The 47307-nt window shown below is 45.5% G+C and carries 37 protein-coding genes, 2 pseudogenes and 1 riboswitch; of the genes and pseudogenes, 18 read left to right on the top strand and 21 right to left on the bottom strand.

Annotated elements, in window-relative coordinates:
- Positions 1-239 precede the first annotated feature (239 nt).
- Complete coding sequence (locus QUA04_RS14620) at positions 240-1028, top strand: class II glutamine amidotransferase (protein ID WP_333258070.1); 789 nt, start codon at positions 240-242, stop codon at positions 1026-1028.
- An 810-nt stretch (positions 1029-1838) separates the two neighbouring features.
- On the opposite strand, the gene QUA04_RS14615 is transcribed toward QUA04_RS14620, so the two are convergent.
- Both QUA04_RS14615 and QUA04_RS14610 read right to left on the bottom strand, forming a co-directional pair.
- Positions 1839-3104, bottom strand: coding sequence for an alpha-L-fucosidase (locus QUA04_RS14615; RefSeq protein ID WP_333258069.1), 1266 nt, complete (start codon positions 3102-3104; stop codon positions 1839-1841).
- Positions 3105-3297: 193 nt separating this feature from the next.
- On the bottom strand, positions 3298-4524 hold the full coding sequence (locus QUA04_RS14610) for an FAD-dependent monooxygenase (RefSeq protein ID WP_333258068.1): 1227 nt from the start codon (positions 4522-4524) through the stop codon (positions 3298-3300).
- A gap of 265 nt (positions 4525-4789) precedes the next feature.
- On the opposite strand from QUA04_RS14610, the gene QUA04_RS14605 reads away from it, so the two are divergent.
- Both QUA04_RS14605 and QUA04_RS14600 read left to right on the top strand, forming a co-directional pair.
- Positions 4790-5419 carry a hypothetical protein gene (locus QUA04_RS14605; RefSeq protein WP_333258067.1) on the top strand — a complete coding sequence of 210 codons (630 nt, stop codon included), beginning with the start codon at positions 4790-4792 and terminating at the stop codon, positions 5417-5419.
- A gap of 4 nt (positions 5420-5423) precedes the next feature.
- Positions 5424-5933: a hypothetical protein gene (locus tag QUA04_RS14600; RefSeq protein WP_333258066.1), complete on the top strand. Its 510-nt coding sequence runs from the start codon at positions 5424-5426 to the stop codon at positions 5931-5933.
- Between the two features lie 491 nt (positions 5934-6424).
- Here the strand turns inward: QUA04_RS14600 and uca are convergent, their stop codons facing one another.
- The 7 genes from uca to QUA04_RS14565 form a co-directional block, all read right to left on the bottom strand.
- A complete protein-coding gene (gene uca, locus QUA04_RS14595; RefSeq protein WP_333258065.1) occupies positions 6425-10042 on the bottom strand; it encodes an urea carboxylase in 3618 nt (1205 codons plus the stop codon).
- Positions 10043-10118: 76 nt separating this feature from the next.
- On the bottom strand, positions 10119-11450 hold the full coding sequence (locus QUA04_RS14590; protein WP_333258064.1) for an IS110 family transposase: 1332 nt from the start codon (positions 11448-11450) through the stop codon (positions 10119-10121).
- 387 nt (positions 11451-11837) lie between these two features.
- The gene (locus tag QUA04_RS14585; protein WP_333258063.1) at positions 11838-12479 is read right to left on the bottom strand and encodes an urea amidolyase associated protein UAAP2; all 642 of its coding nucleotides are present in this window, start codon (positions 12477-12479) and stop codon (positions 11838-11840) included.
- A gap of 77 nt (positions 12480-12556) precedes the next feature.
- Positions 12557-13285: an urea amidolyase associated protein UAAP1 gene (locus tag QUA04_RS14580; RefSeq protein WP_333258062.1), complete on the bottom strand. Its 729-nt coding sequence runs from the start codon at positions 13283-13285 to the stop codon at positions 12557-12559.
- 292 nt (positions 13286-13577) lie between these two features.
- Complete coding sequence (locus QUA04_RS14575) at positions 13578-14354, bottom strand: ABC transporter ATP-binding protein (RefSeq protein WP_006630934.1); 777 nt, start codon at positions 14352-14354, stop codon at positions 13578-13580.
- A gap of 143 nt (positions 14355-14497) precedes the next feature.
- On the bottom strand, positions 14498-15349 hold the full coding sequence (locus tag QUA04_RS14570; RefSeq protein WP_333258061.1) for an ABC transporter permease: 852 nt from the start codon (positions 15347-15349) through the stop codon (positions 14498-14500).
- A gap of 108 nt (positions 15350-15457) precedes the next feature.
- On the bottom strand, positions 15458-16525 hold the full coding sequence (locus QUA04_RS14565; protein WP_333258060.1) for an ABC transporter substrate-binding protein: 1068 nt from the start codon (positions 16523-16525) through the stop codon (positions 15458-15460).
- A 144-nt stretch (positions 16526-16669) separates the two neighbouring features.
- A riboswitch (guanidine-I (ykkC/yxkD leader) is annotated at positions 16670-16824 on the bottom strand.
- A 544-nt stretch (positions 16825-17368) separates the two neighbouring features.
- On the opposite strand from QUA04_RS14565, the gene atzF reads away from it, so the two are divergent.
- The 6 genes from atzF (at position 17369) to QUA04_RS14535 (ending at position 24300) form a co-directional block, all read left to right on the top strand.
- Positions 17369-19183: an allophanate hydrolase gene (gene atzF, locus QUA04_RS14560; protein WP_333258059.1), complete on the top strand. Its 1815-nt coding sequence runs from the start codon at positions 17369-17371 to the stop codon at positions 19181-19183.
- A gap of 39 nt (positions 19184-19222) precedes the next feature.
- On the top strand, positions 19223-19966 hold the full coding sequence (locus QUA04_RS14555) for a calcium-binding protein (protein ID WP_333258058.1): 744 nt from the start codon (positions 19223-19225) through the stop codon (positions 19964-19966).
- A gap of 290 nt (positions 19967-20256) precedes the next feature.
- Positions 20257-21183, top strand: a complete 927-nt coding sequence (truB, locus tag QUA04_RS14550) for a tRNA pseudouridine(55) synthase TruB (RefSeq protein WP_333258057.1) — start codon at positions 20257-20259, stop codon at positions 21181-21183.
- Positions 21184-21332: 149 nt separating this feature from the next.
- Positions 21333-21563: a membrane protein insertion efficiency factor YidD gene (gene yidD / locus QUA04_RS14545; RefSeq protein ID WP_333258056.1), complete on the top strand. Its 231-nt coding sequence runs from the start codon at positions 21333-21335 to the stop codon at positions 21561-21563.
- 216 nt (positions 21564-21779) lie between these two features.
- Positions 21780-22994, top strand: a complete 1215-nt coding sequence (locus tag QUA04_RS14540; protein WP_333258055.1) for a response regulator — start codon at positions 21780-21782, stop codon at positions 22992-22994.
- A 319-nt stretch (positions 22995-23313) separates the two neighbouring features.
- Positions 23314-24300 carry a glycosyltransferase gene (locus QUA04_RS14535; protein ID WP_333258054.1) on the top strand — a complete coding sequence of 329 codons (987 nt, stop codon included), beginning with the start codon at positions 23314-23316 and terminating at the stop codon, positions 24298-24300.
- Between the two features lie 175 nt (positions 24301-24475).
- Here the strand turns inward: QUA04_RS14535 and QUA04_RS14530 are convergent, their stop codons facing one another.
- From QUA04_RS14530 to QUA04_RS29960, 6 genes are all read right to left on the bottom strand, one after another.
- Positions 24476-25321, bottom strand: a complete 846-nt coding sequence (locus QUA04_RS14530) for a class I SAM-dependent methyltransferase (protein ID WP_333258053.1) — start codon at positions 25319-25321, stop codon at positions 24476-24478.
- A 208-nt stretch (positions 25322-25529) separates the two neighbouring features.
- Positions 25530-26096 carry a Uma2 family endonuclease gene (locus QUA04_RS14525; RefSeq protein ID WP_333258071.1) on the bottom strand — a complete coding sequence of 189 codons (567 nt, stop codon included), beginning with the start codon at positions 26094-26096 and terminating at the stop codon, positions 25530-25532.
- Positions 26097-26190: 94 nt separating this feature from the next.
- Entirely contained in the window at positions 26191-26520 is a 330-nt protein-coding gene (locus tag QUA04_RS14520) for an iron-sulfur cluster assembly accessory protein (protein ID WP_333070615.1), read from the bottom strand.
- A gap of 146 nt (positions 26521-26666) precedes the next feature.
- On the bottom strand, positions 26667-27086 hold the full coding sequence (locus QUA04_RS14515; protein ID WP_190693399.1) for a phosphomannose isomerase type II C-terminal cupin domain: 420 nt from the start codon (positions 27084-27086) through the stop codon (positions 26667-26669).
- A 278-nt stretch (positions 27087-27364) separates the two neighbouring features.
- On the bottom strand, positions 27365-27577 hold the full coding sequence (locus tag QUA04_RS29965; protein WP_445242327.1) for a hypothetical protein: 213 nt from the start codon (positions 27575-27577) through the stop codon (positions 27365-27367).
- 25 nt (positions 27578-27602) lie between these two features.
- A complete protein-coding gene (locus QUA04_RS29960) occupies positions 27603-27770 on the bottom strand; it encodes a Fic family protein (protein ID WP_445242326.1) in 168 nt (55 codons plus the stop codon).
- A gap of 872 nt (positions 27771-28642) precedes the next feature.
- On the opposite strand from QUA04_RS29960, the gene QUA04_RS14500 reads away from it, so the two are divergent.
- Together QUA04_RS14500 and QUA04_RS14495 are read left to right on the top strand one after the other, a co-directional pair.
- Entirely contained in the window at positions 28643-28969 is a 327-nt protein-coding gene (locus QUA04_RS14500; RefSeq protein ID WP_333258050.1) for a hypothetical protein, read from the top strand.
- A gap of 391 nt (positions 28970-29360) precedes the next feature.
- Positions 29361-29555, top strand: coding sequence for a hypothetical protein (locus QUA04_RS14495; RefSeq protein ID WP_333258049.1), 195 nt, complete (start codon positions 29361-29363; stop codon positions 29553-29555).
- Positions 29556-29659: 104 nt separating this feature from the next.
- On the opposite strand, the gene acs is transcribed toward QUA04_RS14495, so the two are convergent.
- Complete coding sequence (acs, locus tag QUA04_RS14490) at positions 29660-31630, bottom strand: acetate--CoA ligase (RefSeq protein ID WP_333258048.1); 1971 nt, start codon at positions 31628-31630, stop codon at positions 29660-29662.
- Between the two features lie 333 nt (positions 31631-31963).
- On the opposite strand from acs, the gene QUA04_RS14485 reads away from it, so the two are divergent.
- From QUA04_RS14485 to QUA04_RS14470, 5 genes and pseudogenes are all read left to right on the top strand, one after another.
- The gene (locus tag QUA04_RS14485) at positions 31964-32506 is read left to right on the top strand and encodes an ISAs1 family transposase (protein ID WP_333258047.1); all 543 of its coding nucleotides are present in this window, start codon (positions 31964-31966) and stop codon (positions 32504-32506) included.
- A 210-nt stretch (positions 32507-32716) separates the two neighbouring features.
- A pseudogene (locus tag QUA04_RS29955) lies at positions 32717-33022 on the top strand (ISAs1 family transposase); the annotation flags it as partial.
- A gap of 325 nt (positions 33023-33347) precedes the next feature.
- Positions 33348-33555 (top strand): annotated as a pseudogene (locus tag QUA04_RS14480) (IS1 family transposase); the annotation flags it as partial.
- Positions 33556-33784: 229 nt separating this feature from the next.
- Positions 33785-34066 carry a peptidoglycan-binding domain-containing protein gene (locus QUA04_RS14475; RefSeq protein ID WP_333258046.1) on the top strand — a complete coding sequence of 94 codons (282 nt, stop codon included), beginning with the start codon at positions 33785-33787 and terminating at the stop codon, positions 34064-34066.
- Between the two features lie 193 nt (positions 34067-34259).
- The gene (locus tag QUA04_RS14470) at positions 34260-34532 is read left to right on the top strand and encodes a peptidoglycan-binding domain-containing protein (RefSeq protein WP_333258045.1); all 273 of its coding nucleotides are present in this window, start codon (positions 34260-34262) and stop codon (positions 34530-34532) included.
- Between the two features lie 48 nt (positions 34533-34580).
- Here the strand turns inward: QUA04_RS14470 and QUA04_RS14465 are convergent, their stop codons facing one another.
- Positions 34581-37976: an ATP-binding protein gene (locus QUA04_RS14465; protein ID WP_333258044.1), complete on the bottom strand. Its 3396-nt coding sequence runs from the start codon at positions 37974-37976 to the stop codon at positions 34581-34583.
- Positions 37977-38371: 395 nt separating this feature from the next.
- On the bottom strand, positions 38372-38641 hold the full coding sequence (locus QUA04_RS14460; protein ID WP_333258043.1) for a hypothetical protein: 270 nt from the start codon (positions 38639-38641) through the stop codon (positions 38372-38374).
- A gap of 615 nt (positions 38642-39256) precedes the next feature.
- Here QUA04_RS14460 and QUA04_RS14455 point away from each other — a divergent pair.
- Positions 39257-39556, top strand: a complete 300-nt coding sequence (locus tag QUA04_RS14455; protein ID WP_190743481.1) for a DUF7734 family protein — start codon at positions 39257-39259, stop codon at positions 39554-39556.
- Positions 39557-39647: 91 nt separating this feature from the next.
- Here the strand turns inward: QUA04_RS14455 and atpC are convergent, their stop codons facing one another.
- From atpC to QUA04_RS14440, 3 genes are all read right to left on the bottom strand, one after another.
- Positions 39648-40055, bottom strand: coding sequence for an ATP synthase F1 subunit epsilon (gene atpC, locus QUA04_RS14450; RefSeq protein ID WP_006635885.1), 408 nt, complete (start codon positions 40053-40055; stop codon positions 39648-39650).
- Between the two features lie 190 nt (positions 40056-40245).
- On the bottom strand, positions 40246-41703 hold the full coding sequence (gene atpD, locus QUA04_RS14445) for a F0F1 ATP synthase subunit beta (protein WP_333143861.1): 1458 nt from the start codon (positions 41701-41703) through the stop codon (positions 40246-40248).
- Positions 41704-41829: 126 nt separating this feature from the next.
- On the bottom strand, positions 41830-42738 hold the full coding sequence (locus QUA04_RS14440; RefSeq protein ID WP_333258042.1) for a PEP-CTERM sorting domain-containing protein: 909 nt from the start codon (positions 42736-42738) through the stop codon (positions 41830-41832).
- Between the two features lie 909 nt (positions 42739-43647).
- On the opposite strand from QUA04_RS14440, the gene QUA04_RS14435 reads away from it, so the two are divergent.
- Positions 43648-47307: two-partner secretion domain-containing protein (locus QUA04_RS14435; protein WP_333258041.1), on the top strand; the 3660-nt coding region annotated here is incomplete at its 3' end.

The following is a 47307-nucleotide window of genomic DNA, read 5'->3' as shown; positions in this document are numbered from 1 at the left end:
TGATTTTAAATCACCCTAACCTTCCTTCAGTCTTGTCTTATGGTACTTTGGCTGCTTAAAAACTGTCCGGAGTATTGTTAGCTAGCCAACTTTTTAACTTCAGTATCATTACGGTTGACCAAGCCAAAATATTAAGTGTATTTAACTTATTTAACCCGTTAATACTATAATATTATCACCGCCAATCTGTAGCTGCCAATAGCTGCGCGATCTATCCACACTCCAGAGACTTAAAAGCTATGTGCCAATTACTGGGAATGAACTGCAATGTTCCGACGGATATTTGCTTTTCTTTTGAGGGTTTTTCTGCAAGGGGGGGCAAAACGGACGTTCATCAAGACGGTTGGGGAATTGCTTTCTTTGAAGGTTTAGGATGTCGCCTTTTTATAGACTCAAAACCTGCGATTGCTTCTCCAGTTGCAGAAGTAGTGCGTCGCTATCCCATTCATTCAACTAACGTCATTGCTCACATCCGCAAAGCTACGCAAGGCGCAATTGCTCTAGAAAACTGCCATCCTTTTATTCGGGAACTTTGGGGACGCTATTGGGTGTTTGCTCACAACGGAAATCTAGAAAATTTTTATCCAGAATGTGCTGGAGTTTACAAACCTGTTGGCAAAACTGACAGCGAAAAAGCATTCTGTTTGATATTAGAAAAGCTGCGCTCTACTTTTCCTCAAAGTAAGCCTGCTTTAACGGAAATTTATCCGGTACTAGAGGAAATTACTAAAAGTTTGGCAGAACACGGAATTTTTAATTATTTACTTTCCGATGGAGAACACTTGTTCACCCACTGTTCTACTAATCTGCATTATATTGTGCGACAAGCACCTTTTGCTAGCGCTCACTCGATCGACGAAGATGTAACAGTCGATTTTCGGGAATTGACCAACGAGGACGATCGCGTGGCTGTTATTGCCACTTTTCCTCTGACAGATAACGAAGTTTGGACGCAAATTCAGCCGGGAGAATTGCTGGTATTTCAGGATGGTTTGCCGCTCTCTTCTGGGCTGCTGGAGTTAAGTTAACAGGACTTAAACAAATTTAAAGCCTAAACAGAGCATCGAACCTCCTATGTGTTACGCAAATACGTCACCATTATCTTGCAGCCAACCGACAAATCGATAAGATATAGTTCTTAAGCTGACAAGGCAGAGCGTAAATGTTTTCACAGGTTTGTTCCCCCAACACCTTCTCCATCCTCCTGTTAACTGTTGGCAAATAATCAAACGGCTCTTTCGTATTTACTATGCTAAAAGTGTATAAAAGTTTTAGCTTATCAAAGATATAATTTCCAATTTTTAACGCTTTAATACAGCAGATTTCACGTTTATGAAGTACCCCACCTATCGTTCTATCCCCGTAGGGAGACGGCGAAAGCCTTTCTCCCTACACTTCATAAACCTAGAAGACGCTGTAATTTGCTAGGGGTGCATAGTTAGGGAAATCGGGTAGAATCATTTAATTCCACTTTCTTAACTTCCTCCTCTATAAATTGTCCCCCTTGCGGTTCTAAAAATGTCATAAAAAATGATCTGACTCATTGTTGCAGCAAAAATTTAAAGGTAAATACTCTCTCTGACAGTTTGTCATTAACCCCAAACATCAACCTATTTCACAAAAACCAAAATTTCTGAGAGATAGACTTTTATAAGGGTGAATAAGGTAATAAGCAGTGGAAATACCTGGCTATAGATGCTCTAACCAAATAAATTGTGAGACTATAATGATTTGTATAAGAGGGAACCCAAAGTGCGAGCGTGATGTTGAGCTGGATGCGATCGACTCCTGGGGTAGGAAGTGAAGAAGTGCGATCGCGAAACTGGCCAAATCTTGTTCTAAGGATCGTTGGCTGGAGCAATATCAACTGCAATCACCGTAGCATAGGGATCGAGAGCTTGTTCAGGCACTTGAATCGTTAACTCCCCAAGAGGATCGGCACTTAACATAGAATCGACAATGGCACAGCGAGTTGAGTGTTCCAATAACTGCCCTCCAGCTAGCAGATAAACTGCTTGAATCCGTTTAATGGGTACACCTCTTACTGTTACTGAGTCGTAGGGCTTCATCAGCAAGAATAAGTAAAAGCGATTGCCCCGCCGAGTAGAAGGGCCGTAGAATTGCCAAGGTTCCAGTCCAGGCTGTGTTCCTACGATGCTCTGGGCATGGACAGCCATCCATTCTTCTACGGATTGCAACAAATCCAATTGTTCAGATTGAATCTGCCCATTGCCCATTGGACTGACATTCAACAGCAGATTGCCGCCTTTACCTGCAACTTCACAGAGGGTATGAATAAGTTGGCGAGCTGACTTGAATTGGGTGTCCTTCGGGTTGTAACCCCAGCTTTCATTCAGAGTTAGGCAAGCTTCCCAAGTACGCGGAGGCGGTTGGGGAGGAATGAATTGCTCGCAGGTATCGAAGTCTCCAAATCCAGGGAGGCGATCATTGATTAGCAAATGCGGTTGCAGCGATCGAATCATTTCATGTAGCTGTCTAGCTTGCCATTGTTCTGGCTTTCGTTCCCAACCGCCATCAAACCAAAGCAAGTCAATCTTTCCATAGTTGCTCAACAATTCTTTGACTTGAGCGAACATAAATTCAAGGTAGCGCTCCCACTGAGAACTCGTCGGCTGTCGGAATTTCCCAAACTGATACGGTTTGTCGGCTTCTGTGAAAGCCGGGTAGTAAGGGTAATGCCAGTCAATCAAGGAAAAATACAACCCAATTCGCAAACCCTCCGCCCGCATCGCCTCCACAAATTCTCGGACGATATCTTTTTTGTACGGCGCATACTCGATAGAAAAGTCGGATTGCTGGGTATGAAATAAGGAAAACCCATCATGATGTTTAGCCGTCAAAATCACATACTGCATCCCCAAACGTTTTGCTAAATTAGCCCAAGTTTGAGGGTCGTATTCAGTCGGATTGAAAGTTTGGGCGGTGCGGTGATAGTCGGCTACCGGAATATCTTGGCAGTACGGCAAGCTAAAGACGCCTCCCACTAATGGCCAAGATACTTCGTACCCGCACTGGCTGCTATGGCTCCAGTGAACAAACATTCCCAATCGTGCTGTCTCAAACCAGTTGTTTTCTTGAGTCATTGGTTTACCCTGAAATATAGGCGGTATTGCTGAAAGAGTAATGTTTACTCGCAGGTAAAATTAATAAGCTAGAGTATACTTCTTTGTTGGATTGGGCTGAAATGAATTACCTTAACTGTAACGTCACAGAGGTTTCTAACAATGGTAATCGTTGGGAAACTGACGGAGTATTTTGTGTTTCCCAATGTCAAGCTTATTCGGAATGATTTGTACTGATATGATTCCATTGAGGTTGGTAATCAAACAACCATTTGAACTGCAAGTCAGCCAACCAAGTAGGAGTGAGCTTGTAAATGTAGTTCCGCAACAAACATCCGATCGTCGTATCCGCCTGCCCCAATTTCCCTATTTGTCTGGAAGTATCGAAAACGCGAGTAACTCGTTGAGCGCGGCTGGCTTCAAACTGCCGCAATAGGGAAGGAACAGTATCGCCACCAGTTCGGTTAGTAAATAGGAGTTTCGCTAGTTCAAAGGAGTCTTCCACCGCCATACAGCCTCCTTGACCGATATTCGGTTGAACTGGGTGGGCGGCATCCCCGATTAAGGTAACTCGCCCTTGTCCCCATTGGGTTCTCAGCGGTGGCCGATCTACAATATCATCTCGGTAAATCTTGTCCCCGTCGAGAGCTTCGATGATAGTTGGTACTGGGTCAGCATAGCCTTTAAACAGAGAGCGCAAGGCATTCAAGGAACCGCCCACTGCATCGTCATTACCGCCCGCTGGGGTGTTGTTGAAAGCATAGAAAGCAAACCGACCACCACCGACATCGAAGTAGCCAAAACGAGTGCCCTGACCCCAGAATTCGGCCCAACTGTATTGTGGATCTAGTGGTAAGCCAGAGCCATCAAAGTAGCCTCTCCAGCAGCAAGTCCCGCTGTACACAGGCTCCTCTAACCGCTCATTACCATTCAGCCTAGCCCGTACCTTGGAGTAAAGACCATCAGCCCCTACTAAGATGTCACCCTCAGCAGTGCGACCATCAGAGAAAAAGACCCGAATGCCGTTGCCCGTGTCCTCAAATTTCTCAAAGGCAGCGCCAGTCCGCACCGTTCCCTCTGGCAAGGCTTCAAATAAAATCTGCTGAAGTTCAGGTCGCAGGAGGCACACACCCAAGTCATCTTCGCCTATGAATTGAGGAGCGTTAATGTAGAGGGGTTCCGCTTTTTGGTCAAAAAACCCACCTTTGAGGATCTTGCCTCCCTGCTGGTAGAAACGCTGGTAAATCTGCCCTGATTGCAAAACCTTGTAGACGCGCAAAGCATTGCGTTGGATGAATATGCCTCCCGGCCCTGAGAGCATAACATCCAAACCGCGCTTCTCGTATAGTTCAACTGCAATGCCCACATCGAGACAGGCACGGGCTAAGGTCAGACCGCCAATTCCACCGCCGATGATAATTACCTTTGGTATTGAAGTCATATTATTGAGTGAGCTGTACAGCATGAAAAAATTTAGGAAATTGACTGGTGATGGGGTTGAACCTCTCCCAAAATTTCTAAATTTACCTGGAGATTAACTTTATGTTCATCAATCTCGCTCATCTGCGCCTTTCTTAACTTGATTGTGCAGAGCCCTGGGGGGGTGACAAGCTGCCCCAAACCCATAGTTAGTAAGGATTGAGCCAACTTGTGGTAAAAAAAGATAGGCAGCAGAATTGTTACACGCTTGCCTATCCAAAAAAATAATGATACCAACATTCTACCTCATTCATTTAAAAAAACAACTAAGTTCAGCTCAATTGAAACTGATTGAAATCTTGCTACCCTTGATACAATCAGAAAAACAAGTGAGATTAGAACGGCTCTCCCGGGTATTTCCCTATCCAATTACAACAGAAAGTCGGCGGAGAAAACTACAAAGGTTTCTCGATTTGCCTCACTTAACTATCTCACTAATTTGGTTCCCATTAATTACTTATTGGTTGATGACTTATTGCCGTGTGGGTAGTCGTTTATCAATCGCAATCGACCGCAGTCAATGGGGACGCATTAATCTGTTTATGGTTAGCCTGATCTGGGAGCGAAGAGCAATTCCATTATACTGGTCACTGTTGCCCAAATTGGGAAACAGTAACTTCGAGTCACAAACAACCAATTTACAGCAAGTTTTACCATTATTTTCAGAATATAAAGTCATCGTTTTAGGAGACCGTGAATTTTGTTCGGTCGATTTGGGAAACTGGCTGAGGGAAAAGGGTGTATCTTTTTGTTTAAGACTGAAAAAAAATCATTGCATCGAAACGGAACATTTAGTTTGGCAACGGTTAGATGAATTAGGAATAGTACTCTTAAACCTCTTTATATTTTCAAGGTAAAAGAGTGAGAAAAACTCAGCCTGCTACTGGATTTGATGTTGCTTGTAAGTGGAAAAGAAACTACGGGGCATGGAAGGTGGATGAAGCATGGTTTATTCTCACAGATTTAGGTTCCTTGCCAGCAGCCATCAATGCTTATAAGCAGCGGATGGGTATTGAAGAAATGTTCCGAGACTGTAAAACGGGAGGCTACGATCTTGAAGGAACTAGCTTAACAGGAGACCGACTTATTAACATGATTTTGCTCATGACGCTCGCCTATAGTTCGGGAATATTTCAAGGCACTGAAATGAAGAAAAAGCAGGTGCAAAAATATGTATCTCGCCGCAAAGAACCTAAAAAAAGATATCAAAGACGGAGTACATTTGGTGTTGGTTTAGATGGAGAAAAGTGGGTCAATTATCTCGAACAATATTCTGACGAGGTAGAACAGTTAATGAAGTTAACTCCCCATAAACGCCGCTTTTATCAACAAGGTATGCGGGCTGCAACCCTTATACAGTCTATCTCGTAGACCTCTTTGTCACCCCCCCAGGTGCAGAGCCAACAAATATCAACACTATAAATGCTAAATTAACGATTCGCTTTGGTCAAACAGTTTTACAGGCGATCGCGTGATGCAATGGTCTAGCGGCGAATGAAGCCCGACTCTTGCCCCCCACCGACAACAGCAAATCCTTCGGAGAAGAAATTCACATCGGGGTATTGGGGTCGGACAGCCCACCGACCTCGGCGGTCATTCGATTTTAGATTTTAGATTTTAGATTTTGGATTGACCCCACGGATAAATTCGGGGGCTTGAGGATTTTAGATTTTAGATTTTGGATTGATTCGACGGATAAATCACGTGGCGGGTACCATCAAGAAATTCTTGGTCAATCAATCCCCAATTGCCCGAAAATCCTTGAGGATAAAAACTAACGTATGCAGCGGCTAACCCAGAGAGTAGTTACAGATTTGGTTGCTGCCTAGCTTCCCCCTGTCCCCGAACTGACAACAGAGGGATTAATTCGGTTGGATCGCCGCTAGAATTTGTCCGGCTGTCACCGTTTGCCCCTTTTCACAAAACAACTCGGCAACAGTACCCGCAACATCAGCAGTAATAGCAATTTCCATTTTCATCGCTTCCAAAATTAACAGCCGATCGCCCTCTGCAACGGCATCTCCAACATTAACCAGCACCTGCCAAACATTGGCCGAAACGTGAGCGACAACAGCCTCACAACCGATCGGCAAAGTAACCTCCGCCGCTGTTTCAGAAGCCTGATCCGCCGAGGATTCTGCTGCAGATTCAGCTTCAAATTCCCCCGATGCGGCCCAGCGATCGCGCTCTGCATTAAATGCGGCCTGTTGCTGGGCTTTAAATTCAGCCGCACTCTTAGCAATAAAATGCAAAAACTCATTGTATTCTCTCAAATTAAAAGTGATTTCCTCAACCTTTAATTTAAACTTCCCTTCGATAAATGCTTCCCGACAGCGGTGCAATTCCTCATGGGAAACCGGATAAAATCGGATTTGGTCAAAAAAGCGCAAAAGCCAAGGTTTACCAGACTGGAAATCCGCCGTTTGTTTGAATCGATTCCACATTTGCACCGTGCGGCCGACAAATTGATAACCTCCCGGCCCTTCCATCCCGTAAACGCACAAATACGCGCCGCCAATGCCCACTGCATTTTCAGGAGTCCAAGTGCGGGCGGGATTGTATTTAGTTGTAACCAAACGGTGGCGCGGATCGAGGGGAGTTGCGACGGGCGCCCCTAAATAAACGTCTCCCAAACCCATCACTAAATAGCTAGCATTAAATACAATTTCTCTGACTTGTTCGATGCTGTCAAGCCCGTTTATGCGGCGAATAAACTCAATATTGCTGGGACACCAAGGTGCATCCGATCGCACAGACTGCATATATTTTTCAATGGCCAACAGCGTCGATTCATCTTCCCAGGATAAAGGCAAGTGCACAATTCGCGCCGGCACTTCCAAATCCTCGATCGCCGGAAGTTCCGCCTCCGCCGCAATCAGCGCCTGCATTAGCTGCTGTTGCGAAATCTGGCGGCCCTCAAAGTGAATTTGGAGCGATCGCATTCCCGGCACTAATTCGATAACACCCGGCAACGGATTTGCTTTTAAGTGTTCCATCAATGCGTGCGCCCGAAAACGCAAATTTAAATCCAGCACCAACGGGCCGTATTCAACTAGAATATATTTATCCCCAGCTTGACGGTAAGTAACAGCAACCTGTCCCGGAGATTCGGGAATTTTGTGCAAAATTGGAGAAGCGGAAACTGCGGGCAATTCCTCCGCACTTTCCCCAAAAACAGGCAAACAAAAAGTAGCAATTTGCCTATTTTGTGCTAATTCCCGCTGCAAAGCTTCAGCAAAACTCAAACAGTGAAAGCGAATGCTGTCCCCCGGTTTCAGTTGCCCGATTTTCCACAATTCCGACTGCACAATAGTAGCAGGACACACAAAACCTCCCAAACTCGGGCCGTCAAGACCGAGAATTACAGGCATATCGCCCGTAAAATCGATCGTGCCGATCGCGTAAGCATTATCGTGAATGTTAGACGGGTGCAAACCCGCTTCTCCTCCGTCTTGACGCGCCCAGGTGGGCTTCGGGCCGATCAGCCTAATGCCCGTCCGCGTCGAGTTGTAATGCACCTGCCATTCTGTAGAGAAAAACATTTCGATGTCTGAGTCAGTAAAGAAATCCGGCGCGCCGTGAGGCCCGTACAAAACGCCGATTTCCCAATTATTGCTGTAGGTGGGAATTAGTTCGGGAGGCAAAGATATTTCCGCTTCCAGAGTTGCAGTTTGAAGCAGTTTAAGCACATCTCCCGGACGCAGCGTGCGGCCCGCGTGTCCGCCAAATTTTCCCAGTACAAAAGTTGATTTGCTGCCCAAATAATCGGGGACATTAAAGCCGTGCTTTACCGCTAAATAAGTGCGGTAGCCGCCGCCTTGAATGGCTTTTAACTTGAGAATGCTGCCAGCTTTTACGGCAATTGCCGTCCAAAACGGTACCGATTCGCCGTTTAGCGTTCCCTTCATAATTGCACCAGTTAAACTAATAACTGTATCGGCATTAAAGCGCAGAGTTGGGCCTGTCGCCGTGAATTCCAATCCTGCTGTCGATTCGGGATTTCCTACTAAACGATTTGCCGATCGAAATGCCAGATGATCCATCGGTCCCGAAGGCGGCACGCCCACATCCCAATAGCCAATCCGCCCCGGATAATCTTGAATGCTGCTGTAGGTTCCCCCATCCAATACATCGATCGTTAAAGGTGCGTATTCAAAAGAGTTTAAAAAGCGCGTGCTCTGTTCGCCCCGGTTGAATCGGGCATCGTCCAAAATCTGGCGGAGGTAATCTAAATTAGTTTCTATTCCCGCTATTTCACTGGCATCTAAAGCAGCTTTGAGTTGAGCGATCGCCTGGGTTCGATTATCCCCGCAAACGATTACTTTGGCTAGCAGCGGATCGTAAAAAGGAGTAACCTCTGTGCCTGTTTCTATCCAACTGTCGCAGCGGACGTTTTCGGGAAACGCAACTTGATTCAGCAACCCGGAACTCGGCTGAAAATTCTTGCCGGCATCTTCGGCATAAATTCGCACCTCAATTGAGTGTCCCTGCGGCTGATAGCGGTACTCTTCCAGGGGGAACAACTCTCCCGAAGCCTGTTTTATCATCCACTCAACGAGGTCGATGTTGTTGACAGCTTCAGTAACGCCGTGTTCGACTTGCAAGCGCGTGTTGACTTCCAAAAAATAAAACTGTTTCGCATCGACATCAAAGACAAATTCAACAGTACCGGCTGACTGGTAATTTACGGCTTTTCCCAGCCGCACTGCGGCACCGTACAACTGATTTCGCTGTTCGTCACTAATAGCAGGGGCGGGGGTTTCTTCTATTACTTTTTGATTGCGCCGCTGCACCGAACAATCTCGCTCGCCCAAGGCTATGACATTTCCTTTGCCATCTCCAAAGATTTGGACTTCTATGTGCCTGGCTGTTTGAATGTATTTCTCTAAAAAAACGCCACTTTGTTTAAAATTGCTTTGACTCAAACGCTGTACTTTTTCAAATGCTTCTGCCAAATCTCGATCGCCAAAACAAGCCTGCAAACCAATGCCGCCGCCGCCTGCGGTACTTTTTAGCATCACCGGATAGCCGATCGCCCCAGCCGCTTTTTCCGCATCCTCTAAACTTGCTAAAAGTTCGCTTCCGGGAGTTAGCGGCACTTGATTTGCAGCGGCTATTTCCCGCGCGGTGTGCTTCAATCCAAAGCAGCGCAACTGACTCGGAGTCGGGCCGATAAATGCAATATTTTCCCTTGCACAAGCTTCGGCAAATTCAGCATTTTCGCTCAAAAAGCCGTAACCCGGATGGATAGCTTGAGCTTTTGTTTGGCGCGCAACTTCGAGAATGCGATCTAACCGCAAATAACTCTCGGCTGCGGCGGCTGCACCGATACAAACGGCTTCGCTGGCGGCGAAAACGTGCGAGGCGCGGGCGTCGGCTTCAGAATATACTGCTACCGAAGCAATTCCGAGGCGATCAAGCGTGCGGATAATTCGGCAGGCAATTTCACCGCGATTTGCAATCAAAACTTTGTTAAACATTTAGGTAATTGCTAATTGATAATTGCTAATTGATAATTGCTAATGGGCAATCGATTTTTCAGTCCTCCTCAGAAACTCAATCTAACTGCGGAGGTTTAGAAACGAGCTCAAACCCAAGAGATTGAGCAGTTTTCTCCAGCTTAGAAACGAGCCGTTGTCGGTATTTCTGTTCGTAATAATCGCCACCGGCATCGACATAAGCAGTTTTTGTACTCCAGAGATGATAGAAGATGCGAGCTAGCTTGTGGGCAGCAGCAGTATTAGCGCTAACGGCACCCAATCTCGATCGCAAGCGACGATAAAAAGCCCCCAAAGCAGATTGAGAGCGAGATAAGGACTGAGCAGCTAAACGGAAGGCATTGGCAGCCCGATTAACTACTCGACGGGTGTGAGAACTTTTGACCTTACCACCAGTAATCTTTGTAGAAGGACACAACCCTAACCAGGAACAAAAGTGTTTAACGGTGGGGAAACGAGTAGCATCTAATCCGACTTCAGATAACAGGGTTTGTACTGTGAGGGCGTCAAAACCAGGAATTTGGGTAAAATCTACCCCACTAATTCGATATAAATGGTTGCGTAAATTAAAAGTGGGTTCATGACCTCTGGGCTTTCTTTTACCGCGTTTGGGAGGAGTTGGTGGGGGATTGTTTTCTTCGGAAGCAAAGCTGGCTAAATATCGATCGATCTCGACATCGCAGTTAGCAATTTGTCCTTGATAGATATCATAGAGTTGTAACTCTTGTTTTAACACAAATATATGCTCGGCTCGATAGTCTCCTGTCAAGGCTTTAGCAATATCGGCGGTACTACTTTTAATCCGAGAATTTTTCAAGCCAGCTAAGACTTGAGGGTTCCTTTCTCCAGCTACAATGGCGCGGATAATTGCCATCCCTGTAACTCCTGTGATGTCACTGATGACTTTATTTAGTTGCAGATTCATTTGAGTTAATGCTTTCTGCATCCGCAGTAGGTGGGTGCTACCGCTTTTGATTAAGTTATCGCGGTGGCGAATGTAACTGCGAAGAACGCAAATTTGATCGTCAGGGCGAAAGGAACCGGACAATAAACCGTAGGTATGTAGCTGTTGCAACCACTGACAATCTAAAACATCGCTTTTTCTACCTGGTACGGTTTTGACGTGATGGGCATTCACCAGTTTGACTTCGATACCCCTTTCTTCGAGAATTTGAAAAGCTGGTATCCAATAAACTCCTGTAGATTCCATCGCTACGGTGTCTACTCGACATTCCAATAACCAAGATGCCATCTCGATTAAGTCGGGGGTAAAACAACTAAATTTACGTACATTCTGTGGCGTTCGATCGGGTGGAACGCAAACCCAATGTTCAGCAGAGCCAATATCTATCCCTGCGGCATTTGGGTTAATCTGTGTAAAATTCGACATTTCACCCCCAACAGGTTTGTTTGTCTTGTGTCGGATCATTAGATGACTCCTTTTCGCGATCGAATTAGAAGGTGTCCCGAGCGGTGGGCGGATGTGATGTTATATTCTCCTCAACGGGATAGGGTAAAACTACCCTTCACCAATGTCATAATCATCTGGCCCACGACCATGCTCTAAATCAGGCTCTTCTAAGCACCATTGACTTGTCGGTCTGACTATCGGGACACAGGGATAATATATCCGATCACTAGCAACTTTTGGGCGAGCGAAACTGTTTCTTTTCTTCATAACGGGCGTGCGACGCCCGTAGGATGCTCTAAAGAGGACTTTAGCTATTAGCCAGGGGTTTAAACCCCTGGCGGTTTCTGACGGGTATGCAGCTACAACCTATACGGCATCCCAAACAATCAACTGAATCGGCGTAGGATTGTAAGCATTGCAAGGATTGTTCATTTGGGGGCAGTTAGAAATAGCAACTAGCGCGTTCATTTCGGCTCGCAAATCAACTGTACTCCCCGGATCGGAGATGCCGTCAACAATTTCTAGCGTGCCGTCTTCGCTAACCGGAACATTCATAAAGAAGTTGATATTGCTGACTAAATCTCGCTTACCCAAACCGTAGGGAAGAATTGCGGCGAGGAAATTTTCAACACAGGCGTGCTGGTATTTTTTATCTAGTCCAAACCGCACCGAATTGCTCTCGCAGCTACAGGCGCCGCCGGAGGTATCGTGCCGCCCGCAGGAGTCAGCAATTATGGTCATCATGGCTCGCCCTTCGTTGGAAATGAGTTTGCTGTTTGTAGTGACAAAGATGTTGCCTTGATTGACGATCGTATCGGGGGCGCTGTAGCGTTCGGAAGGGTCATCGGCATTGTAAACTAAAAAATCTACTGCTTGATTTCCGCCTAAATCTACAATCCGGAGAATCTGTCCTTTTTTGATGACGCGGGACCAGGGATGTCTGGCTGGTAAAACTTCGTTGTAAATTGCAGTTTTTGGATCGAGGATTTGTTGAGTAGTTGCAGTCATGGTTCACTTTTTGTGATGGAATTGCAGAGTTTTTTACCGCAGATTGATGCGGACAAGATTGAGTGCTGGGATCGAGTCTATTGCAGGAACAAAGCATCGGTGTTGATGAACCCGCGCACGGCTTCCGGGTTGGCGGTGCGGCACAAGTCGTCTGGTGCTGGTGCGGGGCTTTTTACAATCTGAATTTGGATGGGTTTTGGATCGTAAGTTGAACCCGGATGCAGGATGTGGGGGCAATTTGAGATAATGGTCAATACGTTCATTTCGGCTCGCAAATCGATAAAACTACCCGGTTTTTCGCAGCCTTCGCGAAACTCCATTGTGCCGTCTGGTTTGACGGCAATGCGAGTAAATAAGTTGAGGTTGGGCATGATATCTTTTTTGCCCAATCCCCACCTAGTTAGGGCTTTGAGGAAGTTGTCACGGGAGTTTTTCCAGTCTCCTTCGCCGTATTTTTTGGCATTGCTAATGGCGTTGCTGCATCCTCCCAGCAAATCGTGACAGCCGGAGGTGTCTTGGGTGATGGAAAATAGGATGCGTCCCATGTCTGTGTAGATCACCATGCCTTGTTTGAGAAAGGCGTTGAATTGAATTTTGGCGGTGTCTGCTGCGTTGAAACGTTCGATCGCATTGTCGGCGTTGTAGCACAGCATGGAAACGCCGCGAGAGCCTTCTAAATCGGTGATTCGCAGGGTGTTTCCCCGCTTGATGACCCCCGACCAGTACGCGCCGCCCGGTACGGTTTCTTGCATTAATACGAGGTCAGAATCAATTTGTGAGTTTGGGTCGATCGATAGTTGCACCATAAGTTCCTCTTGATGTATTTGGGGGGCAGCGAAACAAAACAATAGTATTTTGTAGTGGAAAAACTCACTCTCTTCCAAAGTAATATTTATCTCCACGGCTATCTTGCACCATTCTCAAGAACGGGCTCTTCGGCCCGTTCCACAAAACTAAATTTTATTGTGGAACGGGCATCTTGCCCGTTCCTAAATAGGTAATTGACAATGGTGCAAGATGTTAAGTTTCCACTTACTTAGGTTGGCAGTTGCACTGTTGGCGCGGGTGCAAAAAGTGCAACTACAAACCTACTTTTATTTAAGCAGCCATTGCAACTGCTTCCTGTCCGTGTTTCCGCATCAAATCCATGAGTTCGTCGCGATAATCGTGGAATTTGGCGTGGCGTTTAATGCTGGGAGTGCGATCGGGCAAATTAATCGACATTTCCTTTCTCACTGTACCGGGACGAGCGCCCAAAGCATAAATCCGATTGGAAAGAAACACCGCTTCTTCGACATCGTGGGTAATCATAAAGATTGTAATCTGAGTGCGGCGCCACAAATCGAGCATGAATTCGTGCATCGATTCTTTAGTGTGGATATCCAATGCGCCGAAAGGTTCATCCATTAATAACACTTTAGGTTCAGAAGCCAGGGCGCGGGCGATCGCCACCCGCTGTTTCATCCCGCCCGACAATTCCTTCGGCAGCGACGAAGCAAACTGCGTCAATCCTACCACACTCAAATAATAGCTAGCTTGTTCGCGCCGCTTTTTCTTGGACACGCCTTGAAGTTTGAGGCCAAACTCGGCATTTTCCTGCACGTTCATCCAAGGATAAAGAGTGTAATGCTGAAATACCATACCTCGATCCGGCCCAGGCGAAACAACTTCTTTGCCATCAATTTTCACTTCCCCTGTTGTCGGCTTGTCCAATCCAGCAATCTGCCTCAACAGAGTAGATTTTCCCGAACCGGATGCGCCTACCGCGCAGATAAATTCGCCTTGCTTAATGCTCATATTGATGTCCTTGAGGACAACTAATTTACCGTTTTTCGTTTCAAAGTTTTTGTGCAGGTTGTTGATTTGTAGAAACATGACTCTATCCTCTGTATTGTAAGTAAAAAATTGATTTTTTCATTCCCAAAATCGGTAAATTTTAGCACTAAAAACGATACCAAGCCTGGCTTTTAATCTTAGGTTGACACCACTGCCTTCTTCCCCATTCCTTCAAAATCTGCTTACTGTTTCTGAATTGACCATTTACAAGAAACCCGCAGCAGATATTGAAAAAGCAAGTCAAAAGTCAGTCCGATCGCCCCAATGACAATCAGCCCCACAAAAATTTCATCGGTTCGGAGAAATCGACCTGCGACGCTGATCCGGCGGCCTAAGCCTTCGGTTGCCGCAATCAATTCCGACACGATTACCAATTGCCAAGCCGCAGCTAGGTTGATGCGGCTAGCATCAAGAATCCCCGGCAAAACATGGGGAAAAATAACTTGAGTTAGGATTTCCCAGCGATTCCCGCCCAACATATAAGTAGATTCGATCAAGTCTTTTGGAACAAACTTGACTGTATCCATCACCATCAGCGAATTGAAGAAAAAGACACCGATAAATATCAGCATTATTTTGGGTTCTTCGCCGATTCCCAAGTAGAGAATTAGCAGGGGGATGAATGCTGGTGCGGGCATATATCGCATCAAGCCGAACATGGGCTCCAGCAAGGCGCGAATACTGGGAAAACTGCCCATCAGCACGCCAATTGGTATGGAAAAAACCAAGGCGAACAGAAAGCCCACTCCCACCCGCCACAAACTCGCTACTGTGTCTTTCAAAAGTTCGCGAGTGTTCCACAGCCGACCAAATGCCTCTAAAACTTTGCCGGGGGAAGGCAAAAATTTGGGGTCTACGTTGGCGAAGGTTGTTACTAGCCACCACAGCAGCAGCGGCAGTGCGATCGATGTTACCGTTAACCCAATATTGAGGGGTTGTGGTATCTCTTCCGCAATCCGCCAGAAAACGGTGGGATTTAGGTTTTTGTGCTTGAGGTGCGATTGGATCGATCGGGGTTCGGGATTGGGTGGCATGATTTAATTGCAGAACAGTTTAGGGAGGAATTTTAGTAGCTTTTTGGTATTTTTTAAAACAATCTTGTTGAAAGTTTTTTGTGTCTGCAAAATGGTAAATTATGCCTTTTAGCTTTTACCTTCCGCATAAGCTTTTATAAAGCGATCGTCAAATAATGTGCTGATATTGGGTTGGGTTTTTGCTAAATTTACATCTACGAGAAATTTAGTCATTTCGGCCGCCGCAAACTGTAATGATGTCATGTCGTTTCCCGGTTGAAAGGCTTTCAAGTTTTCCTCTATCGTAAATATCTTAGTGCCATTTTCATATTCTTTGTATTCCTCGACGCTAACTCCGGCGCGGTTGGCTAGAATCTCGTAAGATTTCTCTTTATTTGCTTTCATGTATTCCAATGTTGCAAACCATGAATTGACTAGGGCTTGCACTCGATCGGGGTGTTCGCCGATAAACTTTCGCGTGAATACCAAATGGTCGGAAATCGCCCCCGGAAAATCTTTGGAACTAAACAGTTCCTTGCTGTTCGATCGTTTTAATGCCTGGGTGGTAAACGGCGCAAATACTGCCACCGCATCGACTTGTCCTCCGACGAAAGCCGCCGCCGCTTTCCCGGTTTCCAGCGGTACAAATTGAATATCTTGCACTGATAAACCTGCTTTTCTCAGGCCTAACAGCAATAGAAAGTGATCGACTGTACCTTCCTCGGCTGCAACTTTTTTGCCTTTTAAATCGGCAACGGAATTGATGCCTTCGGCGACAATCACTTTGTCATTTCCCGTCGAGTTATCGTTGACTAAAACAATTACTTGGTCGGCACCGCCGGATATAGAGTTTACTGTATCGCCGAGGGTTTGGCTGTTAGCATTGATCTGTCCTGCTGTGAGGGTGCTGATGGATTCTAAGTAGCCGTCAAACCATTTTAAGTCTACAGCAACTTTGTTGGCTTCAAATATCTTTTGCTCTTTGGCAATTTGCCACGGAAACCAGCCTGGCCACGCGCTGAATCCTAGGCTAACTGCATCAGCACTTACTGAAGAAGCTGCTTCGCTTTCAGTCGTGGTTTTGATATAAATTGCCGGGTTGACGCAGCCGACAGCGAAAAACAAGGTGATGAAAAATATGGCGCAGTAGGACAAGGGCGATCGCGTTATTTTTGGGGAGCAATATCGGATATTCATAGCATATTCTGGTTGCTTGTTAGAGGTGAATATTTCGATCGAGCTTTTGCACCTTCTTTGGCTTCCTTAGCTTCCGCAAACCCCCTTGATATAAAAGGATAAAGCCCGAGAGCTAACGAACCGAGTCTTGCTGACCGATCGCGTTTCTCCCGGGCTTTTATCCCGCCGTGTAACTGGCTAGTGTTTCCCTCAAATTAATAAAATATTGGGATGACCAGTCTGCTTCTCTCGGACCAGCACTTGAACTGTCTAAGCTGAGTTAGAAACTAATTCAAATCGGAACCCTAGAAGCGGTTAATTTTTTCGTTTTTTGTCTGTATAAGTCCTGTTTGCAACCCAAGGAGTTATTCAAGACTGTCAATAACAGCAATGCACTTAGCTTTTTGAAAGGTAAGCATACTGTAGTTTGCAATCTTACTAGATTGCTACGTTTCAAACGGTAACAGCAAACTTGATGCAAAAATGTGTAAAATGTTACAAAAAACGGTTTTTCTGGAATTTGTAAAATTAAAATTTTTGGAAGATTAAACCGGGCGATGAGACGGGGCGATGGGAAATCGCGAAGTTTGCCTGCACACAAAGACGAAACCCGCAAGGTCAGAGTTGAATATTTCTCACGAAATAGTTCGAGTCCTAGACTGGATGCGAGTACGATCGCCAATACGGTAAACTAACATCCTATTTTTAATAATGATCGCCTTGCACAGCCTTTCAAGTGATTTCTTCAATCTAAAATCTAAAATCTAAAATCTAAAATCGAACGATCGCCCAGCAAAGCCTGTAAACTCAATTGTTCAATCTAAAATCTAAAATCTAAAATCTAAAATCGACTGACGGTGCACTATGGAAAAAGTTAATTACAGCAACAGTCTGGACATTCATTCGCTGCTCGATCGCTACCGCACCGGCTCGCTCGCGCCTGCAGATGCGATCGCGAGCGTGTACGATCGGATCGAGCGCTATGCAGATCCGGCAGTATGGATTTATTTAGCACCGCAGGCGGAAACCCTCGAACGCGCCAAAGCCTTGGAAAACCTAGACCCGCAACAATTGCCGCTCTACGGGATACCTTTTGCGATCAAAGATAATCTCGATTGGGCGGGCGTTCCGACTACGGCGGGATGTCCTTCGTTTGCTAGCACTCCAGCGCGATCGTCCGCAGTCGTAGAGCGCCTGTGCGCGGCAGGTGCGATCGCGATCGGCAAAACAAACATGGATCAGTTTGCCACAGGATTAGTGGGAACCCGCACGCCTTATGGAGTTTGTCGCAATCCGTTCGATCGGCGCTACATCCCAGGCGGCTCGAGTTCCGGTTCCGCCGCAGCAGTCTCCGCCGGATTGGTGAGTTTTGCTCTGGGTACCGATACCGCAGGATCGGGGAGGGTTCCCGCTGCTTTTACCAACATTGTCGGGCTGAAGCCAAGTTGCGGCTCGATCAGCACTCGCGGCCTGCTGCCGGCGGTGCGATCGCTCGATTGCGTTTCTGTGTTCGCTCTCACCTGTGCGGATGCGGCCTCCGTGCTGCAAGTAGCCAGCGGTTTTGACGCTGAGGATGCGTTTTCTCGTCGCCCTGAAACGAAAGTTTTGCCGGATTTATCCAGCTTACGGGTGGGGGTTCCCGGAGACGGCGAACTCGATTTTTTCGGGAATGCAGAAGCCGAACAGCGCTACCGAGAGGCTCTGGCGTGCTTGCAATCATTGGGCTGCACGATCGCGCCTATTGACTTCAAACCCTTTGCAGATGCTGCCGAACTGCTCTACGGCGGGCCTTGGGTAGCAGAAAGGTTGGCCGCGATCGGCGATTTCCTTGACGCGCACCCAGATGCGATCGATCCGATCGTCTACGAAATTATCAGCGGCGGCAAACGCTACGATGCCGTCTCTGCCTACCGCGCGTCGTACCGGTTAGCCGAGCTCCGCCAGCAGGCAGAAATTCAGTGGGAGTCAATGGATGTCTTGGCGGTGCCGACGACAGGTACGATTTATACAGTCGCAGAAGTTGCAGCCGAGCCGATCGCGCTCAACACCAATCTCGGGCGCTACACGAACTTTGCGAATTTGCTCGATTTGTGCGCGATCGCAGTTCCCAGCGGGTTTCAAAGCAGCGGATTGCCCGCAGGATTGACACTGATGGCTCCTGCGTGGCACGATTTATCGCTCTGCAGCCTGGGATCTGCTTTCCACGCTAGCTTGGGGGGAACTTTGGGCGCAACCGGCCAGGCGCTGCCAACCCTCCCGGAACCCGCCATCGCAGCCAAACCTTCCTCAGAAGAACGAGTCAAAATAGCCGTAGTTGGCGCTCATTTGAGCGGTGAGCCACTGAATTATCAACTAATCGAGGGGGGAGGCATTTTGGTTCGCGCCTGCCGTACCAGCCCGATTTACAAGCTGTATGCTTTGACGGGTACTGCTCTGGGCAAGCCGGGATTGGTGCGTCAGATAGAGGGCGGTAGCGCGATCGAGGTGGAAGTTTGGGAGTTGTCGATCTCCGCTTTCGGCGGATTTGTCGCTAAAATTCCCCCGCCCTTGGGAATTGGTACGCTGGTGTTGGAGGACGGCTCCACGGTGCAGGGCTTTTTGTGCGAACCTTATGCTGTGGCGGATGCGATCGATATTTCCGATCTGGGTGGTTGGCGAGCTTATAACTTCCGCTTTTAAGCTAAGTTAGAATGGCAAATTTCTACCATTTTGAGAATCATGCCATCAGCAGTGCCAGTTCAGCCAATTCCCGTCACAACCCCAACCCCCAGCACGGGTACCCGTCCCGGAGGGGCCGCTAGCGGCACTCGGGGCACCAGTGGCCCCGACTCCCTCAGAGGTACTGCGGGCGCTAACTTGATATTTGGTTTGGGTGGCCCTGACAGCATTTTGGGCTTAGGCGCAGACGATAGCCTCTACGGCGGCGACGGCGATGACTCACTGCTGGGCGACGTTGGCAATGATTTGCTGTTCGGCGGTGCCGGCCGCGACAGCGTTTTGGGCGGCGCCGGCGGCGATACTTTCTACGGCGGCAAAGGTTCTGACTCAATGCTGGGCGACGATGGCAATGATTTGCTGTTTGGCAACCAAGACACCGATACTTTGTTGGGAGGCGCGGGCGATGACTCGCTTTTTGGGGGTGCCGGCGATGACTCGCTGTTTGGTGGCATCGGCGATGACTGTTTATCGGGCGATCGCGGCCGAGATACTTTAACTGGCGGCGTCGGAAACGATACTTTTGCGATCGGGCGTTTGGCAGACGGGGATGTGATTACAGATTTTACTGATGGTACGGATCGAATTCGCTTGACTGCCGGCCTCACTTTTGGCGAACTCACCATTTCGGCTGGGGCCGGAACTTCGCCGAGTACAATTATTCAGCTTACAAACACCAAGGAAACTCTCGTTACTTTATTCGGAGTTGCCCGCACATCTATCACTCAGGCGGACTTTATTTTTTAATTGGTAATGGGGAATGGGGAATTGGGAATTGATAATTGGGATTGCGGGTAGTTTTAAGTTTTAAGTTTTTAATGCTGAACTTTTTAACTCAAAATCGCTTGCCCGTTGCGAGTAACGTTAGCTTTCACGCTCTGAATAAAAGCAAGATCAAAAATTTTCATCTTCCTTCTTCCTTCTTCCTTCTATCAGTTAAATTACATAAATTACCCGTTGCATTCTTCCTTCTTCCTTCTTCCTGACATCCGTTATATCCGTTACATCCCGTACATTGCTCGTTGCCGAACCTCCTAATGACTACTGACGGTTTTCTCAATCTCAACAAACCTGCGGGCATGACATCTCACGACTGCGTGGGGCGAGTGCGTCGGCTATTGAAACTCAAGCGAGTCGGACACGGAGGAACCCTCGATCCTGCTGTGACTGGCGTTTTGCCGATCGCCCTGGGCAAAGCAACCAGGCTGCTGCAATATCTCCAACACAATAAAGCTTACCGAGGCACGATTCGGTTTGGCTTAACTACTGCTACTGACGATTTAGAAGGAGAAATTATCCATTCTCGACCGGTGCCAGAGTTGAGTTTGGAACAAGTGCAAGCTACACTGCCAAAGTTCCTAGGAAAAATCGAGCAATTTCCGCCTAGTTTTAGTGCGGTTCAGGTGGGAGGAAAACGCCTTTATGAGTTAGCTAGGAAAGGCGAAACTGTGGAAGTTGCTGCTAGGAAAGTGGAGGTTTTTCGACTGGAAATCTTGGATTGGCGATCGGGGGATTTTCCTGAATTAGATTTGTCGATCGCCTGCGGGGCGGGTACTTACATTCGGGCTATCGCGCGGGATTTGGGTGCGGTGTTGAATACAGGCGCTACTTTGGCTTGTTTGACTCGCACCGAAAGTAGCGGTTTCTCGATCGACCAAAGTCTCAGTTTTGAGGAATTAGAACTGCAATTGCAGGAGGATAAATTCTGCCCGATTTTACCATCGGCGGTTTTGGGGCATTTAGGGGCGATCGTCCTTTCCCCTGAATATACCAAACGCTGGTTTCAAGGACAGCGCCTCCCGATTCCCGAAACGCCGATCGGATCGGAGGAGGAAAGTAGCAACCCAATACCCGAACCTCCCTATCCCTTGCAGGTTTACGATCGAGACGGTAATTTTTTAGGTATCGGTCAAGTAGCGAACTCAGATACAAGTACCATATTATCTCCTCAAATTGTGCTTTAAGTATCTAAAATAAAACTGAAAATAGGTATAATTGGTACAGGAAAATTTGGCATAACTCTAACCGCTGAGAATGCTCTCGATGCACCTAGCTTACAGCGGTACCTGACGAGATTGGCCTATTAATCTAATCAATCGCTGAGGTAAAAATTGTGAAAATATTGCTGATCGGATTAATCCGAGGCTACAAAATGGGGATTTCTCCTTACCTGCCTAACGCCTGTAGATTTCAGCCAACTTGTTCGCAATACGCGATCGAAGCAATAGAAAGATTTGGGCCGACCCGCGGCAGCTCAATGGCAGTTAAGCGGATTTTGCGCTGTCATCCTTTTCATCCAGGGGGTTACGATCCAGTACCTCCCACAGATAGCGAGGGCAATTAGTTATTAGTCACAAACAGTATTTTAGTTATTAGTTATTAGTGCAAAGAGGCGTTGCCTCCTCATAGTTAAAACTCCCGAGGGGAATCACTCCCTAAGAGGGTTAAATTCTCACAATTAGTGGTTTTTCTTAACCCAAATTCAGTAATATCACTGTTATCTTTCAAAACTCAGCAGCTATATAATGGTACAAACAGAGTACAGGGGATGCGAGTTGATATGTCTGCTACCGCAATAGGATACAAAATGTTGTCCCATACTCTGGCTGTACTCAGCCAGAAACAAGCAACGGGGAAACTGGTGTTAGAGCAAGGGGAACAACAGTGGCAACTTTACTTTTTTCAGGGTAGTTTGGTTTATGCCACAGGAGGAGCGCACAGATCGAGGCGCTGGTATAGGGCGATCGGGCAACACTGTCGAAACTTTCACGTGGATCTCAGAGACCTCGATGCTGGAGAACTCTGGGAATATCAACTGCTTCAGCGAGGGGTAGCAGCCAGCGAAATGAGTCTGGAACAAGCTAGGGCGATCGTCCACACCAGCCTTTCCGAAGTGTTATTTGCTCTGATCGGTCAATCGGGTTTGCGCCGGGAGTGGCGTCCCTCCCAGAAATATTTTTCTACCATTACCTCTTCTTTGCTGCTGTCTTTAACAGAAGTAGAGAAAATTCTGTGTTGTACAGAAGAAATTTGGCAGAAGTGGAAAGCAATGGGTTTGTGGCTAGTAGACCCAGAACAAGCACCGCTTTTAAAACCGTCGGCTCAGTTGCAGCAAAATCGATTTAGTTCTAATTCTTTGATCGCTTTGGGTAACGTATTCAACGGCGAGAATACTCTTTGGGATATTGCATTTAAGAAAAAGCAGTGCGTGACAGTGGCAACTCGCGCTTTAGTTAATTACATCAAGCAGGGTTTAGTAAATTTCCGAACAGTACCAGACTTGCCGTCACCTATAGAACAGTGGCGCCTTGCCGCAGCGATGGCTGGGCCGGGTCGCCCTTTGATTGCCTGTATCGATGACAGTCCGACAGTTTGCGAATTTTTAGAGCAAATTTTATTGCCGGAGGGGTATCGAGTCCTAAAAATTCAAGACCCCATGCAGGGAGTGGGCCTCCTCGCCAAACAAAAGCCTGCTTTAATTTTTATGGACGTGGTGATGCCCAAGACAAGTGGGTTTGCTTTGTGCAATTTTTTGCGAAAAACACCTGCTTTTCGGGAAACTCCGATCGTGTTTTTGACCGGTCAAGACAGTATAATTGACCGTACGCGGGCGAAATTTACAGGTGCTTCCGATTTTTTGAGCAAGCCTGCCAATCCCGAACAGGTTGTGCAAATAGTTGACAAGTATTTGAAGGTAAAAGGCGATCGCCACCCTTCAGCAATTCGCCCCCAAGATTTACTCCATTCACGACAACTTACCCTGGCAAATTCTTGAACGCAAATTATGGGTACAAAACCTCACTTATCGGGTGCGTTAGCCTCCGGGCTACCCGATAAGTATTGTAAAATCAAGGCGCAACCGGATTTTACCAATAAATCTTGTAGGGGCGGCTGCATAATTTATATTGATTTAAAAGCCCGGATTTCCGTAAACCCGCCCAGCGCGTATTGATTCTAATACCAGTTCCAACCTATTGACAAAAAGAATGCAACTGTACGCAAGTTCCCAGCCAGATGCTCATCAGTCATTTCCAGTTTTTTAATCTAAAATCTAAAATCTAAAATGGTATAATCCATAAAACTTGATATTAATTATGAGCGATCGTACCCCGCAGGTGAGCGTAGTAATTCCGGCTTACAACTGCGCTGCTTACGTCGGCCAAGCCGTCGATAGCGTTCTGCACCAAACCTATGCTAACTGGGAAATTATTGTCGTAGACGACGGCTCCCGAGACGATACCAAGTTAGTTTTAGAGAAATATGGCGATCGAATTCGCTACATTTACCAACAAAATCAAGGAGTTTCGATTGCCAGAAATCACGGTATCGAGGTAGCCCGAGGAGAATTTATCGCCTTTCTCGATGCTGACGACTACTTTTTCCCCGACAAATTAGCAGCACAAATGGCTGTATTTGCAGCGCGACCAAATCTAGGAATAGTTCACAGTGGCTGGCGTCTAGTTAATAGTATAGGCGAACCGCTAAAAGATGTCAAACCCTGGCAAAATGTTCCTAAATTAGACTTAGAAATGTGGCTGCGGTGGAAACCAGTATTACCCAGCGCGATGGTATTTCGCCGTCAGTGGTTAGAGCGCGCCGGCGGATTTGATCCTCGATTTCCCCCGGCGGAAGATACAGATTTAGTGCTGCGTTTAGCCTTAATGGGATGCGAAGCAGAGTGGTTGCAGCAAGTAACTGTTTGCTACCGCCAGCACGAACAAAGCGCCATGTACAAAGGTTTACCGCAGGCTAAATCCCTCGCTGCAGTCATGGACAATTTTTTTTCCCGCCCCGAATTGCCGGATAAAATACGTTTGTTGGAAAGGCAAATCAAGTACAGTACCTTAGTTTGGATTGCTTGGTATTTGTACCGCACGGGTCATTCTGTTGAGATGGTAGAGTTTTTGCAGCGTTCTTGGAATTATACGCCTTATTTGCCTGTGGAAACAGTAATTAATTGGGCGGAAGCTTTCGCCGAGTTTTCGCAGGATGCGGGAAATGAATTCGATGCAGATTTATTAGCTCAATCTCCCGAGTGGCAGCAGTTAATGCAGTGGATGATTCTCGGTACGCCAGCTTGATTGTGTTGATAGTCGATCGAGCTTTTACAAGACTTAATAAGTTGTGGGCGAGGACTGAAGTTCTCAATACAAACCAGCTTTTAACGAGTGAGAGTGTCCGGAGTGATCTGCCAGGGGCGACGGGCGGGAATTACCGAAAGCGCTCTTGTCACGAAGGAAGATAAGAGAAAAAGCGCTAGGTTTTTTGGGAAACGTGAAAAGCTGAAATATAGGAAGCTTGGATGCTATTTCCGCAGTTTTTTTCTAGGACTTCCCGCAAATTTGCCAACAAATAATTTCTCTTTTCATCATCGAGCGCTATGTAGACTGAGTAAGTTTTCAAAAGTGCCAGATAATCTTCTATGCTGTAGGTTATTTCACACACTAACTGTTCGTAAATTAAATCCTTGAACAGCCCAGAGTCAATAACATTTTGTCCGAATAATTTGATACTTTCTTCTTGATTTCCTCTTTCTTTGGCATGATATTCTGCTAGAGACGGAGCTTGAATTTGATAAACCTCATCCAAAACTCGGTAAACTCCATCCGGCGGCAAAACTCCCGCATTCCATAGCAAAATCAAAGAACCTTTATTTTTTAATGCAGCCGCCGTTTTTTGATACCGAATCTCCGGCGACACCCAGTGAAAAGAAGTCGCCGCCAGCACAGCATTGAATTTCTCAGCCTCTAATTCCCACTCTTCAAATGTGAGATTTTGAATCTCTACAGATGGATAAGCTGCACAGTTTTGTCGTGCTAGCTGACAAGCTTCTTGGCTGGGTTCGAGACAAAGCATTGAAAAGCCGAATTCAGCAAACGGAACAGTTGCAATTCCGGGGCCACATCCGATTTCAAGAATGTTTGCACCCACAGGAAGTTCAGCTAATTCGACAACGCGATTAATTAGTTGTTGAGGATAGCGCGGTCTTGTTTTGTTGTAAGCCTCTGCGATTTCGCTGTACCAGTTTTTTCGCTGTTCGGAAGTGTAGGTAGCGATGTATTTGCTATACCAATCTGGGGGTTTTTCTGATTCTTTTACCATTTTGAAAATTTTATATATTGCTGTTGCAATTACCAGATGCTGCGATTGCTTTGATAAGAGAGCGCTACGCTAACGCTCAAGAGTGAGCAATGACAACGTATATATAGCAATCCTCGCATCAATTATAAAATATTTCTCTTCTCTTCTCTTCCTTTGTGTCCTTTCCGTCTTCGCGGTTCGTTCTAACTAATTATGTTAAAATGAGAAATTATGCTTGAGTTTCTGCTTCAGTAAAAATTGGTGGCCACAGTTCAGAAATTGGCAATTCCCAACCAGGAAAAAGTTCGGTAACAGTCAAAATATCTTCATTTTTTAACACAATTGGTTCACCTTCCTGACGATAAACTGTAACAGTTTCTTCATCCGGATCGATCAAAATTCCTACTTGAGCTCCGAGTTCTATAAAATTCTTAATCTTTTTTTCTAGCGGTTTAATGCGATCGCTCTGTGATTTAATTTCTACTACCAAGTCTGGGACTAATTCTCCGAAATAACGGGGACTTTGCCTGAGACGTGCGGCTCGGACAAAAGAAACATCAGGTGCTGTGAGGTTAGCATCAGGTAAAATAAAGCCGCCTGCAGAGTCAAAAACTCGACCCAAACGGCGGGGATTCACCCAAACGAAAAGAAAGGCACTCAAGCGAATGCCAATTTCACTAGATACAATGTCTGACGGGCCCACAATGATAATCTTCCCGCTTTCTAGTTCAACTTGGTAGTCTTGACCGGCTTCTTTGAAGGTTTTTTGGACTTTTTCTAAGTCTTTGACTGTCATCATATTGATTCTTCCTTAATTTGTAAGGTGCGTCAGTCGCTAGCATATTTACAATTAGCAGAATTATACGGAGCTGACGCACCCTACAGTTTGGTTATTCCTTAGCAGAAAAGGAGTTCCCGCAGCTACAGCTTTGGGCGGCATTGGGATTGTGAAATCGGAAACCTCCGCCCATCAAGTCTTCTGAATAATCCAAGGTGAGTTCATTAAGATATTTTAAGTGCTGGGGGTCGATCGCAACGGAAATTCCCTCCGACTCGCATACAGCGTCTTCAGGGGCTGGCGCATCGTCAAATGCCATTGTATAAGACAAACCGGAGCAGCCGCTCGATTCCACGCCCAGACGAAATAAAGCATTGGGGTTCGGATGCTTCGACTTGAGGCGCGTTACTTCTGTTGCTGCTGTTTTGCTCAGATGAATCATTATGAGTAATTGGTAATTGGTAATTAGTAATTGGGAAGTAATGTTGAGTTTTAAAAATGTAGAATGTGCCTAGGCGTGTACCTTACCCGGAGAATGTAAAGTGCGCCGGGCCGCGCACCTTACCCCTATATTTTTAGCAACTTGAGTTACTTAGCCTTTTCATTACGAGCATAATCGTCTTGAAAGCGGATAATATCATCTTCTCCGAGATATTCGCCATTCTGCACCTCAATTAAAACCAGGGGGATAACTCCCGGATTTTCCAGGCGGTGAGAAGTGCACTGAGGAACGTAGGTAGACTGATTTGTAAACAGAACTTGTTCAGTTTCGCCACAAGTAACTTTTGCAGTACCAGAAACCACAATCCAGTGTTCGCTGCGGTGGTGGTGCATTTGCAGGCTGAGGCGGTGTCCAGACTTAACTTCGATCCGTTTAATTTTATATCCTGGGCCTTCTTCTAGAGTCGTAAATGAGCCCCAAGGCCGCAATTCTGTAGCGGCTATTCCGTTGGGTGCAGCAGGTGCGTGCAGGGTAGATACTTGAGAAATTTCTTGAATCTGAACCATGATTTTCACTCCTTGGGGATTCCTTGCTGAATCCTTTGGTAAACGACGTTGTTTTTTGATATTAACTAATCTATAGTTAAAACCGAAGCCCACCTGCGGGGACTGGTTAGCCGACTGTAGAGTTTTGCAAGAGTTGTACTCAGCCCGATCGACTTGCCTTAACAACCATAGCAAAACCAACATAGCTGTTGTCACCCGGTATTTGCTTGATCGCCCCAATCTACATCAAATCTTCATAGAAAGGGCGCTGGTTCTTGAATATTGATTAAAGGTGAATCCTAATCGATCTCTTGAGACTGCTGCTGCAAAATTTCTAGCATCTCTTGATAGAAAGGCAGCCATTGACCCAGGCTATCGCTGGCTGTTGCTAGGATTTGCACGGTTTCGATCAGCGAGTATCGGGCCGCATCTACCATAAGCTCGAGGAGCGGATGAATTCCAGAACCATGCTGCTGTGGTTCTGCGATCGCATCAATGTAGGCAGCACGCACCTGGTTAGAGATAATGACAATGGGCTTATCCCGCCCGCGACAGCAGGAGATTCATCAATAGCCGTCCCGTCCGTCCGTTACCATCCCGAAATTGATGAATCGACACAAAGCCAAGATGTGCTTCGGCTGCCAACTCTAGCGGAGGTAACGATCTGATTTTATCACTGTTGAGCCATTGGATAAATTCCGGCATCAAACCCGAAAGCAAATAATAGACCTCTTGCGAAAGTTTCAGGCCATCTCTAATTTACTCTTTAAACAATACTCCGGACAGTTTTTCAAGAGGAATGCGATGCCTTCGGCAAGCAACGCTTACGCAATAAAATAGAGAAGTGAAAAAAGTGAGTCCAATCTGAACCCAAAATAAACAGAAAAAAGGCACTCTTTTCGGTTAAGCTATAAACACACACAAGCTCAACAGATTGCCTTATGAAAATTATGGAATCAATCTTACAACAAATACCAGGGATTAGTCAACCCCAAAAGAAGTTTTTAATCACTTTATTCTCAACTATTTTGCTGAGCCTGTGGTTGGGTCAACTTCACGAATCTCATTCGTTATAGTTATTTGAGCGAAAAAATCTACCGTCGTCACTTTCTCAAAAAAATTAACTGTCCACAATTTAATCAATATTTCCTCGAACTAGCTTTAAATCCTGAACCCACAGTCATTGCTGTTATTGATTGTTGTTTTGTCAGAAAAAGGGGCAAAAAAACTGACGATAAAGCTTATTTTTATAATGGTGTAGCTGGTAAATCGGAATAGGGGTTGGAAATTTATGTGATTTCTATTGTCGAAATTGAGAGTCGTTTATCTTATAGCTTAAGCGTACAACAAAGTCCGTCACGTCCTCAAATAAAGCCGGTGAAAAAACTCCCACAAAATCCGAAGAATTACTGGTCTAAGAAATCTCGCAAAACACAGGAGCCTCAAAGCTCAACGCCTGAGATCACAGAGTTGATGACTATGCACAACATTTGAAGAATACTCGTTATTTCTGACCAACTTCTGTACGTTATTGGGTCGCTGATGGTTATTACTATCGCTCTAAATTCTGGGAGGCTGTGCGGGAGTTAAATTTAAACTTTATTGGCAAGCTAAGAGTTGATGCTAACTTACGCTATTTCTATACAGGTGAACAAAATAAAGTGGGAGCTCCACGTAAATATGATGGTAAGGTTGACTGCCATGATTTGAGTCGTCTTAATTTTGTTAAAGACCTAAAACCGGGAGTTTCATTATATACATTAGAAGTGAGTCGTTGTTGTTTAAATTGCCCAATCTGTTTGGCTTTTATCTCTAAGGTTCAAGCCAACGGAAAAATGAAAAATGCTTTATTATTTAGCACTGATATTCACTTGCTAGCTGAGCAAATTGTTGAATATTATTAGGCTCGTTTTCAGATCGAATTTATTTTTCGTGATGCCAAGCAATTTACGGGATTGTCTGATTGTCAAGCTCGTCATTTACCACGGCTTGATTTTCATTTTAATGCCAGTCTTATTGCCTTAAATTTAGCCAAACATCAACTCTCTAGTTGTCATTCATCTGCCAAGTCTTTTGTGTTTTCAATGGCCTCTTATAAACGGCTGGAATTCAACAAGCATCTACTTTCTACCTTTATTGATAAGTTAGATTTAGACCCGGATTTGATTTTAAATCACCCTAACCTTCCTTCAGTCTTGTCTTATGGTAATCTGGCTGCTTAAAAACTGTCCGGAGTATTGATCCATAGGGTCTTAGACAATAGCACATTATCAAGCAATTGCTGTCGATCGCGTTATGACAAAAATTCACGACTTGGGATATGACCCAGAAATTCGTCACCTCAACTATCCGTCTGGAGTTCACGTCTTGGCAATTCTCAAAAACGAACAGCACAAGCAAGCAGTTGATGATGACTACTTGCTAGAGGATTGGCAACAAACAGGTAAGGTCGCCAATCAACGCCGCTGCCGTTCATCTGTGGCGCGGTAAATAAACGAGTCAACAATTATCTAAAACCGTAGATGGAACGCTTGTAAAATTACATCAGCGTTCATCCGCGCTAATCTGCCTACATCTGCGGTTAAAAAATCCCCCTACGCACCTCCCCGCAACTTATCCAAAACCGTCCGGTCTTCCAAAGTCGAAGTATCCCCAGAAACCTCTTGTCCCGCAGCTAAAGAACGCAGCAACCGACGCATAATTTTGCCACTTCGCGTTTTCGGCAAAGCATCAGTAAATCGAATTTCGCCGGGACGGGCGATCGCCCCAATTTCCTTAACAACGTGCTGCTTCAACTCCTTAGCCAATTCATCGCTAGGTTGCTGCGAGTTGTCCAGCGTGACAAAAGCCACAATATCCTCACCTTTAATATCATCAGGTTTACCAACAACCGCAGCTTCCGCCACCGCTGGATGCGATACCAAAGCTGACTCAACTTCCATTGTGCCGAGTCGGTGTCCGGCCACATTAATTACATCGTCAACGCGGCCCATTACCCAGAAATAACCGTCTTTATCCTTGTGCGCGCCGTCCCCTGCAAAGTACACAAATTCGCCATCTTTCGGGTGCAAATATTCCCAATAAGTGCGGCGAAAACGGTCTGGATCGTTGTAAAGTGTACGCATCATTCCCGGCCAAGGATGTTTCACCACTAAATAACCGCCGCTTTCGTTAGTTACTGGTTCGCCATCTTGGTCAACAACATCGACCACAATTCCAGGAAACGGTAGGGTTGCAGAACCGGGTTTTGTAGGAATTGCACCGGGCAAAGCGGTAATCATAATTCCCCCGGTTTCTGTTTGCCACCAAGTATCGACGATCGGACAATTCGAGTTGCCAATTACTCGTTGATACCACATCCAAGCTTCGGGATTGATCGGTTCGCCGACGGTTCCTAACAATCGTAAAGATGACAAATTGCGCGCGTTGGGCAAGTGTTCGCCCATTTTCATGAATGTTCTGATCGCAGTGGGTGCAGTGTAGAAAACGGTGACGCCGTATTTTTCAATGACATCCCAAAAACAGCCAGGATTTGAAGGGCGAGGAGCACCTTCATACATTAAAGTTGTGGCACCGTTGGACAGGGGCCCGTAGACAATATAACTGTGTCCAGTAATCCAGCCGACATCAGCAGTACACCAGTAAACATCGGTATCTTGGAGGTCGAATATCCATTTGGTTGTCATGTGGGTATAAAGGTTATAACCACCGGTTGTATGGACGACACCTTTCGGTTTGCCGGTACTGCCACTGGTGTAGAGTACGAACAGCATATCTTCGCTGTCCATTGGTTCGGCGGGACAATTTGCCGATGCACCTTTTTGCAAATCGTGCCACCAATGATCGCGCCCGGGCTCCATGTCAATTTTCTGTTTGGTGCGCTGAACTACGAGAACGTTGGTAACGCTGGGTGTGGCATTATTTGCTAATGCTTTGTCTACTTGTGTTTTGAGGCCGACGGCGGTATCTTTGCGGAAGCCACCGTCAGCGGTGATGACGAGTTTGGCTTGGCCGTCGTTAAGCCGATCGCGCAAAGCTTCTGCACTAAAACCGCCAAAAACAACGCTGTGTACTGCACCGATTCTGGCGCAGGCTAGCATGGCGATCGCAGCTTCGGGAATCATGGGCATATAAATGCCAACGCGATCGCCTTTTTGGACTCCCAATTGTTTGATGACGTTCGCCATTTGGCAGACTTCGCGGTGGAGTTGCGCGTAGGTGAGGGTGCGGGAGTCGCCGGGTTCGCCTTCCCAAATCAGGGCGGCTTTATTTTTGCGCCAAGTGGTTAAGTGGCGATCGAGACAATTGTAAGAAATGTTAATTTTGCCATTGACAAACCATTTAGCAAAAGGCGGTTGCCAGTCGAGCACGGTATCCCAGTTCTGGAACCAGTCTAATTCTTGGGCGGCGAGTTCTGCCCAGAATGCTTGGGGGTCAGCTTTGGCTTTGTCGTAGAGGGCTTGGTACTCTTCTAGGCTTTTGATGTGAGCTTTTTGAGAGAATTCAGCCGGCGGCTGAAATAGCCGTTTTTCATGCAGAATTGATTCGATGGTATCTTGTGACATTGCTTTTAACTTTAGCTTCGGTTAGTCTTTTTAACTATTGTTTGCATAAGTTGGGGCAAAAGTATGTTTATTTTCCTTAAGACTTTTGGAAAATTTGTAGGTGTTGGGGATGTGTTATAAATTATGGTAGCGGTAAAAGGTCAGTTCTATCTTGGTACTCATCAAACGATCCTTGATAAATCAAAATCTGTTTGTCAATATTTTGTAATAATTCAGGTCTCAACTTGAGGGATTAAATACAGGATAAACGCATCTTAACTGAACCCCAAAATATGCTAGAGTTATATCCCAATAAATTTCTCTGTACTTTTTTGTATTTTATTGCTTCTATCAATGCCAATAGGTTGTAGTAAAGCTGTAACTTCCCCACAACAACAAACAAATTCCTTACCTTCAATAAATCTTTTAAATACCAGTTTTTTAGAGCATTTTGCCAACTTGAAAAACCCAAGAATAGAGAGAAGTAAAGAACACTTACTTAAAGATATTAGATGGATTGCGATTCTAGCTGTCCTCAGCGGCGCAGACGGATGGGTGGCAATAGAAGCCTATGGTAATGCCAAATATGAATGGTTAAAAAGCTTTCTAGAATTACCGAATGGTATACCATCTCATGACCGATTTAGTCGGGTATTTGCCCGAATTGAGCCACAACAGTTTCAAGAATGTTTTTTGAGTTGGGTAAATGCCATATTTGGGGAATTAGAACTAAACGTGATTGCCATTGATGGCAAAACAATGAAACAATCTTATGACCGAAATGACCAGCAAAAAGCGCTACATATAGTTACAGCATGGTCTTCATTTCATCAATTGGTTTTAGAACAAAAAAAACTCGCTAAAAACTCCACTAAACTGACAGGAATTTCGGAATAGAAATGTTAGAATTTGCCGGAAGTGTAATAACCATAGATGCTCGCTTGCTGTCAAAAAGACCTAACATCTCTGAATATCACGAAAAAATGATATTACATTTTAGCTTTAAAAGGGAATCAAAAATGCCTATATGAAGCCGTCAAATAATGGTTTGAAGTCGCTCAAACATCAGATTATTTAGGCAGAAAGTACAATTATTATCAACAAGTAAAAGCGGCACATAATCGAGGGGAAAAAAGACAATCCTGGACTGTTGATATATCCGAGTTACCACCTCTGCATAATCAAGAATTATGGACGGGATTAAAAACAGTTGTCATGATAATTAGTGAACGACGATTGTGGAATAAACCACCACATAAGCTCGTTTTTACGCTTAGTAGTTTAAGCAGTAATGCTGACAAAATTGCTGTGGCGATCCTCCGTCATTGGGGCATTGAAAATAGCTTACATTGGACGCTTGATGTTACATTTTGTGAATATAAAAGCCGGATTAGGAAACAGAACTCTCCCTAAAATTTTGCACTTCTACGTCGCGAGTGCCATAAATTTACTGAAACAAGAAAAAACTTCTAAACAAAGTCTAAAAATGAAACGCTATCGAGCGGGAATGGATAATAATTATTTAGTTCAAATTTTCAACTCTGCCAGCTAACGTTCACAATCTAACATTCATCTTTTGGGAAATTTATCCGGCTTTAAAAACTTTAGAAATTCTTAAATTTTTGATTTAATCTGCTTAAGTGGGGTTAAAGTTAAGAATTTTAAGAAGGTTTTTTTAGTTATTTAGTAATGCACAGATCCACCTTTTTGTCAAATTAATTTAGATGCGTTTACCCTGATTGTTTGCCAAACTTACATGACACGAGTAGAAGGAGAAAATACCAGACTCAGACACTATCTAGCTCGCTTAAAAAGAAAAAGTCTCTGTTATTCTCAATCAGACAGCAAGTTGCTCAAACATTCAATTCGATTACTAATTCACTATTCTTTTGTTTAATAGTGTTCCCGTTCCCTATTCAATTAATCATGACGTTCGAGTGAGATGAAGAGCGATCGCGCTTATCATACCTTAATCCAGCAAAGCCGAAATTCGCTGCTGTTTGCTTTTGACAATTACTTTGTACGAAAGGGATTTTATAGCGGGCTGTCACTCATCTGAGCTACCCCAGATAAGCGTCACTATAAAAAGCGACTGTTAAAGCGCTTCCCCCCACAGCTACAACTGGGGAATAGCAAGTTCAAACGACTTGCCAACCACTAATCCCCAATCAAACTATGCAAACCACAAATTCAATTTACACTCAATTGCCTCTTTGCTCTTCACTGCCCACACTGCAACGCAATAATAGCACCGCTGCCAATAAAGACGTGCGCTATCTCCAACAATCCTTAGTTAAAAAGGGATATCCCGTCGCAACTGATGGATTCTTAGGCCCAAAAACCGAACAAGCAGTCATCAAATTTCAAAAGGACAATAAGATTGCTGTTGATGGCATTGTCGGCCCTCAAACTTGGAGTCTATTAGGTGCTTGTTATACAGGTGAACCCGGATGTTAAATCCAAGTTAACTAATCCTAGACGCACGGGTAGCAAGAAACTGGGTTTTTTCACAGCATTACTTCGTTTGGGCCTCCAGAAAGGCTAAAAAACTAGGTTTCTGCCCGTCAAGAGTGCATCCAGGGCTATTAACATCATTTCCGCACTTCTCTGCTTTCAAACTACTTGCAAACAACCAATGGAGACTCAAACTATGCAAACCACAAACGCAATTCACATGGAATTACCTTCCTGTCGTTATTTTCCCCTACTCAAACGCAACGATGGCGTCACCCAAAATGAGGACGTTCGCTACCTTCAGCGACTCTTGAACGCCAACGGATTTTCCGTAACTACTGATGGAGGATTCGGCGCGAAAACCCAACAAGCAGTCATCAATTTTCAAAAGCAACAACAAATTGTTGCAGATGGCATTGTCGGTCCTAAAACTTGGAATAAATTAGGCGTTTGTACAACTATATTTTAAAGTTTGTGCAACCATCTTTTAAACAGAGTAGGGCGTGCAGTGCGCGCCCTATTTCTCCGTCGAAGTTTCCACGCCGGACCACCCCTCCGGGGCTCCGTACATTCGATACTTGCGAGCTCGTTTGAAATACAGCATGGCTACCCGATCGTCAGGATTGATTTGTAAAATATTCTGAAATACTTTTTGGGCGGCAACAAATTTTTGCTCGTAGTAAAAATTGAGAGCTTCTTGAAAAACCTCCGCAGTTTGCTGCTTAAGTACAATACTCTGCTCTGTTTCTGTCTCGTAAATTTCAAACACCGACACAGCATTTGTCTTTCCTTTCACCATTACTCGATCGACAAATCTGTACTTATATTTTTCTGGATCGTCTAGGCGATCGATAATTGCACCGCTAACTAGAATGCGCGCGCCGTAAACCTTAGTCAATCCTTCCAAACGAGACGCGAGATTCACCGCATCAGCAATCACCGTACTTTCCATCCGTTCTCGCTCGCCAATCGTACCCAACATCAAATTGCCCGCGTGCAAACCAATGCCGATCGCGATCGGAAACAAGCCATTTTTTTCTCGCTGCTGGTTATAGATATTTACTTCTTTCTGCATATCAATCGCTGCTCGCACGCCATCAGATGGAGATGTAGGAAACAGTGCCATGACTGCATCCCCAATGTATTTGTCAATAAACCCGTTATTTTTCCTAATTGCAGGGCTAACCCTTCCCAAATAAGTATTAATAAATGCAAAATTTTCCGGTGGTGTCATCTGTTCAGAAAGCGCCGTAAACGAGCGAATATCAGCAAACAGCACTGTCATATCTCTTTCCTGATTTTCGCCTAGTTTTACTTCAATAATACTCGGCTTTTCCAGCAAGTTTAGAAAATCGTGGGGCACAAACCTGCCGTAGGCTGCATTCAGTTTTGCTAGGCGAATTTGCGTGTTAATTCTCGCCAACAATTCTTTTTTGATAAAAGGTTTAGTTACATAATCATTTGCTTCTAAGTTAAAAGCTTCTACCAAGTCGGTAGTTAGATTTTTGGCCGTCAGCATCAGAATAGGCATTTCTAAAGGCGAGTATTTTTTGCGGACTTCTCGGCACACTTCATAACCCGTCATCTGCGGCATCATTACATCGAGTAAAATTAAGTCCGGCTTAAATCCTGATTCAATCAGATTTAAGGCTTCTAAGCCGTTGCTCGCTTGAGTAATCTCGTAGTTTGCTACAGAAAGACTGTTGATGATGACATGAATATTAATCGGCTCATCATCAACTACCAAAATTTTTAATTTTTCACTTTCTAGCAAGTCGCTGTTGTCTGATACCTGAGAATTTATTATAGATGATGGGCGGCCTAATTCAGGAGTGATTAAAATGCGATGTCCCTCGGTTAAATGCGGCTGTGTGCTGCTAAATTCCGGCTGACTCTCAGATACGGGCAAAGTAAAGGTGAATTGGGAACCTACGCCTACAGTTGAAGATACCGAAATTTTACCTCCGTGCAATTCCACTAATTGCTTGGCAACAGTTAACCCTAAACCCGTGCCGCCATATTCTCTAGCAGTAGAACCGTCAGCTTGTTCAAAGGACTCAAAAATTCGCTCTAATTTATCTTCGGGGATGCCAATGCCCGTGTCGGATACAGTAATGGCTAATTGGGAATTAAGGGGTGATTGTGCCTTGCCCGTTACCAATTCTGCTGAAATTTCAACTCGGCCACTTTGGGTAAATTTAATCGCATTGCCGATTAAGTTGTAAAGTATTTGCTGTAAGCGATTCTCGTCGGCTGCTATTGGCGGCAATTCAGGAGCGACTGAGTTAATCAACTGCAAGTTTTTTTTGCCTACTAATGGCTGAGACAAAGTGATAATCACAGAGACTATTTCTCGAATAGCCACGGACTTAATTTGCAGTTCTATCGTTTTGTGTTTGAGCTGAGAAAAGTCCAGAAGATCGTTAATTAAAGAAGACAATCTTTTCCCTGAGGATGAAATCAAACCTAAGTTAAAATTTGTTGATTCTGGTAGTTGTCCGGTAGCACCATCTATTAATGATTCTGCAATACCAATAATGCCGTTGAGGGGAGTGCGGAGTTCGTGGGAAGTATTGGCTAAAAATTCGTCTTTCAGTTTGTCCAGTCGCTGCAATTCGGTATTTTTAGTTTCTAAGGCAGTAAAAGATGCTTGCAGTTGTGCTGCCATGCTGTTAAAAGCAGTGGCAAGTACGCCCAACTCATCGGAGCGATCGAGTTTTACAGTTTGGTCAAATTGTCCTTCAGATAAAGCTATTGCTGCATTTTTTAATTTTATAAGAGGTTGGATAATCCAGCGAGAAGTGAGAATTCCTAACACAGTTGCCATGCCCAACGCTGCCATACATAGTAATACTGTAGTTCGGTTGCCCGCATGAATTTGTTCCATAAAGTCGCCTTCGGGAACGACGACTACAATCAGCAAATCTAAACCCTTGTCGTCTTGGAAGGGCAGGACTTTTAAAAATTGCTGCTTCCCGTTTATATCAAAATTGAGTTGCTGCGATTTTGTAATTTTATGCAAGTTGTGAAAGTGGGTTTCTAAATATTTAGCTGTAGTTTGCGTTACTGTATCGCTGCTTTCTGTAACTTTAAACAGTTCTTTTTTACCGTTTTGGGTGCGGAAAGGTTTTTCGGTTGTGGAAGTTGCCAGCAGCGTGCCATTTCTTTCGATAATAAAAGTTTGACCAGATTTACCTATTTTGAGGCTGTTTAGAAATTGACCGATACTGTCGAGACGCAAAGCAGCAATTAATACTCCTTCTAGCTGTTTCTGGCTGTTGTAAACTGGTTGCAGCGCGCTGAGGATCAATGTGGGTTCTAGGAAGGATATATAAACGGAACTCCAAGTTGGTTTGGCTGCTAGAGCCGCATAGGTGTAGGAAGGGTGCTGTCGGATGTCAAAGTTTTTGACAGAGGCTGCTACTGTCGTGCGATCGCCCGTATCATTAGTATTGTAAGAATAAAAGTCAAAATTTGTAGACGGGCCCGATGCGTTAATCAATAAAGTGCCGTTAGACATCTTTTCGCCAGTGCGATATTCTCCATCTTGATTAGCGATCGACGTAAAATTAATATAAGGATATAATTGCACTTGCCGCCACAGATACTTTTCCCAAGCTGACAAGTCTTTCATGTTCACAAAACCCAGTTTCACCGCATCCAGCTTGCTTTGATTGATTTGGTGCGGAGTTTGCAAATAAGTTCTCAAATTTTGCTCGATGCGATTGCTCACCTCCCCCATCAATTGATCCGCAAGGTCATTCACTGCTCTTTGAGAGTTCCTAAATGATAAGTATCCTACAATACCGACCGCTGCAAATACTTGCAAGACAAACGGAACTATGAGTACGGTTTGCAGCGTTGCTTTTCTTGAAAGTTTTGCCACTAAGTGCTTGAGAGAAAGAGTGGACATAACATTAATTTAGGTTGAAAAACCCAGTTAATACTTGGAGCGAAGACTTACCGTTGGTAAGTATTATAAACCATTTTGTACTTCAACACAACTTACGCAAGGAAGACCTGATTCTCGGTTTCTTCCTGAATCGCTGTCAAACCTGAGATTTTTCAGAGAAATCGCGTTTCTTTTTCGCAGAGATTTCCGCAATATATGCAAGTTTGAAGTCAAAAGCACCGAACTCGACGGCGTATCTTTCAGGAAAACTCCCAGTTTTGGGATCGAAGGCTTCAGCCTGAATGTATTATGACTGAGACCAGGTACAAAAACCGGATAAATACATAAAAATTTCTGCCCTCAGCTTAATGCTACTTTTACTACTTTTCATCCAAAGCTTCTATCCCCGACCATCCTTAAGGTACTCCATACATTCCATTCTTTAGAGAGCGCTGGCAGTAAATTGCTGCTAACTTATCTTGAGAATTTGTTTCGCAAATCTTACTGAATAATTTTTGTGCTTCAGTAAAATTTTGCTCGAAATAAAACTCCAGACATTTTTTAAATTCAGCAGCAGTTTCCTGTTTTAGTTCAATGCTTTGTTCTGTTTCTGCATCATAAATTTTAAACACCGAGACGGCAGATTTTTTGCCTTTTACTGTGACTCGATCGAGAAATCGGCACATATATTTTTCTCGATCGTCTAAACGCTCTAAAATTGAGTCACTAACTAAAATTTCCGCGCCGTAAACAGTTATTTATTAGCTCTGAGTGGAACTTGCCAGAGTTCAGCTCAAGCCAAAAACCAGCATAAATAGCAGCGTCTCTCCCCAAGCAAAGCGCCGTTTAATAAAATTTTGACAGGACAACGATAATTGAAACCTAGGTAAGGATTCAGGTATCTGAAACGTAGTCACAGAAGGACTTGTAGAATTAAAGCCTTCGCTAAATCAACAGCTTCATTCTCAATAGGTACGAAAATAAAAGCTTTCATGGTTTCTTAATAAGAATGGATATTTGATGATTATTCAATAAAATGGTTACACCGTATAGGTTTTACTGCTTTTCACATGACCTGAATCCTTACAAACCTAGTCTTTATGTTGCTCATCAAATATCGTATAAGTAGGTTTTGCTGGAGTAATGTCTTCCAGATGTTTTTTACAGGACTTATATTAGATCCGCTTACTTCCTGCTGTTAAAAAATGTCGAATTAAAAATTAAATTTTAGCGGGCTGTCCCTGAAATTAGCCGCAAAATTAAGCTATATTATACCAGATTTCAGGAAAGTGAGATTTGCTATGGCTGACTCTATTGCTCGCCGCTTGGAACAATACACGGTAAAACGATCGCACGAAGTTTTAATCGTCAAGGCCGAAATTGACGGCGAATTCGATGAAATTGCTATTTTTAAAGGCTTTTCTAGCTCCCTGACGCGATCGACCGCTTTCGATCCAGAGGTTCCTGTTTTGCCGGAGGAAGCAAAAATTGTCAGTGTCGATCGCGTGGAGAGCCCCTATAATCCAAATAACCCCCGCTATCTTCAGCAGGGGTTATCTTGGGAAACAATGCAATCTCTATTGTCCGAAGCGGGAGTTTAGCAAAACATTAAGGACACAACGCGAACAAAAGAGTAGGGACACAACATTGTTGTGTCCCTACTACAAAAGCACTATGTCCTTACCCTTAAAGCTAGAGCGTGCCGCCAGCAGCTTGGAAACGAGCTCTCGCGCGTTTGATTGCTTGCTTAGCTTGAATTTGCTCTTGCAAAGTGCCGCTAGTAGCCTTTTCCAAACGAGCTTCTGCTTCGGTGTAAGCAGTACGAGCAGCTTCTTTATCAATGGTTTCGCCTTTTTCAGCGCCGTTGACAAGAATAGTAACTTTGTTTTCTTGGATTTCTGCAAAGCCGCCCATCAGAGCAATAGACACCCATTCCTTGCCGGGACGGACGCGCATCACTCCGGTATCCAAAGCTGTCAACATTGGAGCGTGACCGCTCAAGATACCCAGTTGGCCTGTGGTGCTCGGCAGAATTACTTCTTCAGCATTAGAATCCCAAACAGTTTTGTCTGGGGCCACTACGCGCACAGTTAATGTCATAAATTGTCAGTTGTCGGTTGTCAGTTGTCAGTTGTCAGTTGTCAGTTGTCAGTTGTCAGTTGTCAGTTATCAGTTGTCAGTTGTCAGTTGTCAGTTGTCAGTTGTTACCAATAACCAATAACTAATAACAAATAACTAATAACTACTGACTCATGACTCATGACGACTGACTACTGACTCATGACTAAAATTACTTGGCGTCAGCTTTCATTTTTTCAGCTTTGGCGATCGCCTCGTTGATATCGCCCACCAAATAGAAAGCTTGTTCTGGTAACTCATCAAGTTCACCAGCGAGAATCATCTGGAAGCCCTTAATGGTATCTGCCAGCTTGACATACTTGCCGGGGGAACCAGTGAACACTTCAGCCACAAAGAACGGTTGAGACAAGAACCGTTCAATTTTGCGAGCGCGAGAAACGGTCAAGCGGTCATCTTCCGACAGCTCATCCAAGCCCAAAATTGCAATAATGTCTTGCAATTCCTTGTAGCGTTGCAGAGTTGACTGCACCTGACGAGCAACACCATAGTGCTCTTCGCCGACAACGCTAACTTGCAACATCGTAGACGTAGAATCCAGCGGGTCAACAGCCGGATAAATCCCCTTCGCAGCCAAACCGCGAGACAACACAGTTGTAGCGTCCAAGTGAGCAAAAGTCGTAGCCGGTGCGGGGTCAGTCAAGTCATCCGCAGGTACGTACACAGCTTGAACTGAAGTAATCGAACCTTCGGTAGTCGAAGTAATCCGTTCTTGCAAGTCGCCCATGTCTGTACCGAGAGTCGGCTGATATCCCACAGCCGAAGGCATCCGACCCAACAGAGCCGATACCTCAGAGCCCGCTTGCACGAACCGGAAGATATTGTCAATGAACAGCAGCACGTCTTGCTTGCTGACATCGCGGAAGTATTCGGCCATCGCCAGAGCCGACAGGCCCACGCGCATCCGAGCACCAGGCGGCTCGTTCATTTGACCGTAAACCAGAGCAATTTTTGACTTGCTGCGGTCTTCTTCGTTAATAACCCCCGACTCGATCATTTCTTTGTAGAGGTCATTGCCTTCGCGGGTGCGCTCGCCCACACCACCGAACACGGACACGCCGCCGTGAGCCTTGGCGATGTTGTTCACGAGTTCCATCATAATCACGGTTTTGCCGACGCCTGCGCCGCCGAACAAACCGATTTTGCCGCCGCGACGGTAGGGGGCCAGCAGGTCAATCACCTTGATCCCAGTTTCAAACACCGAAGGCTTGGTTTCCAGTTCGGTGAAAGCCGGCGGGTTGCGGTGGATGGGCATACTTTCGGAAGTATTGACCGGGCCGAGGTTGTCTACGGGTTGACCGATGACGTTAAAAATCCGGCCGAGAGTTGGGATTCCGACGGGAACTTGGATCGATTCGCCGGTATCTACTACTTCCATGCCACGCACCAAGCCGTCGGTGGTACTCATGGAAACGGCGCGCACTTGGCTGTCTCCGAGCAGTTGCTGAACTTCGCAGGTAACGGCAATGTCTTGACCTGCTTCGTTTTTGCCGGAAATCGTGAGAGCGTTATAGATTTGGGGCAGTTTGCCGCCTGGGAATTTTACGTCTACAACCGGCCCAATGATTTGGGTGATGTAGCCTACGTTCGTTTTTGTTGCGGTGGATACCATGAATAGTGCCTTTGTTAGGATGCTATTTTTCCCGTTATGGAAAAAGTCTTAACATTTAGAAATGCTATTCCTCAGAGTACCACTGAACAGACGCACTATTTAGATTTGTATGGGGCTGGTTAAGAGTCATTTTTTTGGTTGCTGCCCTCGCTTTTTTTTCCTGCGACCTGCAGCCAAAGCCCCGATCCCCAGGATAGTCCCGAATACTGTGACTGGTTCGGGGACTGGTTCGGGGACTGGTTCGGGGACTGGCTGGGGGACTGGTTGGGGGACTGGCTGGGGGACTGGCTGAGGGACTGGCTGGGGGACTGGTTGGGGGACTGGCTGGGGGACTGACTGAGCCGACACGGTGAAGTCTTTGAAGTCAAGCCCGGTTCCTGGTTTGGCATCGTCGAATGAGATTTGTGTGCCCTTAGCCAGTTCGGCCATTGTGAGAGATGGAAATTGCTCTGGACCTTTACCCCCGTTGATGTTTGCAAATGAGTTGCTAGAGTTGTAGTCGAGCCTAAAGTCACCAAACACAGCAAGCTGACATCCCGCCACCAGACATTCATCTCTTCGGAACTGGGTGCCGGCGGCCCACCATTGGGGGCTGTTCATGAAGGTACTCGACGATACGTATTGCTCCAAAGGCTTGCCGGTACCTGTGTCACTCCACAGCAGCAGAGCATAAATTTGATCCTGCAAAAATGTGAAGGTTTGGGTTATGGAGCCATTTTCGGACGTGACTGCGTTGCCGAAGGTTGCTTCCCAGTTGTTGGCCGAGGCGTTATCTGAGGGTTTAGTCTCGTAAAACAGTCTGGTGATGTTGGTGTAGCCATTGTTTCCTGACTGAGCTTGGGCCACCCACAAGCTGGACTGGTAAGGGCTGTGAGATTGGTCGAAGGTAAAGTTGATATTTGTATCTTGATCGAACTGGATGCCGCCAGTGCCAAACATGAAAGCTCGGACGGGCGTGCAGATGCTGAGCAACATTGTGGTTGCCAAGCTGGCGACTGTAAAAGATGTTTTTTTGACTAGCGTTAAGGTAGTCATAACCCTGATTCCTCCAGTATTGTTACGTAGTAAGGCGCAAAATGCCCTAAATGCCCTGTTGTCGTGACGCGAATATGACGATCGCGAGCCTGCGATATTTAGGACGATCGTCAAACCTAAAGAAGAGGCTCCACACCAGTGAATCTACATACAGATCTCACTTAAGGGTGTTTTGGAGTAAATGAGTGCTTCTTCTAAGAGTTTTCACTGACACCAGATTGACACAGTTTAATCTGTAACAGCAAGATTTTCATCCTGCCTAGACTTCCAACCTACTACATTTACTTCGTTTGAGTAACTGTCTAAAGTTGAGTGCAAGACTTGCAAATATTGGCTTTCATCAAAAATACATAAAAATTTTACTCCAGCTTTATAAAGTTTTGGTAAAGTTAATCCAATAAATATAAAGTTTTTGAGAGAAAGTCGCCTGTTCGGTTCGTTGCTCCTCAAAGCGTGCTGCAAGCTGCTCGGCCTATGCAGAAAGAAGCGGCGGCGACCGCGAGTAGGGATTTGAGCGAGTTTTTTGCCACTCTAAGCAAGCTGTATAATAGGCGAGCGGTACTTACGTAGTTTTGACTAAAACTCCGAGTTTTTTAAACCCCTAACCCTCGCATTCCGCGCTATATTTTCACCAACAGTCCCGGACGAATTAACCCGGTTTTTTAAGGTAATTGGGTCAGGGAAGCAGTGAAAGTCAAAAAAAGAAATCAAGTTTCATTTCCCGCGCCTGATTCCTAGTAAAAAAACTGTTTTTACGTAAATCCTAGTAATTACAAACATACATTTCCTTGTCCCCTCCTAATTATTCGGCAACTAAAAATAGGCGGCTCCTATTGACATGAGGAATTTTGAGGAGTAAATATAGGATAGATAAATACGATCGCACTTTAAGCACAATCTTTAAACACAATGACAGCCAACAGACTACATTTGCTCGGATGGTTATTCATTGTTAGCTGGCTGAGTGCAGCGGCGGGTTCGGCCAACGCGCAACCCATCGCTCCCGCACCAGACGGCACTAACACAGTTGTTACTCCCAACGGCAACCGCTACGACATTTCCGGGGGGTCTTTCAGCGGAGATAAGGGTAATCTTTTTCACAGTTTTACTCAGTTTGGCCTCAGCGAGGCTCAAACGGCTAACTTTCTGACAAATCCCAATATTCAAAATATTTTGGGAAGGATTACTGGGGGTAATCCTTCTTTAATCAATGGCTTAATTCAAGTTACGGGCGGCAATTCCAATTTATTCTTGATGAATCCTGCCGGCATAATTTTCGGGCCGAATGCCAGTCTCAACGTGCCTGGCTCTTTTAATGCTACTACGGCGACAGGCATTGGTTTTGGGAACAATCAGTGGTTTAGTGCGATCGGCAATAACAATTGGGCAACTTTCATCGGGACACCGAACAGTTTTGCGTTTACAAATTGGCCAGGGGGAAGCATCGTTAATGCAGGCAACTTGACGGTGGCACCAGGTCAAAGTTTAAGTTTGATCGGCGGTACGGTTGTCAATACGGGTCAGGTAAATGCGCCTAGCGGCAATATTCTCATCAGCGCCGTACCGGGTAACAATTTGGTGCGAATTAGTCAAGCTGGAAATTTATTGAGCTTGGATATTCAGCCGACAGCAAATCAAAGTTCGCTGCCCAACAATTGGACGCAGCCAGTGTTATCTTTGCCGGAGTTGCTGACTGGACAAGGTGTGGCACAGGCGACGGGTTTGACGGTAAATCCTAATGGCGAAGTTGTGTTGACAGGGAATGCTGCTGTGCCGGTAACTGCGGGAACTGCGATCGCATCCGGCAGTCTCAATGTCTCTGGCAACACTGGCGGTACTGTAAATATTTTAGGCGACAAAGTAGGAGTTATTGCGGGCAAGATCGATGCTTCTGGGGTTAACGGCGGCGGTAATGTACTGATTGGGGGAGATTATCAGGGTTTGGGGACTGTGCCCAATGCTTCGCGGACTTTTATTAGCAGCGACTCGACGATTAATGCTGATGCTGTTAGTAATGGGAATGGCGGGCGAGTGATAGTTTGGGCTGATGAAACTACTCGCTTTAATGGCAATATTACCGCCAGAGGTGGCTTGTTTTCTGGGAATGGCGGCTTTGCGGAAGTTTCGGGAAAGCAATCGCTGGATTTTCAAGGATTAGTTGATTTGCGATCGACCTTTGGTATGGCGGGAACCTTATTGTTAGATCCTACTGATATTACTATTAGCACTGGTGCGGATGCAGGCGGCACATTAGGGGGTACATTTGCACCCTCAAGCGGCACATCTACAATCAACAACGGCACGCTGCAAACCCAACTGGGAGCAAGCAATGTCACAATTTCCACTGCATCTGGCTTTGCTAATGCAGGCGATATTACAGTTAGTGCTCCCGTTCTTTGGAATAGTAGTAATTCGTTGACACTGCAAGCTGATAATAATATTACTGTTAATCAACCTATTAGTAATATTGGAAATGGGGCGATCGCATTAAATGCTAGTAATGCAATATCAGTTAATGCCAACCTTGCTACTAACGTTGGTACTAGCGGCGGAAATATTAGCCTCACCAGTACCAATGATATCAACACCACTGCTGCCACTCTGATTTCAGGAAATGGGGGAGCGATCGCCCTCTCCACTACTGGTGGCAACATTAATACTGGCTCTCTACTTTCCCCTTCATCTTCAGGAAATGGAGGGAATATCACCCTCTCTGTTACAGGAGGTACAGGTTCAATCAACACCAGTTATGGATATGCATATCTATCTTCCTATTCATCTTCATCTAATGGAAATGGAGGAGCGATCACCCTCTCAACTTCCGGCGGTAACATTACCACTGCTAATTTGTATTCCTTGGGTACAGGTACGTCCGGGAATATCACTCTTTCTGTTACCGGAGGAACAGGTTCGATCAACACCAGTGCTGGAGTTCTGGATTCCTCTTCCACTTCAGGAAATGGAGGAGCGATCGCACTCTCCACTGCTGGGGGTAACATTACTACTGCTAATCTAACTTCCTCTTCATCAGGTGTAGGTACGGGAGGTAACATCACCCTCACTGCCGGAGGAACAGGCGCGATCAACACTACTCCTGGAAATGTGAATGCCACTTCAGCTTCAGGAAATGGAGGAGCGATCGCCCTTTCAACTGCCAATGGTAACATTACCACTGGCTCTATGGATTCCACTTCATCAAGTGCAGGGACTACGGGAGGAAACATTACCCTCACTGTTTCTGGAGGAAATGGTGCCATCGACACCTCTACAGGCATTCTCACCTCAAGTGGGGGAGCGATCGCCCTCTCCACTGCTGGTGGTAACATTACCACTAGCAATTTGGATTCTTCTTCCTCCAACTTAGGGATTGCGGGGGGGAATATCACCCTTAAAGTTACCGCAGGAAATGGTGTCATCAACACCTCTGCTGGCCCTCTCGATTCTTTTACCACTACAGCCGCTCCAGGAAAAGGGGGAGCGATTGCCCTTTCAACGACTGGCGGTAACATTACCACTAGCAATTTGAATTCCACTTCAGCAGGTATAAATACGGGAGGAAGCATTACCCTTACGGTTTCTGGAGGAAATGGTGACATCAACACCACTGCTGGCTCTCTAGCTGCTACTGGACACAGTGGGGGAGCGATCAATCTCTCAACGACTGGCGGTAACATTACCACTGGCAAAGTGGGGTCTTTAGCATCAGGTTTTCCTGCAGGAGGTACGGGAGGGAATATCAACCTCACTACCGGAGGAACAGGCGCGATTGACACCACTGCTGGCTTTCTGGATTCCTTTTCCAGCAATTCAGGAAATGGAGGCGCGATCGCCCTCTCAACTGCTGGTGGTAACATTACTACTGGTAATCTAAATTCCTCTTCATCAGGTGCAGGTACGGGAGGGAATATCAGCCTCACTGTTACCGGAGGAACAGGGGCGATTGATACCACTGGCAAATTTGTGAATTCCTCTTCTCAGTCAGGAAAGGGAGGAGCAATTTCCTTAACTGCTCCAAATGGGATTAGTACAGGTGTGATAGATTCCCGTACAAGTTCAACTTCTAGCAGCAGTAATGCAGGAACAATTACTTTGAATCCGGGTACGAGCAATATTACTCTTAGTGGTGATATTAATGCCTCTGCTCAAACTGGAAGTGGTGCCAATATCAGTTTCCCAACAAACGTCATCCTCACTCAACCCAACACCACCATCAACACTTCAGGAACCGCGAGCGGTGGTAATATTACCTTTAATCAAAAGCTTGAGGCTACAACAGCAGGCGCTCAAAATCTCACTTTAAATGCGGGTGTAGGAAATCTCACCTTTACTGGTGCAATTGGTAATACCACACGGTTAGGAAATCTCACCGCCAATAGTACAGGTACAACTACCTTTAATACCGTTAATGCAGCCAGCGTCACCACCAATGCAGGTGGCACAACTCAACTCAATGGCAATGTGACTACAACTGGTCCTCAAACTTATGGAGATACAGTTACAATTGCCAATAATCCCCTTCTCTCCGGCAGCGGTATTACTTTCAACGATACTGTTAACGGCAGCAGCGAT

Source organism: Microcoleus sp. S13_C5, from assembly GCF_036700845.1.
Classification (GTDB): domain Bacteria; phylum Cyanobacteriota; class Cyanobacteriia; order Cyanobacteriales; family Microcoleaceae; genus Microcoleus.
This window is presented reverse-complemented; position numbering and strand designations above follow the sequence as displayed.

Bases quoted from the DNA above. Each gene is read 5' to 3' on its own strand.
- QUA04_RS14610 (WP_333258068.1), bottom strand. From the start codon at position 4,524: ATGACTTCAATACCAAAGGTAATTATCATCGGCGGTGGAATTGGCGGT.
- QUA04_RS14620 (WP_333258070.1), top strand. From the start codon at position 240: ATGTGCCAATTACTGGGAATGAACTGCAATGTTCCGACGGATATTTGC.
- QUA04_RS14460 (WP_333258043.1), bottom strand. From the start codon at position 38,641: ATGTGCCGATTTCTCGATCGAGTCACAGTAAAAGGCAAAAAATCTGCC.
- QUA04_RS14540 (WP_333258055.1), top strand. From the start codon at position 21,780: ATGTCTGCTACCGCAATAGGATACAAAATGTTGTCCCATACTCTGGCT.
- QUA04_RS14570 (WP_333258061.1), bottom strand. From the start codon at position 15,349: ATGCCACCCAATCCCGAACCCCGATCGATCCAATCGCACCTCAAGCAC.
- QUA04_RS14495 (WP_333258049.1), top strand. From the start codon at position 29,361: ATGACAAAAATTCACGACTTGGGATATGACCCAGAAATTCGTCACCTC.
- QUA04_RS14580 (WP_333258062.1), bottom strand. From the start codon at position 13,285: ATGGTGCAACTATCGATCGACCCAAACTCACAAATTGATTCTGACCTC.
- QUA04_RS29960 (WP_445242326.1), bottom strand. From the start codon at position 27,770: ATGCCGGAATTTATCCAATGGCTCAACAGTGATAAAATCAGATCGTTA.
- QUA04_RS14485 (WP_333258047.1), top strand. From the start codon at position 31,964: ATGCCAATAGGTTGTAGTAAAGCTGTAACTTCCCCACAACAACAAACA.
- atzF (WP_333258059.1), top strand. From the start codon at position 17,369: ATGGAAAAAGTTAATTACAGCAACAGTCTGGACATTCATTCGCTGCTC.
- atpC (WP_006635885.1), bottom strand. From the start codon at position 40,055: ATGACATTAACTGTGCGCGTAGTGGCCCCAGACAAAACTGTTTGGGAT.
- QUA04_RS14455 (WP_190743481.1), top strand. From the start codon at position 39,257: ATGGCTGACTCTATTGCTCGCCGCTTGGAACAATACACGGTAAAACGA.
- QUA04_RS14590 (WP_333258064.1), bottom strand. From the start codon at position 11,450: ATGTCGAATTTTACACAGATTAACCCAAATGCCGCAGGGATAGATATT.
- QUA04_RS14585 (WP_333258063.1), bottom strand. From the start codon at position 12,479: ATGACTGCAACTACTCAACAAATCCTCGATCCAAAAACTGCAATTTAC.
- QUA04_RS14615 (WP_333258069.1), bottom strand. From the start codon at position 3,104: ATGACTCAAGAAAACAACTGGTTTGAGACAGCACGATTGGGAATGTTT.
- QUA04_RS14515 (WP_190693399.1), bottom strand. From the start codon at position 27,086: ATGGTTCAGATTCAAGAAATTTCTCAAGTATCTACCCTGCACGCACCT.
- acs (WP_333258048.1), bottom strand. From the start codon at position 31,630: ATGTCACAAGATACCATCGAATCAATTCTGCATGAAAAACGGCTATTT.
- QUA04_RS14565 (WP_333258060.1), bottom strand. From the start codon at position 16,525: ATGAATATCCGATATTGCTCCCCAAAAATAACGCGATCGCCCTTGTCC.
- QUA04_RS14535 (WP_333258054.1), top strand. From the start codon at position 23,314: ATGAGCGATCGTACCCCGCAGGTGAGCGTAGTAATTCCGGCTTACAAC.
- atpD (WP_333143861.1), bottom strand. From the start codon at position 41,703: ATGGTATCCACCGCAACAAAAACGAACGTAGGCTACATCACCCAAATC.
- QUA04_RS14440 (WP_333258042.1), bottom strand. From the start codon at position 42,738: ATGACTACCTTAACGCTAGTCAAAAAAACATCTTTTACAGTCGCCAGC.
- QUA04_RS14575 (WP_006630934.1), bottom strand. From the start codon at position 14,354: ATGTTTCTACAAATCAACAACCTGCACAAAAACTTTGAAACGAAAAAC.
- QUA04_RS14465 (WP_333258044.1), bottom strand. From the start codon at position 37,976: ATGTCCACTCTTTCTCTCAAGCACTTAGTGGCAAAACTTTCAAGAAAA.
- uca (WP_333258065.1), bottom strand. From the start codon at position 10,042: ATGTTTAACAAAGTTTTGATTGCAAATCGCGGTGAAATTGCCTGCCGA.
- QUA04_RS14605 (WP_333258067.1), top strand. From the start codon at position 4,790: ATGATACCAACATTCTACCTCATTCATTTAAAAAAACAACTAAGTTCA.
- QUA04_RS14475 (WP_333258046.1), top strand. From the start codon at position 33,785: ATGCAAACCACAAATTCAATTTACACTCAATTGCCTCTTTGCTCTTCA.
- QUA04_RS14470 (WP_333258045.1), top strand. From the start codon at position 34,260: ATGCAAACCACAAACGCAATTCACATGGAATTACCTTCCTGTCGTTAT.
- truB (WP_333258057.1), top strand. From the start codon at position 20,257: ATGACTACTGACGGTTTTCTCAATCTCAACAAACCTGCGGGCATGACA.
- QUA04_RS14530 (WP_333258053.1), bottom strand. From the start codon at position 25,321: ATGGTAAAAGAATCAGAAAAACCCCCAGATTGGTATAGCAAATACATC.
- QUA04_RS14555 (WP_333258058.1), top strand. From the start codon at position 19,223: ATGCCATCAGCAGTGCCAGTTCAGCCAATTCCCGTCACAACCCCAACC.
- QUA04_RS14525 (WP_333258071.1), bottom strand. From the start codon at position 26,096: ATGACAGTCAAAGACTTAGAAAAAGTCCAAAAAACCTTCAAAGAAGCC.
- QUA04_RS14520 (WP_333070615.1), bottom strand. From the start codon at position 26,520: ATGATTCATCTGAGCAAAACAGCAGCAACAGAAGTAACGCGCCTCAAG.